This is a genomic window from Rhodococcus sp. GXMU-t2271 (assembly GCF_041414735.1).
GTDB lineage: Bacteria > Actinomycetota > Actinomycetes > Mycobacteriales > Mycobacteriaceae > Rhodococcus > Rhodococcus indonesiensis.
This window is the reverse complement of the sequence record NZ_JAUIZP010000002.1, coordinates 113,626-171,296: the sequence shown is the minus strand read 5'-3', so window position 1 is coordinate 171,296 and position 57,671 is coordinate 113,626. Positions and strand designations below refer to the sequence as shown.

The window sequence follows — 57,671 nt, the reverse complement described above, 5'->3', positions numbered from 1 at the left end:
CTGGCCAACATGCGCAAGCGGCTGATGACCCCGGACAGCTCGCTCGGCGTCGGCGAGCGCTACCTCGCGCCCGGACCGATCACCCACGCCTCGGGTATGGGTCTGCTCGCCTCCCTCTCCCGGGGATCGGCCGTCGTGATCCTCCCGCACTGGGACACCGCATTGTTCCTGCGCACCCTCGAGTCCGAGCGCATCACCTCGACATTCATGGTGCCCACCATGCTCAATCTGGTGCTCGACCACCCGGAGGCCGCCACCACCGACTACTCGAGCCTCCGATGTGTGCGTATTGGTGGGGCGCCCGTCTCCCCGCAGCGCCTGCGGGACGCCGTCGACCTGTTCGGACCGGTCGTCGCCCAGGGGTACGGTCAGGCTGAAACAACGAGTGGGATAACGGTACTCACGCCGGACGATGTACAGCGAGGAATCGGTTCCGACCCCGAGCTCCTGCTGTCGTGCGGACGCGCGGTGTTCGACACCGAAGTCCGGGTGGTCGACGACGAAGGCCGGCCCGTGCCGGCAGGCGAACTCGGTGAGATCGTCGTGCGCGGCCCGGACTGCGTGCACGAATACTGGCACGAACCGGAACTGTCGGCGGAGACCTTCCGCGACGGATGGGTCCACACGGGCGACATCGGGCGCCTGAGGGACGACGGCTACCTGTTCATCGTCGACCGCAAGAAGGACATGATCATCTCCGGCGGGTTCAACATCTACTGCAGCGAGGTCGAGGCCGCCCTGTACGAGCACCCCGACGTGTCCGAGGTCTGCGTCGTCGGCGTCCCCGACGAGCGGTGGGGCGAGGCCGTGAAGGCCGTCGTCGTGCCGCGCCCCGGCATCGAGCCGACGGAAGCCGCACTGATCGACCACTGCGCCCAGCGGCTCGCCGGGATGAAGAAACCACGCTCGGTGGACTTCGTCGAGTCCCTTCCGATCAACCGCAACGGCAAGGTCGACCGCCGCGCCGTGCGCGACGCCTACTGGTCCGGCGCCGAGCGCCACGTTCACTGACCGCGTTCACTGACAAGGACACTTCATGTCGTTCACCCTCACCCCGTCCTACGACGACCATCCGCGGCTCGCGACGCTGGTTCCGCGCCTGCGGGACTACCTCGACGGCGAACTCGCCGAGTACGAACACCGACTCGGCCTGGGACCGGAAACTCGGTACACCCGTGAGCAACTCGAACCGGTGTGGCGGCGCAGCCGCGAACTCGGGTTCTACGGGATCCATCTGCCCCCGGCCCTGGGCGGTCAGGCCCTGTCCTACACCGAACTCGCCGTCCTCAAGGAGGAGGTGGGGGCCAGCGGCCGGATTCTCGCCCACTCGGTCCTCGGTGACATGGGCGGGCCGCTCCGCGTCGGGTCGATCTTCGGCGTGGCCACGGACCACCAGCTCGAGAAGTACCTGATGCCGGTGCTGCGCGGCGAGCGGGCGTGCTGCTTCTCGCTGACCGAGGAGGACGCGGGATCCGACGTCCGACGGATGCGCACCGTCGCCACCCCCGACGGGGACGGCTGGCGTTTGACCGGCCGCAAGGTGTTCTCCTCGGCCGGTCCGTTCGCCGACTTCTCCGTGCTCGTCGCGCGAATGGCGCCCACCGGTGACAGCGAGGTCTATTCGGCCTTCCTCGTCGACCTCGACTCCCCCGGCTGCACCGTCGTCGACGGCGACCTGCCGATGTCCGGCCAGCACGTGGAGAGCGACATCGTCCTCGACGACTGCTACGTCGGGCCCGAGCAGCTGCTCGGCTCCGTCGGTGACGGTCTGCGAATCGGGTTGGGACGCGTGACCGTCAACCGGCTGCTGCACTGCCCGACGGTGCTGGGCAGCGCGCGGCGCGCGCTGGAACTCACCGTCGACTTCGCGAAGACGCGGCACGTGCAGGGCGCGCCCCTGGCGGCACTGCAGTCGATCCAGCACAAGATCGCCGACATGGCCACCGACTACTACGCGGCCCGGAGCATGACCTACGACGCCCTCGCCGCGCTCGACGCCGGTACACCGCCGCGCGTCGAGGCGTTCATGTGCAAGCTGTTCGTTGCCGAGCACGCCTTCCGCATCGCCGACGAGGCCGTGCAGATCCACGGCAAGGCGGGCATGGTCCGCGGCGCCGAGGTCGAATGGCTGTTCCGGCGGCTGCGCATGTTCCGCATCCTGACCGGGTCGTCCGAGATCCAGAAGAACGGGATCGCCAAGCAGTTGCTCGCACAGCCGGCCGGCGGGAAGGGAACGGCATGACCAGCCCACTGTCGAGTCCGAAGGCGGCCACCCCCGCGACCGCGGCGGCCAATCGGGCCGTGCTGAGCACACTGGATTTCGCCGACCGGCGTTCCTTCGACGACGCTCGCCGCGGATTCGTCGCCACGATCGACCCGCCGGTGATCCGCGCCGAGAACGGCCGGGTGGTATGGGATCTGACCCGGTACGACTTCCTCGACGGCGACTGCCCCGAGACCGTCAACCCCAGTCTGTGGCGGCAGGCGCAACTCACCGTGCAGCACGGCCTGTTCCGGGTCACCGATCGCATCCATCAGATCCGTGGCTTCGACATCGCGAACATGACGATCGTCGAGGGAGACACCGGATACGTGGTGATCGATCCGCTGCTCATCCCGGAGACCGCCGCAGCCGGCATGCGACTCGCCCGAGAACACCTCGGGGACAAGCCGATCCGTGCGATCGTCTACACCCACAGCCACACCGATCATTTCGGTGGGGTCAAGGGTGTGGTGTCGGCCGAGGAGGTGGCCCGTGGCGACGTGCGGATCGTCGCGCCGTCGGGCTTCATGGAACACACCGTCAGCGAGAACGTCCACGCCGGCAACGCGATGAAGCGGCGCGCGCAGTACATGTACGGCTCGCTCCTCCCGGCGGACGACCGGGGTGTCGTCTCGGTCGGCCTCGGAGCCGCACTCGCCGACGGTGCACCGACGCTGCTCGCTCCCACCGACCTCGTCGCCGAGACGGGTACCGAGATGGTGCTCGACGGGGTGCGGATCGTCTTCCAGTACACCCCGGACAGCGAGGCTCCGGCGGAGATGAACTTCTTCCTTCCGGACCTGCGGGCGTTGTGCATGGCAGAGAACGTCTCCCACAACATGCACAACCTCTACACCCTGCGCGGCGCTCAGGTACGCGATGCCGCAGCGTGGAGCGACTACATCCGCGACGCCCTCGATCTCTTCGGCGACCGGACCGATGTGCTGTTCATCAGCCATCACTGGCCGGCATGGGGACGCGCGACGATCCGCGAATTCATGGAGAAGCAGCGCGATCTGTACCGCTTCATCCACGACGAGACGTTGCGGTGGGCGGCGCGGGGACTGAACGCGGCCGAGATCGCGGAGAGACTCGAACTTCCGCCCGCCCTGGCGAACTACTGGTCCAACCGCGGCTACTACGGAACCCTCGAACACAACGTCAAGGCGGTCTACCAGAAGTACCTGGGCTGGTTCGACGCCAACCCGGCGAACCTGCACCCCCATCCACCCACCGCGGCGGCGGAGCGGTACGTGGAGTTCATGGGTGGTGCGGACGAGGTGCTCCGCAAGGCATGGGCGTCGTTCGAGGCCGGCGACTACCGGTGGGTCGCCGAAGTGGTCGGCCGGGTCGTCTTCGCCGACCCGGAGAACGAGGATGCGCGCGCCCTGCAGGCCGACGCGTTCGAGCAGCTCGGGTACCAGGCGGAGGCGGCCTCGTGGCGAAACTTCTACCTGACAGGTGCGCAGGAACTACGCTCGGGCGTCGCCTACGGCGGGGGCGGTGGGGCGCGTGGCGACATGCTCACGGCGATGACCACCGAGATGCTGCTCGACCACCTGGCGGTCCGGCTCGACGGCGCAGCAGCCGCCGCATGTGACGCCCATGTGGCACTCGATGTGGACGGCGAGGAGCGGATCTTCGTTCTGGTGCGCCACGGCGTGCTGGTCCACAGCCGCCGTCCGCAGCGCGCCGACGTGGACGCGACCGTCGTGCTGTCGCGACCGGTGCTGGCGCGGCTGGTGCTCGGGGCACTCACCACAGCCGACGCCGAGGCCGCAGACCACGTCCACGTATCCGGTGACGTTGCGGCGTGGCGGGTGCCGTTCGACCTGCGCGACAGATTCGATCCGGCCTTCCCGATCGTCACCCCCAGGATACTCGGTCGAATGAAAGCTGTTGTTCCATAACCATTTTCATTGACAGCTTCCTTGCGATGCGACGCTCGTCACAGTAAGCTGAGTGCAACACGGGACGGTGTACGACTTCGACACCTCGTGACGATCGGCCGGAATGCGCCGCCCTTCCGTCGGGCCACCGACGACGAACGCGAGCCCGATGCCGATCGGATTACCAGACGACCGGGCCACCGATCGAGGATCGGGACGAGCCGAGGAGGATGCATGGCGACCATTCGAACCCCCAGTCCGACTGCCACGACATCGGACGTGAACCCGCCCGGGTACACCCGTCGACGCGCCCTCGCCGTCCTCGTGATGATCGTCTTCTTCATGATCATCAACTTCGGCGACAAGGCCGTCCTCGGTCTCGCGGCGGTGCCGATCATGAGCGAGTTCCGAATCGACCGCAGCATGTTCGGACTGATCGCCAGCTCGTTCTACCTGCTCTACAGCATCGCCGGCATCGTCGTCGGTTTCGTCTCCGCCCGCGTCTCGAGCCGGCTCCTGCTGTTCTCGATGGCCATGATGTGGACCGTCGCCCAGATTCCGGTGCTGCTCGTCGCCACCGTCCCGGCGCTGGTGGCGGGCCGGGTCCTCCTCGGCGCTGCGGAGGGCCCGGCCACGCCCATGTCCATGCACGCCCTGTACAAGTGGTTCCCGCCGCACAAGCGCGGGTTGCCGTCGGCCCTGCAGATCAGTGGTGCAGCCCTGGGAGTCCTCATCGCCGCCCCCCTCCTGACATGGCTCATCAGTGATCACGGTTGGCGGGCCGCGTTCATCGCACTGGCCGTCGTGAGCGGGTTGTGGGGCATCGCCTGGCTCGCGATCGGCAAGGACGGACCGTTCGACCGGGACACTCGGCACGGGCACGGCGCTGCGACCGGGAAGTCGGGTGCGGCGGGCAATCCGAAGATCTGGAAGATCCTGGTGAGCGGCACGTTCCTCGGCAGCGCGGCGAGCGCATTCGGCGGACACTGGGCCATGGCGGTCAACTCCGCATGGCTCCCCGAATACCTGCACACCACAATGCAATTCGGGCCCGGAGATGTCGCCGGTGTGATCAGCGCGATCTCCGGCACGAGCCTGTTGCTGCTGCTCACCATCTCCCCGCTGTCCGACCTGCTCCTACGTAAAGGGCTGTCGGTGCGCTGGGCGCACGGGGCATTGCAGGGCATCGCCGTGACGATCGCCGGGATCGCGATGGTGCTCGTCCCGTTCGCGGACGGGTCCGCGATCCGGCTCGTACTCATCGTAATCGCGTTCAGCGGCTCGGCCGTCGCATTCCCGCTCCACTACATGACGGCGGCTGCGGTCGTGCCGTCGGCCAAGCGCGGCGCCGTCTTCGGCATCCTCGCCGCCACCGGCACCCTCCCCGGCCTCGTCGCCCCGTACGTGACCGGCCGGATCGTCGACGGCGGAGCGACGGTCGTGGCGGGATACGGCACCGCGTTCACCCTCGCCGCCGTCGTCATGATTGCGTGCGGCGTGTATGCCGTCGCAGCCATTCGTCCCGCCCACGATGCGCATCGGCTGTCCCGAGTCGGGACGACCGGCACCGCGGACGACACCACGGCCGGCCCGGCGTGACCGCACACCGCGGCAGCTAAGCGGCCCGCGCCTGCGCACGCCTCCGCTCTCGGAACTCCCCTGGACTCGCAGCCTGACCGATCCCACCGACGTGCGCCGGTACCTGAGCGCGTTCTCGACCCCGCTCGCGGCGTGCTTCGATCTCCAACCTCGTCGCTCATTCCTTCGGATCCTCCGGATACTTCCTCGGCGCTCCCATGAATCTCGCCCTTCCGTGTGATGAGACCCGCCACCAGAAGCGAGGCACATCACTGGTATCCGGTGCTCGGCTACGCCGTGACGGTGGAACCGCCGCTACGAAGGCTCGCGTCCACCCTCACCGGCCGGCGTTCCCACCACGCCGAGCCGAAACAGCTCGTGCTCGCCCGCGAAGCCCTTCAACGGGTACCTGCCGGCTCCGCGGCCACCGCCGCACTGTCCAGGCGGCGCATCCCCGCACCGTCGACGAGCACCTCGTCCGGTCCGGCGACCGAGGCGATACGGCTGGACCGGCTGAGCGGTCGCCCGATCCAGTCGCCGGCACTGCGCACCGCCGTGCCCCACGCGATCCCGGCGTGCAACGGCGGCAGACCCTGCCCGTTGCGCGGCCGCAAGGAGCTCTATCGCTACCGTGGCCAGAGCCGTCGGGTCGGCCGACAGCAGCATCACCGCATCCCCGACCGTCTTGACGAACCGCACCGGCGGGGCCACCACATCCGTGGTCAGCACATCGAGCCGATCGGCCAACGCCCCCGGCTCGCTGGGGGACAGCTGCTCCCCCAGCGTCGTGAACCCGACCGGATCGGCGAAACACGCCGCGACCTGCCGGGCCTCGGGATCAGGGTGGTTCATCGCCTGCGCGTGGATCTGCTGCCGCAGATACTGCCGCAGCCGGGTGATGACGGCGCGAGCGAGCAACCGGGACTGAAACTCGGCGAACCGGCGTATCTCATGGGCCTGGCGCAGCGCCCGCTCGGGATGCTCGGGGTCGGCGGCGCGCTGCGACGCCGCACTCGGTAGCGGGAATCGAACTCGACGGCAGACCCGATTCGTACAGAGGTCGGCACGGTCGGGACGCCGACCTCTTGCCGACCGGAACCGGTGGGCCGGGTCCGGACATTGCGCGCGCACAGCGGTGAGACGTTGCCTGCGTTCCCGGGCAGGCCGGGCACCGGGTCAGCCTCGAACGCACGGTCGTCACGCGCCCACCTGAGGATCGTCGAACGGCACACTGGCGCGACACCGCGCGAGCACCAAGGGGCCGGTCCCCGTGCCGGCGCCACCCAAGGTCTTCACTTTCACGCCGACGACTGGCCGTCGCCGTCACCCCGACGACCCGATCCATCCAGAACAACAGCCCACACTGACTACTGTGAACCCGAGCACCTCGTCAGCCGACAGAGGAGAACACTCATGCGCACCTTCGTCCATCTGGTCCTATTCGCGTGTGCCATCGCGGTAGCGGTCGGGGCCTTCCTTCCCCTCGTCGGCGGAATACAGCCGAGCGATGTCGCGCTGGTGGATCTGCGCGACGGCTTCCCCGCCGAGTTCACCTTCGAGCAAGTCGAGACTCAGGCCGTGCGGTTCTACCAGTCGATGACGGCCTTGCTGTTGCTGGCCGCGATCCTGCTGCTGATCGCTGCGCTGGTGGGGTCACGCGCGGTCGGGTGGCTCGGCGTGATCGTCGGGACCGGCACCACCGCCGTGTTGCTGTGGCGACTCGACGACAGTTTCGGGGACTTCGTCCGCGACAACTACGCCGAATTACTCACCGATCGCTGGGGGCTGTATCTCGTCGGCGGCGGTCTCCTGCTCGCTCTGCTGGCCCTGCTGGTGCCGAAGGAACGGTCGACGGTGTGAAGCCGACGGTGCGAAGTTCGGGGCCTTCGACGGTAGAAGTCAGCTCCTCGGCCCGTAGCCACTTCCGAGCTCCCGGCAGTCGACAGGGTTCCCTGACACATCTTCCTGTCAGGCCGGCCCGACAGCTTCCGGAACAGGCCTGACACCTCTCCGAGGGGTCACCCCCGGCGGCGCCGACGTGCCGCGGAGGAGTCCGCCCAATGCTCCCACGCGGCCTGCCGCGTCATTCCCACCAACTCCGCCACCTGCGCCCAGGACGCCCCCTCGGCGCGCAGACGCCGCACCCCGTCGTCCAGCACCTCGGTCACCCCCTGCTGCCGGGCCGCCAACCGGTCGAGCTGTTCGAGCGAATCGAGCACCGCCGCCGTCGCCGACACCTCGTAGATGTGCCGTACCCATTGCTCCTCGAGCCTGTCCACCGTCCGGGAGCTCGGACGCGGTGCCGATCCCGCACCGATCCGCACCACCGTCTCACCCAGCCAGGGACAGTGCAGGCACTTCGCCCGCCACGCGTGCGCCCCGCCTCCGATACCGTCGGCACTCGGCACCTCCCGCCCGGCCGCGTCCTCGCACCGGATCGTGCCGATATACGGCCCCTCCCCGGGGATCAGCAGCTCCCACTCCGGCAACGGTCTCGCCATCCCGTCAGGCTCCGCTCACCCGGTCGCGCCGTCAACCACCCGGCCATCGAAAGTCGAGTCGATCGGTGAGAGGAAGGCGCGGTCGACGCCCTCGCCTGCTCTCGGATCGGAGCGCATCTCGAGGCGATGGAGCCGTCAGCTGCTCGGTGACCCTCGGCCCGGCGATCGCTGCACTCGTCCCCGCTCCGGTCCCAGCAGGTTCACAGCTCGAGCCCACCATTTCCCCAGCATCGCTTCGTAGCGTGAACTCGACCGAATGAACGGAGAGGACACCGGTATGAGTTCACGGCACACCCCCGACGGCGCCGAGCCGCACGAGCACGACCTCGGGCTGGGGCACGACCTGAAGACGATGCTGTCGCGCCGCCGGATGCTCGCGGTCTTCGGCGCGGCCAGCACCGCCGCCCTCGCCGCATGCTCGACGGGTGGGTCCACGTCCACCTCGGCGTCCGCGTCGGCCACCACCCCGGTGAGCACGACCACCGCTGCGAGCGAGTGCGTGGCCGCCGCCCCGCAGGAGACCGCCGGCCCGTACCCCGGCGACGGATCCAACGGACCCAACGTCCTGATCGAATCGGGAATCGTGCGGCGCGACATCACCACCAGCTTCGGCAGCTACACCGGCACCGCCGCGGGCGTGCCGACGACCGTCACGCTGCACCTGCAGGATCTGACCGCCGACTGCGCCGCCGGTGCGGGCATGGCGGTCTACCTGTGGCACTGCGACCGCGACGGCAACTACTCGCTCTACAGCGAGGGTGTCACCGATCAGAACTACCTGCGCGGCGTGCAGGTGGCTGGGGCCGACGGCACCGTCTCGTTCACGTCGATCTTCCCGGCCTGCTACTCGGGCCGCTGGCCACACATCCACTTCGAGGTCTACGACTCCCTCGAGGTCGCCGTCGCCGGTGACAACGCCCGGCTCACTTCGCAGATCGCGTTGCCGCAGGACGTGTGCGAGACGGTGTACGCGCAGGCCGAAGGCTATTCGCAGAGCACCCGCAACCTCGCACAGATCAGTCTCGACTCCGACAACGTCTTCGGAGACGGCTGGGACGCCGAACTCGCCGCCGTGACGGGCAGCGTCGACGCCGGCTATGCCGTCGACATCACGATCGGTGTCGCCGAGAAGTCGGCGAACGTCCAGTCCGACGTACCCCCGCAGGGCGGGATGGGGGCAAGCCCGGGAGGCGGCCGTCCGGCAGGTCCGCCGCCCGGGCAGTGACGGGCGCGCCCGGCTACTTCTTCCCCCCGGGGTTTCTCACGAGCTTCTTGTTCGCGAACTCGTCGAAGCCGAATCGGGCCAGCTCGCGTCCGACACCGGAGCGCTTGACGCCGCCGAACGGCAGGTCCGGCGAACTCTTGCTGGTGCTGTTGATCCACACCATGCCGGTCTCGAGCTCCTCGGCCACGCGGTCGGCCTTCTGCGGGTCCGACGTGAACACGCTGGACGAGAGACCGAAGGGTGAATCGTTGGCCGCCTCGATCGCCTCGTCGAGAGAACCGACGCGGTGCACGACCGCCACCGGGCCGAACAGCTCCTCGTAGTAGGCGCGCATGTCGGGAGTGACACCGACCAGGACCGTGGGCGGATAGTAGGCACCCTTCTCGTCCCGCGGGTCGCCACCGGTCAGAACCTCGGCGCCGCGCGAGACGGCATCCTGCACCAGCTCGTCCAGTTCGTCGACCGCCGAGCGCGACGACAACGGTCCGAGCTTCGTCTCGGGGCTGGCCGGGTCGCTGGGCTGCCACGCGTTCATCCCGTCGAGGAACTTGCGTACGAACTCGTCGTACACCGGTTCCTCCACGAGGAAGCGCTTGGACGCCGTGCAGGCCTGTCCACCGTTACCGAGCCGGCCGACGACCGCGGCGGCGGCCGCCGCGTCGACATCGGCGTCGCCGAGCACGATGAACGGGTCCGAACCTCCGAGTTCCAGCACACACTTCTTCATGTGCCGTCCGGCGACCTCACCGACGGCGGACCCGGCCTTCTCGGATCCGGTGAGCGACACACCCTGGACGCGCGGATCCGCAACGGCCGCAGCTACCTGGGCGGAGGAGATGAACGCGTTGAGGTACACCCCGTCGGGCAACCCGGCCTCGGTCAGGACCCGCTCGATCGCGAGCGCGGACTGCGGGCAGTTCCGCGCGTGCTTGAGGATGATCGTGTTTCCCAGGGCGATGTTCGGAGCGGCGAAGCGGGCCACCTGGTAGTAGGGGTAGTTCCAGGGCATGACCCCGACGAGCGGTCCGATCGCCTCGGTGCGCACGACCGCGGTACCCGATCCGGCGATCTCGAGGGGCTCATCCGCCATGAACTCCTCCGCGTGGTCCGCGTAGTACTGATAGATCGAAGCCACGAGCGCCACTTCGCCCTTGGCCTGGGTGATGGGCTTGCCCATTTCCAGGGTGAGCAGCTCGGCCAGCTCGTCGGCCCGCTCGCGGTGGATCTCAGCGGCCCGGGCGAGAACCGCCCGTCGCTGTTCCAACGGCGTCGTGCGCCAGGAGCGGTACGCCGCGGCGCTGCGCCCGATGAGCTCGTCCAACTCGGCATCCGAGATCTCCGGGTACTGTGCGACCTCTTCCCCGGTGGCCGGATCGGTGGTGGTGTACACACCCATGGGGTTCTCCTGTCAGATAGTGGAGGACGGCCGGCGTCAACGGTCTCGATGACGCCCGGCCGTCCTGGGCTGAGGGACGTGGCGTCAGACCGTGACCATCTCGGCGGACTTCACGTCGAAGCCCCGGTATCCGTCGGCCGCGACCTCGGCGAGGACAGCACGGTAGTTGCGCAGACCGCCCAGGTAGAACAGTACGCTCGGCTTCTTGCCCGGGATGTTCGCGCCGAAGATCCACGAATCGCCCTTGGTGAACAGCGTGGCGTTCGCGATCGCGGTGCAGGTCTCGGTCCATTCGGCCTCGGCCTCCGGCGTGGGCTCGATGGCCCGCACACCGTTGCGCTCGGCGTACCCGATCGTGTCGCTGATCCACTCGACCTGGGTCTCGATGCTCGGGGGCAGGTTCGTGAACGGGCCGTTGGGGCCCAGCACCATGAACCAGTTGGGGAAGTTCGCCGTGGAGACGCCCAGGTAGCTGGTCGGCTGGCCGTCCCAGTGGTCGTTGATGTGCAGGCCGTCCCGGCCGCGGATCTCGATGCGCCGGTAGTTGCCGTCCACCGCGTCGAAGCCGGTGGCGAAGACGAGCACGTCCAGCTCGTGCAGGACGCCGTCCTCGGTCACCACGCCCTTCGCGGTGACCTCGCGGATGGGGTTCTCCTTGATGGCGACGGCTTCCACGTTCGGCCGGTTGTACACCTCGTAGTAGCCGCTGTCGCACAGCGGACGCTTGGCGAACAGACCCGTCGGCATCAGCTTGCGAGCGGTCTCCGGGTCCTCGATGATCTCGGCGACCTTGGCGCGGATGAACGACGCGGCAGCTTCGTTGGCGGCCTCGTCGGTGGCGATGTCACCGAAGGTGCCGAACATGAAACGGAATCCGCCGCCGTGGTCCCAGGCCTCCTGGAAGATCCGGTTGCGCTCCTCCTCCGAGACGGACATGGCCGGCAGGGTGGACTCCTCGAAGCCGAAGGCCACCGCGGAGTTCTTGGCCTGCTCCCAGATTCGGTCGTAGTCGGCCTTGATCGCGTCGATCTGCTCCGGGGTCACGGGACGGTTGCCGACCGGTACGGAGTACTGCGGGGTCCGGACGAAGACGGTGAGGTGCTCGACCTCCGGGGCCAGCGCCGTGATGACCTGCTGGCCGGTGGAACCGGTACCGATGACGCCGACGCGGCGCCCGGCGAGGCTCTTGCCCTCGGGCCAGGCTGCGGTGTGGATGGTCTCACCTTCGAACGTGTCCAGGCCGGGCAGGTTCGGGAAGTTGATGGCGGAGAGCAGCCCGACGGCGTTGACGACGTAGGTCGCCCGGTAGACGTCGCCGCCGTCGGTGGTGACCTCCCAGAGGTTCTCGTCGTCGAGATAGATCGCCGAGGTGACCTCGGTGCCGAACCGGAAGTGGCGGCGCAGGTCGAAGCGGTCGACGACGTCCTCGAGATACTCCAGGATCTCGGGCTGGGTGACGTACGTGTTCTTCCAGGTGCCGTCCTGCAGCAGGTCGCGGTCGAAGGAGAAGCGGTAGAGGTGGCTTTCCGTGTCGGAGAGGGCGCCCGGGTAGCGGTTCCAGTACCAGGTGCCGCCGGGGCCGTCTGCCTTGTCGAATCCGACGGTGGTCAGGCCGAGTTCGTGGTGCAGCTTGTGGACGGCGTAGATGCCGCCGAATCCGGCGCCGATGACGACGGCGTCGACGGTGGGGATGGTCTGTGCGGTCATGGTGAATCCTTCAGGCGTTCAGGTGGGAGAGAAGAGTCGGGGTTACTTCTGGTACCAGGCGGCAAGCTTCGCGAACTCGTCGTCGACGAGGGCGGAGCGCCCGGCCAGGAACGGGTACACGTGCTGCTGGCCCTCACCGAGGGACAAGGTGACGTCGACACCGGCCGCCGCGGCGAGCTTCTCCAAGCGGGTGGCGTTGTCGAGGAGCGACTCGACGCTGCCGGCCGTGATGTACAGCCGGGGGAACCCGGTGAAGTCGGCGTGCAGTGGGTTCGCCAGCGGGGTCTTCGGATCGATCGTGTCCCCGAGGACGCCGGCGATCATGCCTTCGAGCAGTTCCGGGGTGATGAGGGCATCGGTGTCGTTGTTGGTGGCGAGGGTCTCGCCCTTGTTCTCCATGTCGAGCCACGGGGAGAAGGCGATGACACTGCCCGGGCCCTGCTTGCCCTGCCCCCGGAGCGCCAGCGCGATGGCGACGGCGAGGTTTCCGCCGGCGGAATCACCGATCGTGGTGATGTCCTGCGGGGCGATGCCGTTCGCGACGAGCGCGTCGAACGCGGCCACACCGTCCTCGATCTGGGCAGGGTGCTGGAACTCGGGGGCGCGGCGGTAGTCCAGCACGAAACTGACGGCGCCGAGGGCCTTGGCGACGTGGCCGGCGAGCTTGCGATGGCTGGCGGCCGAGCCGACGGCGAATCCGCCGCCGTGCGTGTACAGAAGCACCTTGGACTCGTCCGCACCCTGGGGCAGGCACCAGATGCCCGGGACTCCACCGACGGTGTCCTCGCGGTAGGTCACGTCCTCCGGCTCGACGGTCGGCTGGTGCCACTCGTCGAAGAGAGCGCGCAGCAGGCGGATGGTCAGCTCCGGCGTCGTGGCCATGATCTCGGACCAGTCGGCGTAGAGGTCGCGCAGCACATCCTGGCCCGCGGCGCCGGCGGGAGCGGTGCTGGACTTTTCGGAGATGTCGGTGGTCATGGGTCGTCCTTCGGTGATGTCGAACCGGCTCGGGGATGATCGGTGCCGCGTCCGGGCTGTGTCTCCTTCGGGTGCGACCACCTTGGTGTGATGGTCGCCACGGCTTCTGCATTTACGGTAGGAGGGTGTTCCAGCCCACAGCTGTTCCAATGTGAAACAGTCGGCGCCGTCGCGGATTGATACCTTCGAGCCACCCAATCGGTGTCGGATTCGGTATTGGATGCTTCTCACCGAGTTGGTCATGATGAAGGGATCCCTGATCGCCACACACTCGAACGGAGCGCTGTCCCGATGCGTGTATTCGCCGTCCAGCCCGAGGACACCACCATCCACGACCTGCAGGTTCCGACCCCGAGCCCCGAAGGCCGCGAGGTGCTACTGCGGGTCGTGCGGGCCGGTGTCTGCCATACCGACACCCATCTGCGTGCCGGCGGGTACGACCTGGGCAGCCGTGGAATGATGAGCATGAAAGAGCGCGGCATCGAATATCCGATGGTGCTCGGCCACGAGGTGGTCGGGGTCGTCGAGAAGGTGGGCGACGGCGTCGAATCGGTCCAGGTGGGCGACATCCGGCTGATCTACCCGTGGATCGGGTGCGGCGAATGTCGGCAGTGCCGTGCAGGCCACGACAACCGTTGTGCCGCAGGAAAAAACCTGGGTGTAGCCCGCCACGGCGGCTACGCCGAGAACATCCTCGTGCCCGACGAGAAGTACCTCGTGGACATCGACGGCCTCGACCCGAGCTGGGCCGCCACCCTGGCCTGCTCCGGCCTCACCGCATACAGCGCCGTGGACAAGGTGCTCCCGCTCGAGCCGGACGAGCCCGTCGTCGTGTTCGGCGCAGGGGGACTCGGCCTCACCGCCATCGCGATCCTTCGTTCGCGGGGCCATCGCAACATCTGTGCCGTCGATGTCGCCGAACGGAACCTCGCCCTGGCCAGGGACATGGGTGCGTCGAGTACGGTCCTCTCCGGGACCGGCAGCGGGGCCGACGACATCCGCGGTGCGGCCGGTGGGCCGGCCGGCGCGGTGATCGACTTCGTCAACAACGGCGCGACAGCCACGACGGCGTTCGAGGTGCTGGCCAAGGCAGGAATCATGATCCAGGTCGGTCTCTTCGGCGGCGAGGTCACCCTCCCGACCGCACTGCTGGCCCTGCGCATGATCCGCATCGAGGGCAGCTTCGTAGGAACCCTTGTCCAGATGCAGGACCTGGTGCGGTTGGCGCAACGCGGGGAACTCCCCCACATCCCTGTCGTCGAACGGTCGCTGTCGGCTGCCGCGGTGTCGCAGGCCCTGGACGACCTGACCGCCGGCGGCGTTGCTGGACGTATCGTCCTGACGGCTTGACAATGGAGTGATGCCGGTGGATGGACCACGTCGCGAGGACGAGGTGCGGATCGCTCGCGAACGGCTGCTCGAACAGGGCCTGGTTCGGGCGTCCGTGCCCGCCTCCCTCGTCGCGAAGGAGATCGAGCAGAGCTGGAGACGCTCGGTCTCCCACCGCGTCGATCCCGGGGCCGAGCCCCATGTCCTCGGGGAGTTCGACCCGGACAGCGCCATCCTGCGCGCCGCGGGGCGGGTCCTCGACCAGTGGCAGACCAACCTCACGGACTCGCGGATGACTCTGTTCCTGGCCGACGAAGAGGGGCGGATCGTGTCCCGCCGCATCGTCGACGCCCAGGACGGGCGGCTGCTGGACCGAGCCAATGCCGCGGAAGGGTTCAACTTCTCCGAACGCACTCTGGGCACGAACGGGCTCGGCACCCCTATCGAGGCGCGCGGCGTCGTATTCGTCCGCGGCAACGAGCATTTCAACGACGCCCTCGCCCAGCTGGCATGCGCGGGCGCACCGATCAAGCACCCCATCACCGGCCGGATCGTCGGTTCGCTCTCCCTCGCCTCCCATGTCGACGTCGCCAGCCCGCTGATGGTCGCCATGGTCCGCCAGGCCGGGCACGAGATCGCCGAGGCGCTCGAGCACATGGCCGATTCCCGGGACCTCGAACTGGCGCGCGCCTACCGTCTTTTCCGCTCGTCCCGCCGCCCGGTCCTGGTCATGAACTCGGAAACCGTCATGACGGATCTGCCCTCCCTCGCCCACCTCGACGCAGAGTCCCATGCCGTCCTGTGGGAGAAGCTACGCCTCCACCGCTGGGACGGAGATTCACTGAAACTCGAGCTGCCCATGCTCGGCACCGAGGCCATGGTGCGCCGCCTCGGCCGCGGCGGTCAGGACGCCATCTTCGCGCTGGAGTTCCTGACGCCGGCCGGTGCCGCGCCGTCCGAACTGGACGCCGTGGTCTCCGAAACGGGCAGTGGGACCGTGCCTCTCCTCCGGGCCGGCGCGGCCTCTCCTCGGCCTCAGCAATCCCCGTACGAGGTTGTCCAACGGCAGCTGACCACTGCCGCCGCCGCCAACGGACTCGTGCGCGTGGTCGGAGCCCCCGGCGTGGGCAAGCGCCACCAGGCCTCGAAGTGGCTGCGACAACGCACCGGACAGGAGCCCGAGCTCTTCACCGTCCGCGACCTTGCCTCGGACGGCACGTTCTGGGCCGACGGTGACACCGCGTTGCGCGAGGGGCGCGGGATCGTCATCGCCGGAGATGGAAGCCTCTCCGACGAACTGCGCAGGCGCCTCGAGGACTTCGCGCGGCTTCCGCGCCCCGGTGTCGATCGGGGTGCCCGGGTCGTTCTCACCGAACGCACCGACGACACGGGCAGCCCCCCAGACGGTGCCGACGCCGCCTCCGCAGCGGTACGCGTTCCCTCCCTCGCGGAGCTTCGGGGCGAGCTGCCGGCTGTCGTGCGTGAGGTCGCTGCCGAGCGCTACCCGGGCGCGCCGGCACCGCGGTTCTCCCCCGCCGCGCTCCAATGCCTGTTGGCCTGGCCTTGGCCGGGCAACGTAGCCGAGCTGACCCGGCTCCTCACCGACCTGCCACAGGTGGCCCGCGGCGGCCTGATCCAGACCCAGGACCTGCCGGCCACGATGCGCCAGACGCGCAGGCCCTCCCTGAGCCGCTACGAGCAGGCCGAGCGCGAGGCGATCGAAGGCGCGCTGCGGGAAGCCGGGGGGAACAGGTCCCGCGCGGCGGAGATCCTGGGAATCGGCCGCACGACGCTCTACCGCAAGATGCGGTCCCTGAAGATCGATACCGACGAACGAATGATCGCTCCCGGTCCATGACCTCTTCCCCGGCCGCCACGGCCGGGGAAGCACCCCCTACGCGTCCGAGACCGACGGCGGGCAGCCCGGGGCGCCGTCAACCTTGCCGGAATCGGTCGAGCCGTTCCGTGATCGGCGGTTGTCGTCAATCCGAATGAATCTGCAGCGCAACGACTCCCCGTCACTCTCACTCGTGTTCGGAATCGGAGCCCAACAGCGTACGCGCCTGCAAGATTGCCTGCTCGACGTCGTCGTCGAGATCTGCGGCGGGTAGTGAACCGAGTTCGCCGCGGAGCAGACCCACGTCCTTCAGCAGCAGGTCGTACTGAACGTCGATGAGGTTGTCACCCATCCAGCTCTGTCCGGTCGACACGCCGATCACTTCGAAGAGGTCCTTGGCCGGCACGCCGTGTTCGGCTGCGAGATTCAGCATCCGTGCGGTGGCCGCCAGGTTGTAGGTGGCCAGGGCGTTGTTGAGGAGTTTCACCAGAGCGGGCTGGCCGTAGGACTCCATCCGGAAGGCACGGCCCGAGATGTCGGCCAGCAGCGCGTTCTCGGCGTCGGTGGGGGCGGGTCCGGCAAGGAAGACGGTCATCGAGCCGTGGCGTGCGCCCTGGGGGCCACCGGACACGGGGGCCTCGAACACGCGCCAGTTGTCCGGAGCCGAGGACAGGATCTTGCGTGCGTCCGCAGGTGCGAGCGTGGTGTGGACGAAGACGGTCAGCGGCTGCGTTGTGTGGGCCTGCAGGGCCTCGAACACGGACAAGACCTGGTCGGCCAGCCGCACCGCAACGTGGACACTGTCGATGGACGGCCAATCGACAGCCGCCAGGTCGCTGCCGGCTGGCGACGCGGTTTCCTCCGACCACTCGCGGAGGCGATCCTGGTTGAAGTCGTAGCCGTACACCTTCCGGCCCAGCTCGGCGAGATGTGCGCCGATGTTTCCCCCGATGGGTCCGAGTCCGATTACGAGATGCATTCTTGCGTTCCTTGAAGTGTGGTGGCGAGAGAGAGAATGCCGCGCCGCATGGCGAGTCATCGAGATGCCGGCGAGGCAACGAACATCACGAGGATGCCGGGGCGGGCTGATCGTCCGCTTCCGCGTGGGCCTCCGGAGCGATACCCCGTTCCGTCATGACCTCCTTGAGGAGGGTCAGACCGTTGAGTACGCGCGGGAACCCGATGTAGGGGATGCATTGAATCAGGGCGCCGACGATCTTCTCCTTGGTCAGGCCCACGTTGAAGCCGACATTGATGTGCAGCTTCAACTGCGGGTCGATGCCCAGGGCGACCAGCGTGGAGATGGTCACGAGCGTCTGTTCCTGCTGGGTCAGGCTGGTGCGGGAGTAGATGTCCCCGAAGGCGAAGGAGACGATGTAGTCGGACAGGTCCGGGTCCAGAGTCTTGTAGGACTCCACGAGTTTGACGTGGTCGAAGGTGCCGGAGTGCTCGGTGGAGACGAGTTCCATCATGCGGTCGAGGCCGCGCTGGTAACGATCTGTGGCCATGGGGGTTTCCTCTCGAGAGGGTCGAAGGTGGTGATTGCTCGGCAGAGCGTGGAACATCCCTTCCTGGATGCCGAGCGTGCCGAATTCGCGGGGGTCGCTCCCGCTCGGAACGACATGTGCGGGCAACCGTGCTTACGCAGGTTGTGGTGGTCTGGCCAGCAGGACCGAGCATTCCGGATGCCGCCGTATCACTTGTTCGGCGACCGTGGACCCACGGTGATACTGATAGCCGAGGACGATGATGTCCGCCGGTAGTTCGTGTGCTCGCTGCAGAATGATGTCCGGGATGTCGTGTTCCGTGGCGTTGACGAGTTCTCCGTGGACTGCGACTCCCGCTGCGGCGAGCAGGTCGACAGCGTCCTGCACTACTCTCTGTTCGTCAGTGGGAACGTCGTCCTCGCCCTCGAGTACACCGAGCCCAGCACCGGCGTTGATGTCGTAGGCGACCACGTGACCGCGCGCGAAGTGCAACAGGTGGACGGTCCCACCGGTCATCTTCGCGAACTGGATCGTTCGTTGCAGAGAATCATCGGGCGAGTCCGGCGCTGCATCGATGGCTACCAGGATTCGTTCGTACATCGCCGTCTCCACGCCTTCCGAGGTTGCCGACTCGAACCAGTGCATCACGTTTCCGGGGCCGGTACTACGTAGTCGGGGAAGCCGTCGTCGCCCCGGCCCCGACCGGCACTGCCGGTTCGACGGGCGTCGAGTGAACCTCTGTCGCGCGATGAACTCTCGGGACCGCCAACGTCAGAACGACACCCAGAAGGGCGAAGCCGGCCAGGACATAGAAGACTGCGTTCACCCCGAGTCCGGCCGCCAGGAACAGGCCGCCCAGCAGCGGGCCGCTGACACCGCCCAGCCGGCCAAAGCCCGCGGCCCACGCGACCGCCGCACCCCGCATCTTGGTGGGGAAGTAGTTCGCCACCAATCCGTAGATCAGGATCGAGGTTCCCGTGGTGCCGAAGCCGACGATGGCAACGAAGAGCAGGCGCACCGGCAACGGCACGTCCAATGTCAGCAATGCAATGAACGACGAACCAATCAGGAAGCCCATGGCCACAACAGGTTTGGGTCCGAACCGGTCGGCGAACCGGGATCCGCCGAGCGCACCCAGGATTGCGCCCCCGCTCAGCACGAGAAGGAAGGCGAGCGAGCCTTTGGTATTGAACCCCACCTGTTCCATCAATACCGGCAACCAGGTGTTGAGGTAGTAGTTGAGGAACTGGGCGAGGGCGCTCATCAAACCCACCAGCACCGTCGAGAGCAGGAAACCGCGGCTGATCAGGCCGGCGAATCCCACCCGTTCGGCCTTCTCCGATTCCGGGACGCTGTCGGGCATCGGCACACCGGTGCGCTCGGAGATCGACCGAGCCTCCTCGATCCGGCCCCGCGCAACCAACCACGGCACCGACTCGGGCATCTTCAGAATCGCCAACGGCAGCAGCGTCAGGATGGGCAGTGCCCCGATCATGAACAGTCCGCGCCAGCCGATGGCATCCAGCAGCAGGATGGCGAGCAGAGCGCCCAGCAGGCTCCCCAGCGGCACGCCGGAGTAGCTGATGGCACTGCAGAGGTTCTTCTTTCCCGGCGGGGCGTATTCGGTGACCAGGGTACCGGTGGTGGCGATCAGGGCGCCGATACCGAGGCCGGTGAGGAACCGCATGATTCCGAAGGTCGTGGTACTGCTCATCAGCGCGGTGACGAACATACCGATGGAGAACCACGCGTAGGAAAGAAGCATGACCTTGCGGCGGCCGAGGATGTCACCGAAGGCTCCGGCGAGCAGGGCACCGAACATCATTCCCAGTAGGGCGTAGCTGCCCAGGGTCCCCGCGACCGCGGGCGTGACTTCCCCGAGATGGCTCGGGTCGTTCAGGAAGGTCGACAGCACCGCGCCGTATACGACGAGGTCGTAACCGTCGAAGATCATGCCGACGGTGGCGAGGGATACGACCCACATCACCGTTCGTCTGCGTCGTGCGTCCTGGTCGGGCGTTATGGTCGAATTCATCTCAGATCTCTCCTTCGAACTGCGTGCCGGAGGCACGAGGCAAAAGCTCAGCTTCGTGGCGGGACCGGTACGCGGCGAGCGTCTGCTTCACCTCGGCCGGCACCGTGGCGAACTCGCGCACCATCCTCGGCCGCCGATCGACGATGGCGACGACGTCCAGTTCCTCCCCGTTGCGCAGCTTGGGCAGCGCGTAGATTCCGCCGAATCCGGCTCCGACGACGAGGGCGTCGAGGTCGCGGATCTGGTCGTGGATGAGTCCATCCATGGCCTGTTCCCCTTCGATGACGCGAACCCGCATGTGGCGTGGTTCATGTTCTGTCCACAATGGTGAGATGCGCGACTGCCGTCCGAGCGTTCCAATATGGAACACTCCGGCGAACTGGAGTTCGACAAACGCCCGAAACGGGCGAATCGACGGCATGGGAGCGGCAGGGAACCGGGGACGGGACCGCGATTCCGGACGGCCCGTCGGCGTCGACGGGGAAGGCGCGGTTGCCGGGGACAGCCTGTGAGCGCCCCGCCTCGATCGGCATGAGTCGGCCCGGCGCAGTTCTCTGCTGCCGGGCCGGCCACTACCCGTCACGGACGGGCCTGTCGATCGAGAAATGTTATTCTAGAAGATTTTTCGTGCCCACCGATTCGATCCCGAGCGCCTCGGGGGCTCACAATTGGTAATCGTGCGGTTCCGCCCGCGGGCCGTCAGGCGCGAGTCGCGCGGCCGGCCTCGGCGGCTCGGGCGTGAGCGACGATCTCCTCGATCAGCTGGGGCCACAGGGGCTGGGGCAGGTTGTGGCCCATTCCCGGAACCACGACCAGACGGGCGCCCGGGACCGCGTCGGCCGTCGCCAGACCACCTTCCACCTGTACCAGCGGATCGTCCTCGCCGTGGATCACCAGCGTCGGGACCGTCAACTCGCGTAGTCCCGGTGTGCGGTCCGGGGAGACCACAATCGCCGCGTACTGCCGCGCCACGCCGGCTGGATTGTTGCCTCGCGCGAAGGCGCGTTGCGCGACGTCGGCGACGCGAGGCTCGTCGAGCGGGTACCCGGGTGAGCCGATCACCCGATACACCGTCAGGGAGCGTTCCGCGGCGGTGTCCGGGTCGGTCGGCGGCGGCAGGAACAACACCGCCTGCGCCTCGGGCCGCGCCTGTCCCACCTGACGCGAGGGGGTGGACATGACGGAGGTCAGGCTCCGGACCCGGTGTCCGTAGTGGATCGCGAGCTGCTGCGCGATCATGCCGCCCATCGAAGCGCCGACGATGTGCGCGGACTCGAGGCTCAGCGCGTCGAGCAGCCCAGCGGTGTCCTCGGCCATGTCCGCCAGCGTGTACGGCGGCGCCGCCGCGGCCTCCCCGCGAAGCAGGGCCCCCAGGTTCGGAATCCCGCCCTCGTGGAGGTGGGAGGACAGCCCGATGTCGCGGTTGTCGAACCGGATCACATGGAAGCCGTGGTCGGCGAGTCGGTCGCAGAACCGTTCGTCCCAGCCGAGCATTTGGGTGGCGAGCCCCGCGATGAGCAGCAGAGGTGGGTTTCCGGGGTCTCCGAAGGCCTCGTACGCCAGTTCCAGTTCGCCGACGGCCACCCGCTGGGTTCGATCAGCCACGGGTGTTCCTCACGAGGTCGGTACGACGGCCAGGCCGGTCACGCCGATGGCTGTTCGAGAAGGTGGGCGGGGATGCCGATTTCGCGTTTGAGGATCTTCCCGGTGGCGCCCTTGGGCAGCTTGTCGGCAAGCCAGACGTGGCGCGGGTACTTGTACGCGGCGACCCGGCTCTTGACGTATTGGCGAAGCTCTTCGGGAGTTGCCTCCGCACCGGGTCGCAAGGTGATCGCGGCGGCAACCTCCTCGCCGTAGGTGGAATGAGGCACTCCGATGACGGCGACTTCGCGCACTGCGGGATGTTCGTAGAGCACTTCTTCGATTTCGCGGGGGTAGACGTTGTAGCCGCCCCGGATGATGATGTCCTTCTTGCGGTCGACGATGAAGTAGAAGCCGTCCTTGTCGCGACTGCCCATGTCTCCCGTATGGAACCAGCCGTCGACTATCGCGGCGGCTGTTGCTTCGGGCTGTTTCCAGTAGCCCTTCATGACGTTGTGTCCGCGGATCACGATTTCACCCACCTCGCCGGGCGGGGTTTCGGTGCCGTCCCGAGCGACCAGCTTCAGTTCGACACCGTCGATCGGCACTCCGATCGACCCGGGCTTGGTATGCCCGATCCGGTTGAACGTGGCAGTCGGCGATGTCTCGGACAGGCCGTAGCCCTCGAGAATCGGTGCGCCGAAGGCTCCCTGGAATCCGTTCAGGACTTCGATCGGCAACGCCGCGCCACCCGAGATGCAGATCCGCAGACTGGAGGTGTCCGCCTCCGACAAGTCGGTGTGCAGCAGGGAAACGTACATCGTGGGGACGCCCTCGAAGACGGTCACCCGGTGACGCTCGATGAGCCGCACGACCGCTGCGGCTTCGAATCGCGGCACCAGCGACACGCACGCGCCGGCCGCAAGGGAGGCGTTCAGCGCGTTGCTCTGCCCGAACGCGTGGAAGAACGGGAGGCAGCCCAGCACCACGTCCTCCTTACGGATGTCGAGCATGTCGACGAAGGTGGTGGCGTTGCGGTACATGTTCGAGTGGGTGAGCTGTGCGCCCTTCGGCGCGCCGGTCGTGCCCGAGGTGTAGAGGAGGACCGCCGTGTCGTCGTCGGCCCGGGCGGTCACCTCCGGCAGGCGCGGCCAGTGGGCAGCGCCGGCGAGGGTGTCGTCGTCGATGACCACGACGTCGGTGCCGGTCTCTGCGGCCGCGGCCTGCGCCTCGGCTGCGATAGTGGTCCCGACCAGAGCCAGAGCGGCACCGGAATCGCGAAGGGCGTGCTCGATCTCGCGGGCCTTGAGGAGCGGATTCATCGGCACGACCGTCGCGCCGGCGCGCAACACACCGTAGTAGAGAACGGGGAACGCCACGACGTTCGGCAGGGCGATCCCGACCCGGTCGCCCGGTCGGATTCCGCGGGCCTGCAACCACCCTGCCGCGCGTGCGGTCAGTTCGTCGACTTCTGCGTAGGTGACGACGAGGTCGTCGAGACGGATTGCCGGCCGGTCGGGATGGCGGCACGCGGACTCGGTCAGGAGGTGGGCGAGGTTGGTCATGATCGGCTTTCGGATGCTGGGTAGGCCATTCGGAGGAGAGCGGGCGGTTGGAACGGGGTCCATCGATCCGGAGGCTGGGCGAGCCGGTCCGCGACCGCCCAGAGTGTCGCCGGGTTGCCGGTGATGCCGAAGTGACTGGCAAGCACGGCGATGTTCTCGGCGCGGGGCGAGGGCTCGTCCAGGCAAGCTCGCCAGGCAAGGATCCCGTCGAGCTTGGAGTAGATCGACGTCGCGGGCACCGGAAGTGGCCCTGCACCGCGTTCGAGCGGCAGGTCCAACGGCTCGATGTGCTCGTGGGAGTTGCGATGGAACAGGCGGTTGGCGCGGCTCTGTTCGTGCCGGGCGAGCCGGATCGGGCTGCCCAAGGTGATGACCTGCCGAACCGCTTGCGGAGTGCGGCGGGCGAGTTTGCGCGCAAAGATGCCGCCGAGACTCCACCCGATGAGCGTGACCGGCTGCTGATAGCGGTTGGTCAAGTAGTCGAGCCGCGCCTGCATGCCGTGCACCGCCTTGCTCGTGGGGCCGATGTTGCGGCCGAGCTGCCACCCGTACGTCTTGTATCCGAGCACCTTGAGCACAGTCCGCAGTGTGTAGGTCGAGGCATCGCTGGTGTTCAGTCCGGGGAGCACGAGAACGGGGTGTTCGTCGCCGCGAGGAAGGGTGGCCAGCAGCGGTGCAGAGTAGGCCAGGAGCGCATAGTCGACGGCCCCGCGCGCGGGGTCGGTGAAATAGAGCAGGCGGCCCGGCGCCGTGTGGCCTCGTTGCGTCGTTCCGGTCATAGGGTGTTGTCCTCGAGGCCGAGTTCGGCACTGACTCCGATGGTGTCGATGGACGACCAGGTGGCGTCGACGAAGTGGGCGAGCATGACCAGGTCGCGCAGGTTGCCCTCGCGGTCGCGGATGTGGTCGCGCAGCAGCGCCTCGCCCGTGAAGCCGAGCGAACCGAACATCGCCACCGAGTGCTCCTGGTCTGCGGCGAGCTCGACGACGACTTTGCGGCGGCCCGCGCGGATCGCGTCGGTGAGTGCGTGGCGGGCCAGCGCGCGGCCGATGCCGAGGCGTCGATGAGCCGAGTCGACGACGAGTCGCAATTCGCCGACGTGGTCGGACCAGCTGGGCAGCGGGCGCACCGCGGCGAATCCCACGACGGCGCCGTCGTCGAGCGCGACCCAGTGTGCCGGGCGGTCCGCCCAGCCGCGGACGGTGTCCGGCTCGGTGACATCCTCCCTCATCAGGGTCAGGTCCTCGGCGGGCAACCGGGCGAAGAACTCGATCAGGGCGTCGGTGTGGTCCCGGCCCAATGCGGCGATGTTCATTCCTGTATCTCACTTCGCTGGATGAGGAACTCGATGATCGTGGGGATGGTGGTCTTGGCGGCGGTTCGGCCGACGAGCAGCCCGACGTGCCCACCCTCGAGGCGCAACTCGTGTTTGTCAGGCGAGCCGATCATGTCGAGCAGCGGTCCTGCGGACGCTTCCGGCACGATGTGGTCACGGGTGCCCAGCACGGTCAGGAACGGCACTGTGATGTCGGCGAGGTGAACGCGGTCGCCACCGACCACCAGGGTGTCGTTGACGATGGCGTTGTCGCGGGTCATCTCCGCGAGCTGCCGGGCGACACCGCCGGGCAGCGGAATGTGGTCGGTGGCCCATCCGATCATCGCCTGGTGCGCCGCGACATAGTCGTCGCTCCACATTCGTTCCCACAGGTCGACGTACTGGGTGATCTGCGCGGTGGGTTTCAGGACTTGGAAGCCCTGGTAGACGACCTGCGGCGGGACATTACCGTTCTCGTCGAGCACCTTGTCGATATCCAGTCCGCCGCCACCGATCACGCTGGTCAGCGGTCCCAGTTGCTGCAGGTCGACCGGGGTCGTCATGACGGTCAGGCTGCGCAACGGCGCGTCGAGATGGTGGGCCGCATACAGCAGGGACAGGACGCTGCCGAAACAGTAGCCGAGCATATTGATCTGTTCGGTGCCGGCGATCTGCCGCACGCGGTCGACCGCGGCGGGTAGATAGTCGTCGACATAGTCGTCCAACCGGTTGGCTGCGTCGCGTTCGTCGGGAACTCCCCAATCCAGCAGGTAGACATCGAATCCCGCTGCAAGGAGCCGTTCCACGAAGCTGTTGCCCGGTTGCAGATCCAGAATGTAGCTGCGGGAGAACAGGCTGAACACGATCAACAGTGGCGGCGACACTCGCACATCGTCGTTGCGGTAGTGCCACAACTCGCACCGGCCGTGGCGCCACACCACGTCCTTCGGGGTCTTACCGACCTCAGGCCGTGCGACGCCCGCTGCCATCCGAATTCCGTTGCGCGCCCTGAGCGCAGTGCGTTCCACTTCTCGGCGCACCCGGTCGACGATATTCTCCGAGGCTGGTGTGGTCGTCACCGTCGATCACTCTCCGAGGGGTTGTCTCTGCGCTGTTCGAGTTGCAGCGACAGTCGCCGCACATCCCGGTCCAGCGCCCCGATCTGTTGGCGAAGCCGCTGCAGATCCGTTCCTGCCGGCAGATTCACCAGGTGCCACACTCGTGCCGCGACGCCGTTCATACCGTTGCCCACGGCGCGACGGACACCGAAGATCGTGGCGGATACCGTCGCGAACACACCGCTGTGCACCAGAGCCTCGGCCCGGGGCGCCACCACACGGTCTGCGGCGTCGATGGGCTTTCGCCATATCGGCTTTCCTGTCATCGGTCCAGCCTGCTGCGCATGAGAGTTCCTCTTTCCGGCCGCCTCGCAGCACCGATCGACGTGACGAGGATCCAGCTTGTTCGAGTGGGAGAATTCCGCGTTCCATTATTGTGTGCGTCACACCGCACGGGGTGTTCCGATTCGGCACACGGCTGAATACCGGCATCCCGGCCGTCGAACGCTGCTGCAAGGGCTCGACCGAAGCTGTGACGCCGGCCGGAACCCTCACTCCGTCGCTGCCTGGGCGCAGACGGCACCCGTCTACATGTAGCGCCCGCCGGTCACCTCGGCGACGGTGCCGGTCATGTACGACGACAGGTCCGAGGCGTAGAAGAGTGCGACGGAAGCGATCTCCTCCGGCTCGCCGGCTCGCTGCATGGGGATCTCGGACATCTTCTGATCCCATGCCTTCTGCGGCATCGCTTCGGTCATGGCCGTGCGGATGAGCCCGGGCTGGATGACGTTGATCCGCACGCCCAGGTGGGCTACTTCCTTGGCGGCCGCCTTGGACAGGCCCACGATGCCGGCCTTGGCCGCGGAATAGTTCGTCTGGCCGACGAACCCGACCTTGCCGGAGATCGAGGACAGGTTGACGATCGATCCGCCGCCCGACTCCCGCATAATGCCGGCGGCCTGACGAGTACCGTTCCAGCACCCGCGCAGGTGAACCTGGATGACGTCGTCGAACTGCTGCTCGGTCATCTTCCGCATGGTCGCGTCCCGGGTGATGCCGGCGTTGTTGACCATGACGTCGAGGGAGCCGAACGAGTCCACGGCGGCGTCGAGGAGGCGCGCCACGTCCTCGGACGAGGTGACGTTGCACCGGACACCGAGTGCGTCTGCGCTCAGTGAGGCCGCGGCGTCCTTCGCCTTCGCCTCGTCGAGATCGCCGAGGACGACTCGGGCGCCGTGGTCGGCGAAGGTGCGGGCGATCGCGAGCCCGATGCCCTGGGCGCCTCCCGTGATCACGGCGGTGCGGCCTGTCAGCATGATGGTCCTTTCCTGGTGGCCCGAGGTGGTCGAGCCGTACGTGCTATCGGGTGGGGGCGGGGTGGAAACGGTCGGCCTGCAGGGCGATACCCCCGGCGATGGTGGCGTCAGCGGTCTCGGCGTCCATTCCGGATTCCACGAGCAGCGCGTGGGTGTGCTGACCGAGCGCCGGAACGTCACCCATGCGTGCTTCGACGTCCGCGAACGTCACCGGGGGCAGCAGGGCCTCGACCGGCGCGTGTTCGGTGCCGACGGTGCGCCAGCGGTTGCGGGCCCGCAGCTGCGGATGCGCGACGACCTGATCGAGTTGCTTGACCTGCGCCGCGGGGATGCCGGCGGCGGCGAGCCTCGCGTCCAGGTCCGCGGTCGACCAGCGGACGGTGCGCGCCGCGACGAGCGCGTCGCATTCGGATCTGTTCCGCACGCGCTGGACGTTGGTGACGAAGCGTGGGTCGTCGGCCAGCTCGGGGACCTCGAGGACATCGGTGACCAGGGCGCGCCACCCGCCGTCGCTCTGCACGCCGATCAGCACCTCGCCGTCGCGGGTGGGGAACGCGTCATAGGGGGCGATGGAGGTGTGGCTCAGCCCCATCCGCGGGGGCTGGCTGCCGGTGTGCATCTGCGTGTACATCGCATGGCCCATCCACTCGACGGTGGATTCGAGCATGGACACGTCGATCACGGCGCCCTCCCCGGTGCGTCCCCGGCGCAGCAGGGCCGCCAGGACCGCCTGGGCGCAGTACATGCCCGAGGCGATGTCCGCGGTCGGGATGCCGGTCTTCACAGCCGTCTCGGGGGTTCCCGTGATCGAGATCAGTCCCGCCTCGGCCTGGATGAGCATGTCGTACGCCTTGCGCTGCTCCATCGGACCGCCGGTGCCGAAACCGGAGAGGTTCACCACGATCAGCTCGGGATGGTTCGCCCGCAACTGCCGGGCACCGAGTCCGAGCCGCTCTGTGGCCCCGGGTGCGAGGTTCTGGACGAACACGTCGGCGCGATCGACGAGGCGGCGGACCGCTGCGCACCCCTCGGCGCTCTTGAGGTCGACCGCGATCGACTCCTTGCCCCGGTTGAGCCACACGAAATGTGCACCGGTGCCGTGCACGACGTGGTCGTACCCGCGGGCGAGGTCGCCGCCGTCCGTGCGCTCGACCTTGATCACCCGGGCGCCCAGATCGGCGAGGTTCCGGGTGGACAGGGGCGCGGCCACGGCCTGTTCGAGAGCGACGACGGTGACGCCGTCGAGGGGAAGAGTCATCACGCCTGCCTCTGGGCCTGCTTGACGAGTCCGCCGCCGATGATCAGGCGCTGGATCTCGCTGGTGCCCTCGTACAGGCGAAGCAGCCGCACGTCGCGGTAGATCCGCTCGACCGGCACCTCCCGCATGTAGCCGCTGCCACCGTGGATCTGCACCGCCAGGTCGGCGACCTTGCCGACCATCTCGGTGCAGTACAGCTTGGCCACCGACGGCGCGATCCGCCGGTCGGTGTTCTCCACCCACGCGCGCGCCGCGTCGCGCACCAGCGCCCGCCCGGCCATCACGCCGGTCTGCTGATCGGCGAGCATCGCCTGCACCAGCTGGAAGTTCCCGATCGGGGTGCCACCCTGAGTCACAGCAGCCGCATAGGCCACCGATTCGTCGAGAGCGCGCTGGGCCTGACCGACCGACAGTGCGGCGATGTGCACCCGGCCCCTGGCGAGCGAGATCATCGCGGCCTTGTACCCGACGTCCTCGCTGCCGCCGACCAGCGCCGAGGCCGGAACCCGCACCTGGTCGAAGTGCACGTCCGCGGTCCAGGCCCCCTCCTGGCCCATCTTGGCGTCCTTGTTGCCCACCGTCACGCCCTCGGCGTCGGCCGGGACGAGGAACACCGCGATGCCGGTGCCGTTCTCGTCGGCCGGGCGGGTGCGGGCGAACACGACGAACAGGTCCGCGATGGGGGCGTTGGTGATGAACCGCTTCTCCCCGGTGAGCACCCAGTCGTCGCCGTCGCGCACGGCCTTGGTGCGCAGCCCGGCCGGGTTCGAGCCGGCGCCGGGCTCGGTGAGGGCGAAGGACGCCACGACGTCACCCGAGGCGATACCCACGAGCCACTGCTTCTTCTGCTCGTCGGTCCCGAAGATGACCAGCACCTGACCCGCGATGCATTTGTTTGTGCCGAACATCTAACGCAGCGACAGTGTGGAGTAGCCCAGTTCCATCGCCAGTTCGGCGTCCTGCATCAGGTTCAGGCCCAGACCGCCCCATTCTTGCGGGATGGCGTAGCCGAACAGGCCCATCTCCTTCACTGCGGCGCGGATGTCGTCGGGGATCGCGTTGGTCTCGGCGATCTCCTGTTCCCGCGGGACCACGCGAGTGCGGACGAACTCTCTGACGTGCCCGAGGATGTCGCCGAAGACGTCGTCGGGAACTTCCTGATCGGTGATGTGCATGTACTCACTATGGCGCCGCGATTATGATCGGTCCAATACTTAATTGGTCGTTCTGATATATCGGAATCGCAATGATTCGAGAGGTGGGCGTCGTGGACATCGCACAGCTTCGGGCCTTCCTGGCCGTCGCCGAGGAGCTCCACTTCGGCCGGGCCGCCGAGAGACTCCATGTCGCCCAGCCCCCGCTGAGCCGCACGATCAAACAACTCGAACGCGAACTCGGCACCGTGCTGTTCGATCGCAACACCCGATCGGTGAAGCTCACCGCGAGCGGAGAGGCCCTCGTCGACCCTGCGCGGGAAGTGCTCGACGCCCTGCGCCGTGCCGAGGCGTCGGTCCGCTCGGCCGACGACGGCGAGGTCGGCCTCGTCCGCATCGCCTTCGCCGGCGTGTCGACCCATCAACTCGTCGCCCGGCTCGCCCGGGTGGTGCGGTCCCAGCGGCCCGGCATCCGACTCGAGCTCTCCAGCCAGAACTTCGCCCAACCGGCAATGAAGAAGCTCGTGGACGGCGACACCGACCTCGCCCTGGGACGCTGGGACATCATCCCCGCCGAGATCTCCGCGCGCGTCGTGATGCCGGACTCGCTCGTCGTCGCACTGCCCGGTACCCACCCGCTGGCCGGCGCACGTCGCTTGTCGATCACCCAGCTTGCCGCGGAGAGCTTCGTCTCGCTTCCGCCCCACGAGGGCGCGGTCCTGCCGGACCGACTGCGGCAGCTCTCCCATGCCGGCGGTTTCGTCGCCGACGTCGTCCAGGTCGCCCCCGATACGCAGACGGCTCTGGCGCTGGTCAGTGCCGAGGTCGGGTGCCACCTGACGCTCGCGTCCGTGGCGCACAACGTCACCGATCCCCATGTCGTGTTCGTTCCGATCGACGAGTCGACGCCCGACGTCGACCTGCGCGTGGCGTGGCGACGTGACGACAGCAATCCCGCGCTGCACGTGGTGCTGAAGGTGGTGCTCGGGTTCACCGAGACCGCGATCGAATGACGGTCCTGCCGGACGAGAGCAGTCGCCGCGGCTGGACGCTGCCCGGACAGTGGCGGTCGCCGCCCACTCCGAATCGGCGGTTCGCGATACCCCGCCCGCTCCATTTCGGCCCTGCCCTGCCGGGGTGCGCCGGCGGCAGACTCGCCTCATCGCCGCCGCCCCGGAAAGGACCCCCGTGAGCGCCCCCTCCCTGTCCCAGCACACGACGACCCTGCGTTTCCTCGATCCTGCCGACGGCACTCCGCTCGGCTGTGTCGCGACCTGGCCGGACCACCGGTTCACCCTCACCGACGTCGTCGACGTCCTGCGGCGCTTCGGCCTCCACGTGAGCGATCACCGGCCGCTGGGTGAGCCGGGGACGCACCACTTCACGATCGCGCCGTCCGCGACCGCCGCTCCGGATCCCGAGGTACTCGAGCTGATCGCGGACGCGTTCGTCGCGGCCACCGAGGGCCGCACCGAGATCGACGACTTCTCGATGCTCGTTCTGCAGGAAGGCATCTCGTGGCGGTGGGTCGACTTCGTCCGGGCGGCCGTCCGGTTCCTGGCCCAGGCGGGGATCGGCCTGTCCCCGGCGTACATGCTCGGTTGCCTGACGGCCACTCCCGGCTTCGCGGCGGACCTCGCCGCGCTGTTCGACGCCCGGTTCCGGCCCGGACTGCCCGACCGGGACCGCGCCGCCGCCGCCACGGCCGCGGCGGTGGCCGGCCACATCGATCGCGCCGCGACATTCGACCTCGACCGGACCCTGCGAGGGCTGCGCTCGTTCGTGGACGCGACCCTGCGTACCAACTGGTTCCAGAGCGGGGGCGCCAAACCGTACGCGTCGTTCAAGCTCGATCCGTCCGCGCTGAGCGTCGGCGGTGCGGTCGTGCCGATGCGGGAGATCTACGTCCACTCCCCCGACGTCGAGGGTGTGCACGTGCGGGCCGAGCTCGTCGCGCGGGGCGGGCTCCGCTTCTCGGAGCGTCCGGAGGACTACCGCACCGAGGTCCTCGGGTTGATGGCGACCCAGGCCGTCAAGAACGCGCCCATCGTCCCCGGCGGCGCGAAGGGCGCGTTCGTGATCCGGCCCGGCTCCGGCGCGGACCTCACCACCGCCTACACCACGTTCGTGCGCGGCCTGCTCGACGTCGTCGACAACATCGTCGACGGATTACCCGTCACCCCGCCCGACACCGTCGCCTACGACGGTGTCGACGCCTACCTGGTGGTCGCCGCCGACAAAGGCACCGCCCGCATGTCCGACACCGCCAATGCCGTTGCCGCCGAATACGGTTACTGGCTCGGCGACGCCTTCGCCTCGGGCGGCTCGGCCGGCTACGACCACAAGGCCATGGGCATCACCGCCCGCGGCGCGTGGGTGGCCGTGCGGCACCGCTTCGCCGAACTCGGCCACGACGTCGACACGCAGACCTTCACCGTCGCGGGCATCGGCGACATGTCGGGTGACGTCTTCGGCAACGGCATGCTGCTCAGCGACCGCATCCGCCTCGTCGCCGCGTTCGACCACCGGCACATCTTCCTCGACCCCGACCCGGACCCGGCCGCTTCCCACCGCGAGCGCGCCCGGCTGTTCGGGCTGCCGCGATCGTCCTGGGCCGACTACGACCCCGCGGTGATCTCGGCGGGCGGCGGCGTGTGGCCGCGCACCGCCAAGTCCGTGCCGCTGTCCGCGCCCGCCCGCGCCGCCCTCGGGACCGACGCCGAGACGCTGACCCCCGACGAGCTGATCGCGACCGTCCTTCGCGCGCCCGTGGACCTGCTGTGGAACGGCGGTGTCGGCACGTACGTGAAGGCCTCCGGCGAAACGCACGGCGACGCCGCCGATCCCGCCAACGACCGCGTCCGGGTCGACGCCCGCGACGTGCGGGCCCGCATCGTCGGGGAGGGCGGCAACCTCGGCTTCACCCGCGCCGCCCGCATCGAGTACGCGCGCTGCGGCGGCCGCTGCGACGGCGACTTCATCGACAACGCCGCCGGCGTCGCCACCTCCGACCGGGAGGTCAACATCAAGATCGCGGTCGACCGTGCGGTGGCGGCCGGAACACTGGCGCCCGGGAACCGGGAGAAGCTGCTCGCCGCGGTGACCGACGACGTGGCCGCGGCGGTGCTCACGGCCTCCCGTGATCAGGTGCTCGCCCTGGGATGCAGCGAGCACGACGCCCCGGCGCTGCTCACCCAGCACGAACGCCTGATCGACGACCTGGCGCGGGCCGGCCGGATCCCCCGGAGCGACGACAGTCTGCCCACCGCGGACGAGATCCGGAAGCGGCGGCGAGCGGGCACCGGCCTGCTGCGACCGGAGCTGGCGGTGCTGCTGGCGCAGTCGAAGAACGTCGTCGCGAGCGAGCTGGCCGCGTCGTCGCTGCCGGACTCCCCCGCCTGCGCCCCGTGGGCCGAGGCCTACTTCCCCGCCGAGATCGCCGCCCGCGCCGGAAGCGGCGTGGCCGAGCACCCCCTGCGCCGGGAGATCGTCGTCGCGTCACTCGCGGACGAGCTCGTCAACCGGCTCGGCCCCGGCGCCCTGTACCGGTTCGAGGAACGGTTCGGCGCCGCCACCGAGGACTCGGCGCGCGCCTACGTGGTGGTCAGCCGGGTGCTGCACACCGAGGACATCCGGGCCCGGATCCTCGCGGACGGGTCCGACGCACGCAGTACGGTGGCGGAGCTGAGCGCGCTCGCGCGCGTCGTCGAGGCCGAGATGACCTGGTTGCTGCGCCACACCGCGCGCCGAACGCTCCGCGATGTGCTCGCAGGGACGGGCGACGAGACGGACACGCCGGAGGCTCTCGTCGCGCTCTTCGCCGCACCCGTCGCCGAGGCACTGGGCGAGCGACCCTCCGCCGAGGACTGCCGCGGCGCGTTCGCGAACGCCGCGGTGGCGCTGCGCCTGGGCATCGATCCCACCCGCGTCGCCGTAGCCCGCGACGAAGTGGTCGAAATCCTCCACATTCGTTGGCTCCTCGACGGTTTCGTGACCCGGGTGCGCGGGCCGTACTGGGAGGCCATGGGTGCGGCGGCCCTGCGCGACGAGATCGCCGACCGCCTCGACGCGCTCGTCGTCACCACGCTCGACGGCAGTGCCGCGGATCTGCCCGATCGAGCGCACCGGCTCGTGCGGCTCCTCGACCGGCTCCGCGGCGAGGACGCGGTGGACACCGCCCGGCTCGCCGTGATCGCCGGGGAGCTGCGCCTGCTCGACCGTTGACATGCGGGTATGTACGGTGCGGCGCGATGCCGATGTACCTCTCGGGTCGACGATCCCGAAGTGTACACATGCATCGGCCGCGCGTACGCCGGCATCGATCCGAACCGATCGAGCCGTCGTCCAGCGTCACCGTCTCTCTACGGGCGCGGGCGGACACCGGCGATTCTCCGTGCGCCAGCGTCTGTCCGCGCGGGCCCGCACGATTCGCTGGATCTGCGCGTCGATCCGAGTTCCAAATGCAGGGTTTCGGCGATCGCACGTGCGGCGTCGAGGACCAACGGTGCGACATGTTCGAGGGGTGCAGATCGGGCATCGCCGCACAGGGAGAGTGCGGCGACCGGACCTTCACTACCGTGAACTGCGGTGCCGACACAGCCGATTCCGGGAAATACCTCTTCTCTTTCGATTGCGATACCGCGACGCTGTCGAATCCGATGCAGTTCCTGATGCAGGACAGAGACGGAGTTGATGGTGTTTGCAGTGGATCTCACCATTCGGCCCGCGCACTCGGCATGTACCTGTTCAGGGTCGATGCACGCGAGGAGAGCCTTGCCTGCCGCAGTGGCGTGTGCCGGTAATCGCCCTCCGACGCGTGACGGAACCGCGTTGGCTGCCCGGCCACCGATCTTATCGAGATACAGGACATGGCGACCGTCGAGGACGGACAAGTGTACGACCATCTTCGTTTGAATGTGCAGTTCGTGCAGCACGGGCGCTGCGACCTTCCGAATCTCGGTGTGGACCGCGTTCCCTGAAATGGCCAGCGCCCTGCGTCCCAGTCGGTAGCCGCAGGAAGTGTGCTCGACCCAGTGGAGTTCGGCAAGAGAGTTCAGGATCCGGTGCGTCGTCGATCGCGGAATCCCGGTCCGGTGTACGACATCCTCCAATGGGAGCCGGGCCGAAGGGCTGCCGAACGCATCGAGGATCGATGTCACTCGCTCGATCATCGAGGACGGGGGATTGCGTCCGGCACTGCGGGTGTGTCCGTCTACCGTAGTCATGACAATGACAACTCCTGAACATGGCAGAATCGCGCACGGTCCATTTCGATCGATGTCGACTATTTTCCGATGTCGAATACGTGCAGTGCAGTGGGGCGTCCCGCGGTGGCGATGTTCCGGTCCGCACTGACCGGGACGACGCGCGGCCGGTCGAGGTGCCTACGGCCCGTTCCCGGGTCGGACCGCACGCCGCTGTAATCGTCTCCCGAAACTGTTTCCGCCGCTGTCGCTCTCGCGGCAGAGTCGCCTGGCGCGAGAGCGCGCGCCGGTCGGGCTGCTGCACGGGCTTTTCGGGAGAAGATTCGCATTAACGACGCCGTCCGATGTCGAGCCCCCGAGCGTGTCGAGAAGCCATGCGAGACGTGCCGCACCCGGGCAGCCATCTCTGCGCGTAGCTGCTACGCCCGGTCCGGGGTCTCAGCACTGGGGGTCAGCTCGAACCCCTTGTAGCCTGCTGCGGCCGCCTCCGCAATCTTCCGACCGTAGTTGCCGAACCCTCCGGCATACAGCATGAACACACGCGGTTTACCCTCGATGTTGGCCCCCATATACCACGAGTTTCCCTGCGGAAACAGAGTCTTTGCGGCGACGGCGGCGCACTCCGCCATCCAGTCCGATACGGCCCGTTCGTCGGGTTCCATGCTCGCGTAGCCGTTGGCGTCCAGGTACGCGATGGCGTCTGAGATCCAGTTGATGTGCTGCTCGGAGCCCAGCACCATGTTCGCCAGTACGCCTGGACTGCCGGGACCGGTGACCAGGAACAGATTGGGAAAGCCGGCCGCGGCGATGCCGTAGAGCGTTTGCGGTCCGGCCTTCCATTCCTCGCGGAGTAACGCCTCGCGGCGGCCGCGGATGTCGATGCGGTCTAGCGAACCGGTGATCGCGTCGAAGCCCGTGGCGAACACGATCGCATCGAGGTCGTAGTGCGCGCCGGTCGTCGCGATGCCGGTTTCGTCGATTGCGACGATGGGTGTTTCGCGCAGGTCGACCAGCGTGACGTTGTCCCGGTTGTAGGTCTCGAAGTAGCCGGAGTCGGTGACGATCCGCTTGGTTCCGATGGGATGGTCCGTCGGGATCAGTGCGTCGGCCACCGCCGGATCCTTGACGACCGCGCGGATCTTTCGTTCCGCGAACTCGCGGGCGAGGCGGTTGGCTTCGATGTCGGTCATCTGGTCGGAGAACGTCTTTCCGAACAAGACACCACCTTTCTGCCAGTACTGCTCGAATTCCGCCTCACGCTCGGCCGCCGGCACCTCGAGTGCGCTCTTGGGGTTCGGCTCGAAGGGCGAGCCACCGCCGCTGAGCCACGATTTGCGTCGTCGCTCGGCGTAACTCGACTTCAGCTCGCGGCGCGTGGCCTCGTCCAGTGGGCGATTGCTCGCGGGGACCGAAAAGTTCGGAGTGCGCTGGAACACGTGCAAGCTCGCCGCTTGCTCGGCGATGATCGGGATGGACTGGATGCCCGAAGACCCGGTGCCGATCACTCCGACCCGTTTGCCGGTGAAGTCCACCCCGCTGTGCGGCCAGGCGCCTGTGTGCAGGAGCTCACCACCGAAACTGTCGCGGCCCGGGATGTTCGGCATGTTGGTCGTGGACAGGGCACCGGTGGCCAATACGCAGAATCGCGCGGTCACCTCGTCCCCCTGGTCGGTGACGACGAGCCAGGTGCTTGCGTCCTCGTCGAATGTTGCGGACACCACGCGGGTGTCGAAGGTGAAATCCCGGCGCAGGTCGAATCGGTCCGCCACGTGCTCGAGATAGGCCAGTATCTCCCCCTGGGTGGCGTAGCGTTCGGACCAGTCCCACTCCTGCTGCAAGCTCTCGTCGAAGGAATAGGAGTAGTCCACGCTTTCCACATCGCAGCGCGCGCCCGGATACCGGTTGAAGTACCAGGTTCCGCCGACCCCGGAGGCCGCCTCGAAACCCTGCACACTCAGGCCCTGGCCACGCAACTTGTGCATTGCGTAGAGCCCAGCGAGGCCTGCGCCGACTACTACCACGTCCACATCCGATTTCGTCATCCTGATCCGTCCTTGTGAAGTTGCCTGGTCGAAAGCTGAAGTTGCCGCCGTATTCCGATCGATTCGTCAGCGGGTAGCGCATTGTTCCGGCAGTGGCCGACGTCGACGGGCAACACGACTCCGGTGATGCCGCGAGCCTCGTCGGAGGCGAGGAAGAGACTGGCGTTTGCGATCTCACGCCGACCCGGTATTGCGTCCGGATCGTGCGTGAGGTCGTGGCTCGCGTTCGAACGATGCACCGTGTTGACCCGGATATCCTTCGGTGCAAGCTCTTTCGCCAGCGTGCGCATCAGACCGACCACACCGTGCTCGGCGGCCGCGCGATGTCCTCCGCCGGCCGTCCCACGCAGGCCCGCGTCCGAGCCGGTCAGCACGATGGAGCCGCCTACGCCATCGGACGCCAGCATATGTGGGATCGCCGCCTTGCAGGTCTTCCACACGCCGGTGAGATGGACGTCGAGCATCGTCTGCCAGACCACTGACGGCAGCTCGACGATGTTTCCGGCCGAGCCGATTTCGGTCGTGGTGCAGACGATGTCGAGTCGACCCAGCGATGCCACGCCCTGCGCGAGTGCCGCGTCGAGCGCCTTCTGGTCGCGCACATCGACATCGACGGCGAAGGCACGGCGTCCCAGCGCCTCGATCTGCCGGACGGTCTCCGCCAGGTCCGCACGCGAGACCTCCGGTGTGGTCGAGCCCCCGGCGCAACAGTCCAGCACGATCAGGTCCGCGCCTTCCTCCGCGAACCGCACCGCCTGGGTGCGTCCGATTCCTCGTGCTCCGCCGGCGATCAGTGCCGACCGACCTGACAATCGTCCGCTCACGAGGCCCTCTTCTCCGTCGACCCGGCGTCGACGACCAGCTGCGTGCCGGTGATGTATCGGGCCTCGTCCGAGGCCAGGAACAGCACCGCGTTGCTCACATCCACCGATTCGACCCAGGGCACCGGCAGTAGATGCCGGGCTGCGAGCACGTCGACGATGTCCTCGGCTCTCGGGTCCGACAGGTCCGGCCGCAGTCGCGCGAACGTGGTCGGGTTGAGTGTCATCGCTGTGTCGACCGCGCCGGGGTGCACGGTGTTGACCCGAATGGACCGCTCGCCCAGCTCCCGCGCCAGCGTGCGGGCCAGCCCGACTACTGCGTGCTTGGCGGCGCTGTAGTGCGCCGCTCCGGGTGCCGCACCGAGGCCGGCGGTGGAGCTGATGATGATGACGGAACCGCCTGCGACACTCAACGCCGCGACACCCGCGCGCACAGTGTGCCAGACACCGGTCAGGTTGACGGCTATCGACCGCTCCCACAGGTCCTCGTCGATCGTCCACGACGACCCGACGTTCTCGGTCACGCCCGCGTTCGCGACAACAGTGTCCAGTCGCCCCAGCTCGGCCACGCCCGCATCGGCCGCGGCCGTCGTCGCCACCAGGTCCCGCACGTCCGCAATCGCGGTGAAGATGTGCCGTCCCTGGGCGCGGACCCGCGCGGCCGTCTCGGCCAGGGCGTCCTCGGCGAGGTCGAGCGCTATGATGTCCGCGCCTTCCTGCGCCAGCCGCACCGCGTGCACACGGCCCATTCCCGAGCCGGCACCGGTGATCAGCGCGACCTTGCCCGACATTCGAGACATCTGTGGTCCTTTCGTCAATGCTGCTGGTCAGCCGGGCGGTAGCGCAGGAGGGTGACGCCGCGCTCGGGGTAGTCGCAGAACACCGGCTCGACGCGCATGCCGATACGCAGGTCCTCGGGCGCGACGTCGACGAGCTCCGTGCTCAACCGAGGCCCCACGTCCCACTGGACGACGGCGAGCAGCTGCGGAACGGAATCCGCCCACGGCGGCGCCGTCGGTCGGTCGGCAACCGTGTAGGTGTAGAGGGTGCCGAGACCGTCGATTTCGCGCCACTCCAGGTCGTCGGCCAGGGTTCTCGGTGCCAGCACCCGCGGGTAGAACACGTACTCCTGCGAGGTCGGCGAGTATTGGATCCGAATCCGGTGCTCGCGCAGGCTGTCCCAGAACGGTGCGGTGACCGGGGTCGGCTCGGGGAACGGCTTGTCCGCGTTGCTCATGCTCACGCTCCTTGCAGGATCAACGCGACCTGCTCGCTCATGATCCCGCCGTTGCCGGTGACGAAGGCGGTGTTGCAGTTCTCGACCTGGGCGTCGCCCGCTCGTCCCATCAGTTGCCGTACGCCGTCGCACACATGGTGCATGCCGCCCGCCATGCCGGCTTGCCCGAACGAAAGTTGACCGCCCGCAGTGTTCAGCGGAAAGTTGCCCCGGAAGGTGAGGTCGTGTTGCTTGACCCACTCCATGCCGGTGCCTTTCTCACAGAACCCCGCGTCCTCGAGGCTCATCAGCACGGTGATCGTGTAGCAGTCGTAGATCGACGCCATGTCGATGTCGGAGCGCTGCAGGCCCGCCATCGAGAACGCCATGTCCGCCGCCTGCTCGATCGGCGTGCGCACCATGTCTTCGGCGTAGGTGGGGGTCTTGAACGAGATGCGCTCGCCGAAACCCGTGACCCACACGGGGCGGTTTCTCGACTTGCGCGCCAAGTCGGCGGCGGCGACGACCACGCCGGCCCCGCCCTGCACCCGCATGACGACCTCGAGCATCCGGAGGGGATCCGCGACCATCGGGCTGGCGAGCACGTCGTCGAGGGTGATCGGCTTCCCGTGGAACACCGCGCCGGGAGTAGCGCACGCGTTGGCCCGCTGGTCGACGGCGATCTTCGCGGTCGCCGCCGGGTCGTAGCCGAACTCGGCGGCGTAGCGCCGGGCGATCTGCGCGTACGGCGCGTTCTGCCCGAGGTTACCGTAGGGAATCTCGAACTCGGCCTGCGGCGACCCGAAGTTGTTACTCGACGCACCGAAGTAGCCCGGATCCTCGGCCGGCCGTTGCTGCGAGCGCGGCAACATGTAGGAGCCGGGGACGATCACCAGCACGGCCTCGCACAGACCCAGCTCCACCGCGGCCGCCGCGCGCCAGACCATGCCGGCTGCGGTCGCGCCGCCGAGGTCCACTCGCTCGCCGAAATTCAGCGGCAGGCCGAGATACTCCGAGAGCGTGGCCGGGACGAACATGTCCGACTCGGCCAAGCCGTGCGCGACGATCCCGTCGATCCGCGACGCGTCGATGCCAGCGTCGACGATCGCCATCTTCGACAGCGTCGCCCACTGCTCGATCGTGAACTGCTCGGGCCGGGTCTGCTTGCGCTGCGCGGGCAGCTCACAGAAGCCGATGATCGCGGCACCGCCGCGCAGGCCGCTCACCGCTGCCCCGCACTGCGACGCGGCAGAGCGACGGTGGCGGTACCCGGCATCAGTAGCTCGCCGCCGCGCTCCCCACGGATCTCGAGCTCCACCAGTGCCCGGCCGTCCTCCACCCGCTTACCGGTGACGGTGCCCACGAAGTCGAGTTGTTCGCCGGCGAAGGCCACCGCCCGGTTCTGCGCGGAGTAGGTCACCAGGGTCCCGGCGCCGCCGATCCAGTCGGTCACCGCCCGCGCCAGCAGTGCGGCCTGCAACGGACCCTGGACCAACGGCGCCGGGTAGCCCTCGACGTCGACCGCCCAGGATCTGTCGTAGTGGATCCGGTGCGCGTTGTAGGTCGCGGCGCTGAACAGGAACATCTGGGTCTGATCCACGGTTGTGCGCAGCGTGGTGATCCGGTCACCGACCGCCACATCTTCGAAGTGCACCTGGCCCGCCATCGCGTTCTTCTTCAACTCGATTCCCTCCGTCACGGCCGTGCGATCATCGACGTGGTTGCTGCGGCCACCAGTTCGCGACGCTGGTTGGTGTACTCGGTCTTCCAGGTCACCAGGACGAATCGACCCGAGCGGCCGTGCTTCTCCACGATCGACTCGACCGTACGCACCGAAGTGATCACGTCACCGTCGTAACAGGGGCGCAGGAACGTGGTGCTCTCGCCGCCCGCCATCCGCTTGGGGCACTCGGGGAACACCAGGTTCCCGGATGCGGCTCCCGAGGAACCGTCCGTGCGCAAGGTGTCGAGCGGGGTGACTCCCAAGATGGCGTACTGGACGTAGAGCGGAGGACAGATCATGTCGGCGTAGCCGTGTTCGCGGGCGTAGTCCCCGTCGAAGTACAGCGGGTTGTCCTCGCGAACGGACACGGCCCAGCGCTGCCAGTCCCGCTGGACCACGGCGCCCGTCGCGGTGGCCACCACCGTCCCGACCCGGGCCGCGACGTCCTCCGGGATGAGCGACTCTTCTACTTCCGGCATGGGTTGCCGCCTAACTGTGTTGTGAGCGAGTGCATCGGAATATCGAATCAATCTGATTATCAAGCGATCTGATGGTCGGTGACCAGACCGCGCGCCACCAGATCCGCGTACTTTTCCGCGGAGTAGCCGAGCAGCTTCCGGTAGACGTACTCGTTGTCCTCACCGAAGCCCGGCACTACCCGGCCGAACGCGAGGTCGAAGCCCTCGGCGCGCCACGGCTGGCCGGGGTAGCGGTGGGTGCCAACCGAAGGATGGTTGCGTTCTTGGAACCAGCCGCGCGCAGCCAGGTGCGGGTCCGCCAGCAGCCGGTCCTCGCTCATCACCTCGCCCGCCGGCACGCCGACGTCCTGCAGCTCCTGCACGGCCTGCTCGGCCGGACGCTGCCGGCACCAGCCCGCCAGCACCGCCCGGATCACGGCGGAGTTCTCCGCACGCAGCGCGGCGGTCTCCCCCGTCCCCGCCAGGCCCTCCGGATCGACCAGCGCCGCCAGCACGGCCCAATCGCGATCATCGCGCACCGAGACAGCCAGCCAGCGGTCCTCGTCGGCGGACAGGAACACGTCCTGAAGCATGTGCGAGTCGGTGTTGCCGAGCACCTTCGGGTTCCGGTTGTTCATCTGGTAGTCCAGGATGAACTCGCCGATCTCCGCCATCACCGCCTCCGCCTGCGGGAACTCGACCAGCCCGCCGAGCCCGGTGCGTTCGCGGTCCCACAGTGCAGCCATCACAGCGAATGCGACACCGGCGGGAGCCGCCTCGTCCATGTGGTAGTTCTCCCCGGCCGAATCGGGATCTTCGCCTTCGTACCCGTCCATCGCAGCGATGCCGACGAGCGAGTTGAAGTTCGGCCCGTAGCCCAGGTAGTTGCTCATCGGCCCGCTCATACCCATCGGCGGCATCCGCACGACCACCAGCCGCGGGTTGAGGGCGAGCAGCGTCTCGTGGCCCAGGCCGAGCTTCTCCAGTGTGCCGTTGGAGTTGTTCTCCACCACAACATCGCTGACCTCGAGTAGCGCGATCGCGGCGGCATGCCCCTCGGGGGTCTCGAGGTTCGCGCACGCGGCCAGCTTGTTTCGCGAGTGCCAGTTGAACAGCGCGGTGCGTTCGTACGGGCGCGCGCCCGGGTCCTTGTCCGGGTAGGTGCCGCCGTGATAGCCGGTGGAGGTGATGAGCTCCTTGGTCGTTGTGGCGGAAACCTGCCGACTGGTGCGGTTGTTGCCCTCGAGTCGGATCACTTCGGCGCCCAGGTCGCCCAGCAGCGCCGTGGCGCCGGGCCCGGACCACACGACGGTCAGATCAACGACGCGGATGCCCTCGAGTGGATAGCTCACGTCTTCCTCGTCTTCTTCTTGTTCTGCTCTCGGATCTGGGCACCGTGCTGGTCGAGCAACGGCGCGGCAGTGCGCATCGCGTGGCCGTGGCGCATGCGCCACGGGGCGCCCGTGTAGGTCAGGGTCCCCACGACCGGGTGATCGACCTCGACGAAGGCTCCGCGACCACGGAAGTGGTCGTGGGCCAACAGCTCCGGAATCTCCATGAATGCCGTGACCGGGATCCGCGCCGCCTCACAACGCTCCATCAGGTCCATCTTCGAGTTCGCGAGGCACCAGTCGGTTATGTAGGTCATGAAGTCGTCGCGGTCCTGACCGGCCACGGTCTGCCGGCCGTGGAAGCGCTCACGGAACTGCGGGTCGTCCTCCCCGGCAAGATCGACCAGCCGGTTCCAGAACACCTGATTCGTCACATAGATCATCACGAAGCCGTCGTTGGTGCGGAACGGCCCCGTGAACGTCGCGCCGTGCCGGTGCGGACTGCGCACCCCGCGGGGTGCCACCATCCCCGAGTACGCCGCCGAGAGCAGGTACGATGCACGCCGGTCCGCGCCCGAGAGCAGCACTTCCTGTCCCGACACGTCGATGACGGAACCGACTCCGTTGCGACGGACGCCGAAGAGTCCGGCCATGGTGGCCTCGCCGGCGGTCCTGCCGATCGTGTAGTGCTCGAGCAGACCGGGCTTGCGCAGCGGGGCACGGTCGGCTGCACCGGTGGCGTTCATCGGGCCGCCCGCCGCTTGCAGCACGATGCCGGTGGCTTCGCGGTCCCGGTAAGGACCGTCCTGACCGAAGGCACTGATCCGCGTCACCACGAGACGCGGGTTGCGCGCATGAAGCACATCCGGACCCAGTCCCAGCGACTCCAGGTGCCCGGGCCGGAAGGACTCGACCAGCGCATCGGCGGTCTCGACGAGACCGAGAAGCACTTCTCTGTCGACGGCATCGCGCAGGTCCAGCGCGAGGGATCGCTTGTTGGTGTTCAGGTGCAGGAACAGCGCGCTCGCCTCGGGGTCCGGCACGTCGCTCGGAAACGGACCCCACCGCCGGGTCAGGCTGCCCTCGCCCGGTTTCTCGACCTTCACGACATCCGCGCCGAAGTCGGCGAACAGCTTCGTGGCGTATTCGCCGGCTACCCAGCGGGAGAGGTCGAGCACCCGTAGCCCGGCCAGGGCCTGCGGGCCGGCCGTCGCCGATGTGTCAGCCGACAAGACCGATCTCCTCCTCCAGCCAGCGCGCAGCCACGTCCGCCGTACCGCCGCGGATCTCGGCGACCTTGGCTCGTTCGGACCAGAGGTGCAGGTCGGTCTCGCGGACGTAACCCATGCCGCCGTGCACCTGGTGGGCGTTGAGTGTGGCCCACTTGTAGGCCTCGCTGGCGTGCATCTTCGCGATCGCCACGTTGCGCCCGGCCCGCTCCCCACGCGCGAGCCACCACACCGCCGAGGCGGCGGTCAGTCGTGCGCCCTCGAGCGCGATGTGGATGTCCGCCACGATGTGCTGCACTGCCTGGAAGGAGCCGATCGGCCGCCCGAACTGCTCGCGGGTGCTCACGTACTCGACGGTCCGCTCCAGTACCGCAGCGCCACCGCCGGCCATCTCCACGCATGCCAGCGCGGTAACGACGTCGGCCACCCACTGCAGGTCGCCGAGAGCAAGACCGGTGCCCTCGGTCCCGGCCAGGACACGCTCGTCGGGGACGAAGCAGCCGTCGAGCTCCACCCGGCACTGATGCTCGCCCGCGATCGTGGGCTGACGGGTACTGGACCAACCCGGTCCGCCCGGCTCGACGAGGAAACCGAACATGCGGTCCGGTTCCGCGTCCACGGAGGTGAAGGCGGTCGTGAGCAGAGCCTCGACCAGGTCTGCGTTCTCCACGAACGGCAGCACGCCGTGCAATGTCCACCCCCCATCCGCGCGTGCCGCCCTCAACGTGGGCCGCAACGAGCGGGCGTCGGCCGCGTCCCAGGCACTCACGCCGGCACGCAAGGCACCGCCCGCAAGCATGGGGAGATACCGATCGCACACCTGCGGGGTGCCCAGCCGCTTCAGCGCGATCCCGAAGGCGATGGTGCTGTAGACGACGGATGGACACAGGGCACGCCCCGCCTCCGAATAGAAGATCGCAAGCTCGTTCAGACTCGCGCCGGCGCCGCCGTGCTCCTCGGGTACCGCCAGACCGAAGACGCCGACATCCGCCAGCGCTTTCCACAGCGACTCCGGGAACGACTCGGCGTCGGCGTCCTTCCATTGTCGAATCACCCCGGGTGGGCACTCCTTGGCGAACACCGACCGGAGCATCGACCGCAGTTCCGCCTGCTCTTCCGTAGGGACGAGCCTCATGACTTCCTCCTCGTAACCTTTTCTGCGCAGCCCACGGTCAACGCCCGCCGCGCGGCAAGCCGTGCCCCCGCTGGGCGATCACGTCTCTGAGGACCTCGTTGGTGCCGGCGCCGAACCGCAGGAGCGGCGCGGCCCGATACAGCCGTTCGAACTTTCCGTCCAGCGGCGCGCCCTCGGTGCCTACGGCCAGCACCCCGGCCATGCCGAGCATCTGGGTGCCGATGTCGGAAATCCGCTGGCGCAGCTCGCTGGAGTAGATCTTCTCCACGCTGACCAGGACCGATGGGATAGTGCCGTCCTCCAAGAGGGACGAGGCCTCGAAGCCCATGAGCCGCGCTGCCTCCACCTCCGCGTCGAGTTGCGCGATCCGGCGACGCAGCACCGGGTCGTCGATGGGCCGGCGGCCGTCCGCACGTTCCTGCTCGGCCAGTTCGATCAAATCGTCCACGGAACGCCGTAGGTCTCCGACGTTGGTCAGCGCGCCGCGCTCGAGGTCCAGCGCACCGGTGATGTAGCGCCAGCCCTGGTTCACCTCACCGATCAGATTGGTCGCGGGCACGCGGACGTTGTCGAAGAACGTCTCGTTGGTGCGGTAGTCCGACCAGGCCATGATCGGGCGGACCACCACGCCGGGCGCATCGATCGGCACGATGATCACGGAGATGCCCTTGTGCTTGGGGGCGTCCCGGTCGGTGCGCACACATAACCACTCGTGGGTGACACGCTGGGCCATACTGTTCCAGATCTTGGAACCGTTGATCACCCACTCGTCGCCGTCGAGCACTGCGGTGGCTCGCAAGGCCGCGAGGTCCGTTCCGGCATCAGGCTCGGAATACCCCACTGCACAGGTCATTTCGCCGCGCGCGATGGGAGGAAGAAACTCCTCCTTGTTGCGCCGGGTGCCGTGCCGCATGATCATCGGCGCCACCGATGTCACAGTGAGGTCCGGCCCCGGCACGCCCCAGTACTCGAATTCGCTGACCAGCAGGTGCTGATATACCGCACCCAGTCCTAGACCACCGAATTCCTCGGGCCAGTTGAGCCCGAACCAGCCCCTGTCGCCGATCTTCCTGCGAAATGCTGCGACCTCGCCGCCGAGGAGTTCGATGTCGTGCTCCGCCATCTCGGCTCGCAGCTCTGGGGTGACATTCTCGCGGAGAAACGCGCGTACCTCCTCGAGCCAGAGCTTCTGGTCGGTGTCCAATTGGAAATCCATGCCTCACAGCTTTCGATCGGGGTGAAACTTCAAGTGGAGGATCCGTCGTGCGCGCCGACCCTGGCCGAGCGGGGCACCGGGACCGGGATCGCGTCGAGCAACATGCGGGTGTACTGCTCCCGCGGATTCGTGAACACTTCCGCGACGACGCCCGACTCCACGACGCGACCGCCTGCCATCACCAGCACTCGGTCCGCGATCACCTCGATCAGCGCCAGGTCGTGGCCGATGAACAGGTAGGCAAGGCCCAGCTCGTCCTGCAGGTCGCGAAGCAGATTCAGTACCTGTGCGCGCACTGACACGTCCAGCGCAGCCACCGGCTCGTCGCAGACGATCATCTTCGGGTTCAGTGTCAGTGCCCTGGCGATGGCGACGCGCTGCAGCTGCCCGCCGGAGAGCTCGGCCGGGTAGCGGACCAGGTAGCGGGAGCCGATCCCGACCTTGTCCAACAGCTCGCGGACTGCCTTCTCACGCGCGTTCCGGGCAAGGTGCGTGTGGACCAGCAGCGGCTCGGCCACCGCCTCCGCGATGGTCATCCGCGGGTTCAAGCAGCTGTGCGGGTCCTGGAAGATCATCTGCATCCCACGGCGCATCCGACGTAACGCGGCCGGCCCTGCCGCGCGTACATCCACACCGTCGAACGTGATGGACCCGGTGTCCGGCTCGATCAACCGCAGCACGATGCGACCGACCGTCGACTTGCCCGCGCCGGACTCGCCAACCACGGCCAGGCATTCGCCCGCCGCCAATGTGAAGCTGACATCGCTGACGGCCGCGGGGCCTTTCTGCGGGCGGCCCCACCAGTTGCGCCCGGAGCCGAAGGACTTCGACAGATTCGACACTTCGAGCAGGCTCATCGGATCGTCACCCCGTCCAGAGTCAGGTCGGCGGCGCGCACGCAGCGCGCCTGGCCGGTTTCGGTTACCCGGATCATCGGAGGATGGACCGAGTCGCACAGACCTCGCTTCGCGTGCTCGCAGCGGTCGAAGAAGCGGCAGCCGTCCGGCCAGTCCCCAGCCGCCGGGATACCGCCGGGGATCGCCGCAAGCCGGCGACCTGCGTCGGAGCCGGGCCGAGGAATCGACGCGAGCAGACCCGAGCTGTACGGATGGGCCGGGCGGAAGAATACGTCGTCGATCGTGCCCTCTTCGGCTGTCTCGCCGGCATACATCACCACCACCTTCTGGCAGACCTCGGCGACGACGGCGAGGTCGTGGCTGACGAACAGCAGTGCGACACCCGTCTGCTCCTGTAGGTCTCGGAGCAACGCCAGGATGGTCGCCTGCACAGTCACATCCAGTGCGGTCGTCGGCTCGTCGGCGATGAGGAGCCGCGGGCTGCACGCCATCACCATCGCGATCATGACCCGTTGGCACATGCCGCCGCTGAACGCATGCGGATAGTCGTCGACCCGGTCGGCCGCGCGAGGGATCTGCACCAGCTCCAACATCTCGACGGCCTTCGCCATCGCCGCCTTGCGTCCCAGTCCCAAGTGTCGGCGCGCGGACTCCGCGATCTGATCGCCCACCGTGAACGCCGGGTTCAAGCTGCGGATGGGCTGCTGGAAGATCATCCCCATCCCGCCACCGCGCAGTTCTCTCCAGACGCGCGCCGGCGCCGCGGTCAGGTCCTGGCCGTCGAACTCCACTCGGGAGCCCGGCGCGAGCCGACCGCCGGTCTTCTCGGTCAACCCCATGACGGCCAGGGAGGTCACGGTCTTACCCGAACCGGACTCGCCGACCAGCGCGACCGACTCGCCGGCCGCCACATCGAACGAGACCCGGTCCACTGCGGTCATCCACGTGCCACGGCCGGCCGGGAACTGCACCGACAGGTCTCGAACCCGCAGAAGGGGCGAGGCGGTCCGCGCTGGAGTTGTAACGGTCGTCGTATCAGCCATCTTCACTGCCACTTCGGCTCCTCACCATTGCCCGTCGCACGCCGTCACCGAGATAGGTGAAGGCCAGCACGGTAAGAAAGATCATCATTCCGGGCGGCCACACCAGGTAGGACGCGAGTTGCATGTTCGACGCGGCAGTGCTGAGCATGGCGCCCCAACTCGCCGCCGGCGCCTTGGCGCCCAGGCCCAGAAAGCTCAGTGAGGCCTCGGCGGCCACGGCCGCACCCAGGGACACCGACATCACCAGTACCACTGGCGGCAGCACATTAGGCAGGACATGCCGGACGACCACGCGGCTCGGTCGGCAGCCGAGCGCCACCGCCGACTCGATATATGTCTCGTGGCGCACGTCCATCGTAGAGGCGCGTGCCACGCGGAAGAATCGCGGGGTCATGACCAGACCCACGGCCAGCATCGCATTCGTGATGCCCGAGCCGAGTACCGCCACAATGGTTATGGCCAGCACCAGGGAGGGAGCGCTCATCAACGCGTCCATGATTCGGGTCGACACGGTGTCGACCCCACCGCCGACGTAGCCGGCGATCACGCCCAGCGGCAGACCGAGCACCAGCGCGAGCCCCACGGCCTGTACTGCGGCGGTCAGAGAAATCTGCACACCGAAGATCAACCGGCTCAGTGCATCCCGCCCGTAGTCGTCGGTTCCCAGCCAATGCTCGGCACTCGGTGGTTGGAGTCGGGCGAGCAGCTCCTGCTCATATGGATCATAGGGCGCGACCCATGGTGCGAAGACGGCCAGAAGAACCAACGTGAGCACGAATGCCAGTGCCATCAGCGAAGCCGGCCGGTGCCGCAGTCCGCGGAGCATGCCACCGGTGTCGGTCTTCGCGGGTTCGATATCCGATTGTGTTTTCATGAGCGGACTTTCGGGTTGAAATAGCCGTACGAGACGTCCACCAGGAGGTTCACGAACACCACCACCAGCGTGGTGAACAGCACGAACCCCAGAAGCACTGGGATGTCGTGGTTCTGCACACTGTCGACCGCCAGGCTGCCCAAGCCGGGCATGCCGTAGATGATCTCGATGGTGACCGCGCCGCCGAGCACCTCGGAGACTCGGAATCCGAGAACCGTGACGACGGGGATGCACGCGTTCTTGAGCCCATGCTTGAGCAGTACACTGCCCCTGCTCAACCCGCGGGCCTCGGCGTTGAGGATGTAGTCGCTCCTGATCACCTCACCGAGCGCGGACCGCAGCTGCAATGCCACTTCGGCGGCGGGCAGCAGTGCCAGCGCCGTCCCCGGCAACACCAAGTGTCGGAACCACGGGACGAAGCCGTCGGACAGCGGGACATAGCCGAACGCGGGGAGGATCTGGTGGCTCACCGCGAAGAGCGAGACCAGCACCAGGCCGAACCAGAACGCCGGGATCGCGATGGCGACCGACGCCACCACGTTGACCGCACGGTCGACGACGCCGCCCGGACGGATGGCCGCCACCACCCCGAGCAGCATGCCGACTGACACCGCAACGACCATCGCGAACAGCACCAGCGACATCGTCGTGGCCATGCGTCTGGTGATCAGCTCTGTGACGGACTGATTCGACAGGAAGGACTGGCCCAGGTCGCCCTGGAGGACCCCCCCGAGCCAGTCCACATAGCGGGCGAACACGCTGTCGTCGAGTCGTAGGTTCTCCCGAATGGCGGCCAGCCGTTCCGGGGTGGGATCCTCGCCTGCAAGCACAACGGCGGGATCCCCCGGAGAGAGGTCGATCAACAGGAAGATCAGAAACGGCACTGTCAGCAGTAGCGGCACTGCAGCCAGCAATCGCCGGCCCGCGTAACGCAACATGGCGGCCTTTCAGGTTGGAACAGTCAGTTTTCGATGGCCCGACAAGTACCCGGATGCGGCGACGATGCCGCCCCTGGGACGCGGCCGCTGTGGTGCGGATCCACGTTGTGTCCGCGGTGCTACTCGAGCATCGCCACCGTGCGGATGTCGAAGATGCCGGTATTCACCCATGGCAGGTTGTCCGCACCGACGACCTTGCCGGAGTGCACGGTCACGTTGGTCTGGTGGCAGATCGGGACGAACAAAGCCTCCTCGAGTGTCAGCGCCCAGATCTGCTTGTAGAACTCCGCGCGATCGTCCTGAGACAGGGTGGGGTCCGCGGCCTGCTCCGCCAACGCGGCGATCTCGGGGTTGTTGTTGCCGAATCCGTACTCGCCCGTGACGAAGGTGTCCACCGTCTCGTCCGGGTCGATCTTCGGGCTGAAGCTGTTGGTAACGATCGCCTGGAAATCACCGGCGATGTAGCGCGGCTCGGCCTGCGTGATGGGGACGGGGTTCAGCTCCGCAGTGAATCCGGCCTTCGTCAAGTCAGCCTGGATGACATTGGCCGGCTTCTCGGTGTTCGTACCGGCCCCGAACGTAAGGGCGATAGCCGGCGAGTTCGCGCCGCCGACCAGGCTCTTCGCCGCGACCTCGTCGAATGTGTAGGGGTACTCGTAGGAGCCGTCCGCTGACCAGCTGCTCGCGGGATACATCTGCTGGTAGGGGGTGCAGGTGTTCGAGAACAGTGCGCTGATCGCGACCGGATCGATCGCCCGGGCCACGGCCTGCCGGACTGCGGGGTTCACGAGGTCGCCCTGCGCGCGCATCATCACGCCGAGCACATTGCGGAACTCGACCTCGTAGATCTGCACGGCGCCCTGTCGGGCGAGTCCCTGGGCCTCCACGATCTCGTTCGCCGAGCTGACCCATGTCAGATCGGAGGCCCCTGTGCGTACCCCGTTGAGTCGGGTCGACGCATCGGGTATGCCGGTGATCTCGATGCCGGCGAGGCGACCCGCCGTATCATCCCAGTAGTCGTCGTCGGCGCGGGCCAGGGTCATGGACTCCTGCGGCACGTAGGCGGTGACGACGTACGGTCCTGAGCCGGCCTCACCGGGGTCGTTCCGGATATCGGCACCAGCTGCAATTGCTCTGGGGCTGATCATCATTCCCACATTGGTGCTGAACGCACCGGGCAGTCCGACGCCTGCGCCCGGCACGAGGTTCAGCCGTACCGTGCGCGCGTCCACCACGTCCACCGTCGTGATGTCCTCGAGCGATTCCACCACGGTGCTGCCGGGCAGAGTCTTGCCGCGCTCGATGTTCGCCGCCACCGCCGACGCATCGAACGGCGTGCCGTCGTTGAACGTGACATCGTCGCGCAGCCGGAGTTCCAGGTAGCTCCCGTCCGGTGCGAATTCCCACTCCGTCGCGAGTCCGGGTACCAGGTTGTCGTCACTGTCGACCATGGTCAGCCGGTCGAAGATCGGCGTGATGTAGCTGACTCCGCTATAGCTGGCCTGCTGATGTGGATCCAGGTTTCGCGATGGGGCAGCCGTGGTCACTCGCAGAATCGCATCCCGGTCGATCTCCCCGGTACCGGTGCCTGCAGCGCTGCCCGAGCCTCCCCCTCCGCAGGCCGAGAGAATCAGGGCGGCGACGGCGGATGTCCCCAGAACCTTTGCTGCACGCTGGGTTCGCACACTCATGGTGTTCCTCTCCTCGGAGCCTGGACGAACTCCGTAACGTTTCGAACGATGGCCTCCCAGCAGCGGTCGCCGGTGTCGTCGGTGATGGCTGCGCTGTGTGGGGTGACGAGGGCGCCCGGCACAGTCCACAACGGATGCCCGCGGGGCAGGGGCTCGGGGTCGGTGACGTCGAGGATGGCGTACAGCCGCCCCCTCATGAGTTCGACGACGAGGGCGTCGGTGTCGACAAGGGGTCCGCGCCCGACATTGACGAGTACGCTTCCTGGCCGCATCGCAGCCAGGAACACGGTGTCGACCAGTCCTCGGGTGTCCCCCGTGAGCGGGAGGGCCAGGACCACAGCATCCTGCTCGGGCAGCACCGCTCGTGCAGCAGCCAGGTCGACGACGCCGTCCCGGGCGGTGCGGGCCGCGAGCGTCAGCTCGACACCGAACGGTACGGCCCGCCGCTGGATGTTCTCGCCGATGTCTCCGGCGCCGAGCACCAGCACGCGTTTACCTGTCAAGGTGCCGGTCGCATGCCGTTCCCAGGACTGAGCGCACTGCTTGGCGCGGTAGCCCGCCAGGTCCCGGTAGTGGGCCAGCAGTTGTGCCATCACCCACTCCGCGACCGGACCGCCGTGGATTCGGTCAGCGCCGGAGACCACGACACCGTCGGGGATCAGCCCCGCCCAGGCATCGCGGCCGGCGCTGAAGAGCTGGATCATCCGCAATCGCGGTAGGTGTGCTGACAACTGTGCCACGGACCCGGGGTCGACTCCACGGGTCACCAGGACCTCTGCCCGGACCGCTTCGACCGGGGGCGGGCCCGACAGATCCCAGACGACAGTCTCGACCTGTGTCGAATCCCTGAAAGCCTCGGCACCTCGCTGGTCCGGCACCAGCACGACCACTCGCTGCGCGCCCGTCGCGGTGCCCGGACCTGCCGTGCCGACTGTTCCGATCAGTCCTGTGCTCGGGAACCGGGTTGTCACGTCGACACCGAGGCGATCTTGTCCAGCAACTCCGGCTCGGACCGCAACGCCTTGCGGACCGCGGCCTCCCAGAACCCGTGGTATCCGTTCCCGTCGCTGCGGCTCTGCCTGTCCAACCACCAGTCGGGCAACGAGGTCTTCTCCGGCCCACCGGCCACGCGTGTCATCCACGCGTTCTTGCTGCGGATCTCGAGCGAGACTGCGCGCAGGTAGGTCGCACGCGCAGTACTGCCGAGCACGAACACCCCGTGCCCGCCGAGGAGGGCGATGTCCGCAGTACCGACGCCACGGATCGCTGCCTCGGCGGCGGCCACGCTGTCCACTCCTCCCTCGTATTCGTCGACGAGGACGAGCTCACCACCGCCCAGGCTGGAACTCTGGTCGTACATGGGCGGGATCTCTTTGAGGTCCGCCCATACAGTTCCGAATTCGGAGTGGTTGTGTACTGCAAATTTCACATCCGGCCGAACCTTGTGCAATGCCAGGTGTAGCGGGATTCCGAGAGGAACAGGCCAGTTGCCTTCGATCGGATTCCCCTCCAGGTCGATCCGGAGGACATCGTCGGGCCCGAACTCCTCCCAGGTCAGCAACCACGGGTTGCACAACAACGTGCCGTCACCGACTGCGTACGTGATGTGCCCGGCCAGATGGTCACGGTAGCCCTCGGCCCACAGGGTCCGAGCCAGCAGAACGATCTCCTCCGCTGGGGTCAGGTCCGGCATGAGCCGGTCCGCTGTCGGGGTGAATCCCATGGGGATCTCCTATCGATTCGTTTCGCACTGCCGTCGGGCCGATGAGGGGCGCCACGAGATCCGTTCTGGATCCTGCGATCTTCGGGAGTTGACATCTCGATATCTCTCAGTGATACTTGGTATCACTTTCGATTGAAGGATAGGAGGGATCCAGATCACAGTCAAGACGATCCGTAGCCTCGCGCGCGGCCTTCACATCCTCGAGGCGATCGCTGCACACCAGCCGATCGGCCTCACCGCCTTGTCCGCGACCACGGGCGAGGACAAGAGCGCACTTCAACGGATACTTGCGACACTGCACGAGGCGGGGTGGATTCAGCCGGCCCCCACATCGTCCCCTCAGTGGGAACTCGCCGCCAAACCGATTGTCGTCGCGGGCCGGGCCCGCCAATCGTCGTCCCTGCAGGGTCGGGCACGCCAGTTGCTCGGCCCGCTGCGAGACACGACCGGCGAGACAGTCCACCTCGCACTACTCGACAACACCGCCATCGTCGTCGCAGACGTCGCCGAGAGCACGCAGCTGGTTCGGACTGCCCTGCCGATCGGACAGATTCATCCACCCGAGACAAGCTCAGCCGGCAGAGCCATCTTCGCCCACCTGACTCCGACACAGCGAACAGCGCAAGCGGCGGCACCGGAGAAACTCCTGACATCGGCAGAGTACAACGAGATTCGGGAGCGCGGCTGGGCATCGAGCGCAGGCGCGGTGCTCGAAGGCTCCAACAGCGTCGGCGCTGCCATCCTCGACTCGACCGGAACACCAGTGGGCGCATTGGTGATCAGCGCACCGGCGACCCGCCTCACACCGGACAAGTGCGCAGCCTTCGGCGAGATGCTCGTCGCGGCGGTATCCGAACTCTCCCAACACCAATGAGCCGTTGCGGCCATGCGGGTAATCGTCTTCGCACGACCGCGGTAGCCGTACTGCCCCACGAACAGACGAAGGACGATGCTTCTACGTTCCGGATCCGGTTCCCGTCGTACGATCAGACCCTCCGTGCCGACAACTTCCACGATCGTCCGGTTCGTGCCGCTGCCGTTGCGCCGCTCGTGCAGCGTCGAAGCCCATTGATGCATTCCTGCCACCCGCTCGAGAACGGAGCGCCATGCCCCTTGCCGATGACGTCCAGACCATGCTCGACGCACTCAACGCCGGGTTTCCTCGCGTAGAAGACATGTCGGCCGCCGACGCCCGAGCCGCCGTACTTGCCCGGAAGCAGGTGGTGACGGACCCCGAGGCGGTCGGCTCCGTGACCGACACCGCCATCGACGGTCCCGGCGGCCGCCTTCCGCTACGCATCTATCGTCCTCCCGTCCACGACGCCACGGCCCCTCTGGTTGCGAGCCCCGCCATCGTCTTCGCACACGGCGGCGGCTTCGTCTTCTGCGACCTCGACACCCATGACGAATTGTGCCGTTCTATGGCAAATGCCGTTTCTGCAGTGGTTATTTCGGTGGACTATCGATTGGCCCCCGAGCATCCCGCGCCCGCTGCGGCCGAAGACGTGCACACGGCCCTCGAGTGGGCTCGCGCACGCTCGGGCGAGCTGGGCATAGACCCGGATCGTGTCGTCGTGGCCGGCGACAGCGCCGGCGGCAATCTGGCTGCGGTCACCGCGCTGATGGACCGGGACCGAACCGGCCCGGCAATCGCGGGACAAGTACTCATCTACCCGGTGATCGACAACGACTTCGACACGCCGTCGTATCGGAAGTTCGGTGAGGGCTACTTCAATACACGCGCCGCCATGCAGTGGTACTGGCAGCAGTACGCTCCCGACGGAGCCCGCAACGCTGCCCGCTCGCACCAAATCTTCCCTGCAAGGGCCGACACGCTGGAGGGTCTGCCGCCGGCGATCGTCGTCACCGCCGCGTGTGACCCGCTCGCCGACGAGGGTCGCGCCTACGCGGAACGGCTGCGCGCGGCCGGCGTGCGTACCATCCATCGCCGATACGAGGACGTCTTCCACGGCTTCCTGACGATCCCTACGCTCGCGATCACGGCTCAGGCCCGCACCCGCCTGTGGGCCGATATCGCGGAGTTGCTCGGATGAGCCGGGCCGTGCATCGTATCGCGCGATGCCGCACCTCGCGATGTCCACTGCAGCGGCACAGACCAGGTCGACATCGGACTGTGCGAAATCGCAGAACGTCCCTGTACACCTACCCATCAGGAGATGACGGATGATCCACTCCCGGCACAGGACCGGGTTGTCGACGCCGCAGACATGCTGCGGCGCCGACAACAGGGAGCGCCTGGGATGCCATCTGTAGAAGACCGCACGCACCCGGTCTGATCGACCGAATACCGCTTCCTGACGATCCTTTCCGGACTCGAACTACCCTCACGCGCCGGTGTAAGCGCTGCCCCGAGGAATCAGCAACGTCATTCCGAGCGTCAGCAGTCCTCCCACAATCATCAGCGCGGCGACCGAGTTGAGCCCGCCGGTGCCGGCCCCCGCGGACGACACCAGCAGCATCGTTGCAACCGAGGTGCCGATTCCCTGACCAGCAGTACGCAACACCGCGTTGGTACCCGCCGCTTCACTAGTATTCCCCTCCGGGACCGCCTCGACGACGAGATTCGGCAGTGCAGTGAAAGCAAAAGCGGTCGCAATCGAAACAGTGATGATCATCGCAGCCATACCGACGACCGAGTCGTGGAAGACGATGATCATCCCGCTGCCGATCGTGAAAAGAACCGTTCCGAGCAGCATCGATACCCGCGAGCCGACCGCACGCGTGATGCGACCACTGAGCGGAGTGCACACGAAGCCGAAGATCGAGCCGACGAAGGACAGCCAACCAGCGTTGGTCGGCGAGATGCCCAGCCCGAACGGTGCGGTGGTCGGAGATTGCAGAACCAGCGGAATGATCATCGTGCTGACACCCATGGGACCGATCATGATCGCGACCGTCGCACACATCGTGAGCGCGAACTTTCGGTCGGCGAACATCCGCACGTTCACGATAGGGTCTGTCACCCGAAGTTCCCACAGCACCCACAACGCGAGAACCGTCGAGCCACCGATGACGAGGCCGAGGGTTCGCGTGTCGTCCCAGCCCCACGCGCCCGACTTGCTGATGCCGAGCAGCAATGCCGCGATCGCGGGTGCGAATGCGATCGCACCGACGTAGTCGACCCGTTGCTTCGTCCCACCGGCCACGCGCCACGGCAGGACGAACAGCACCAGAAGAAGAGCAACCACAGCGTAGGCGGCCGCGACGAAGAAGATCATGTGCCAGCTCGCATAGTCGATCATCACGCCGGCGACCAACAACGACGCTGAACCTGCAGCAATGGCTGAACCCGAAATGAGAGCAACGGCGACAGGAACTTTCGCGGCCGGAAGGTGCGCACGGGCCACGCCGATGCACAACGGCAGGATCGCACCCGCGACTCCCTGGATCGCCCGGCCGGCAATGATACTGCCGATGCTGTCACCGATGGCGCTGACGAGCGATCCGACCGCGGCAACGGCGAGCAGAACGACCAGGACACGTTCGCGCCCGTATATGTCGCCGAGGCGCCCGCACACCGCGGCAGATGCAGCGGCCACCAGAAGGAATGCCGTCACCGCCCATCCGACTGTTGCGGCATCACTGTCGAACTCGCGGATGAACGTCGGTAGTGCCGCGAATACCATCGACGTCTCGAACGCGCTGATGATCTCCACTGCAACCAGAACCGCGATGATCACCCACGCGGGACGCTGTCGATCGAAGCGTCCACGCGAATCGGACCGAGGCCCCCGATGGGGGTCGCGGCTGTCTGTGGTAGTTGTCACGAGCAGATCTCCATACTCTTGCCAGGCCCAGTTATTTTCTGGGATGCGGGATTTGAGTGAACACGCGGGAAGTCCGGTTCGCGGGGCGTGGCATTGACGTCACACTCGCGTATGTACCGGCGACGCTGCAAGTGTGGCGGATCACTCTCCGTCGACGACCGGGTTGACCACTCAGTGAGACTGGGCGGTGAGGCAGATGGGGCTGCTGTACCATCTGCTGCAGCAGTGTGCTACACCGCAGTGCGGGCGCGAGTGTGGCAGCATCTGCCACGGGCGTACCGCGCGCCCTCGGAGTACGCTCGGTTGGTGCCGGATGCGTTGTGGGACCGATCAGCTGAGCAGGGCTCACAGCCCGAATGCAGGGGCTGCCCGAGTCTGCCCGTGTCACACCTGGTGGGCCCTCCACCTCTTCCTTGCTGCCCGCACACCGTTGTCCTGAGATGTTGCCTGTGGTGAATGGGCGTGGGACAACACCTCGGTAGGTACGGCCGTCCTCCCGAACCGCCGCATACACTGTCGACACACTGATCGTTGAGACAGGCTCTAGGGCGCCGGTTCTCCGATCAGCAGGGCGAGCAGCAGCTCGGCACGAACCCGGGCGTCACCGAGGTCCACGCCGAGCACCTGCTCCGCCTTGGCGATCCGGCTGCGCAGGGTGTGCCGGTGTATCTCCAGGGCGGTGGCCGCCGCCTCCCATTGCCCGTTCGCCTCGAGGAAGGCCCGCAGCGACGCGACGAGCCTGGTCCCGCGGCCGCGGTCGTAGTCGGCGAGGGCGGAAACCGTGGAGGCTGCGACGGATTCGAGGACGGCCCGCACCGCCGGGGACGCGAGCAGGGCGGTTCCGTGCGTGGCGTCGAACTCGACGATGCGGCGCGTCGCGTCCGCCGCGGCCACGGCGTGCTCGGCCTGT

At 67.5% G+C, this 57,671-nt stretch carries 50 protein-coding genes and 2 pseudogenes (2 of these 52 only partly in view); 13 read left to right on the top strand and 39 right to left on the bottom strand.

From position 1 onward, the window contains the following. The 6 genes from QYS60_RS02015 to QYS60_RS01990 form a co-directional block, all read left to right on the top strand. A protein-coding gene (locus QYS60_RS02015; protein WP_371382285.1) for a long-chain fatty acid--CoA ligase crosses the window boundary here: on the top strand, window positions 1–1,011 show its 3' portion. The gene continues 546 nt to the left of window position 1, outside the view; the window shows 1,011 of its 1,557 coding nt (coding positions 547–1,557); its start codon lies off the left edge, out of view; it ends in the stop codon at window positions 1,009–1,011. 25 nt (window positions 1,012–1,036) lie between these two features. Then, the gene (locus QYS60_RS02010) at window positions 1,037–2,242 is read left to right on the top strand and encodes an acyl-CoA dehydrogenase family protein (protein ID WP_003934656.1); all 1,206 of its coding nucleotides are present in this window, start codon (window positions 1,037–1,039) and stop codon (window positions 2,240–2,242) included. Continuing rightward, complete coding sequence (locus QYS60_RS02005; protein ID WP_371382284.1) at window positions 2,239–4,173, top strand: alkyl/aryl-sulfatase; 1,935 nt, start codon at window positions 2,239–2,241, stop codon at window positions 4,171–4,173. The genes QYS60_RS02010 and QYS60_RS02005 overlap by 4 nt, the downstream gene beginning before the upstream one ends. A gap of 213 nt (window positions 4,174–4,386) precedes the next feature. Then, window positions 4,387–5,751: an MFS transporter gene (locus QYS60_RS02000; RefSeq protein WP_371382283.1), complete on the top strand. Its 1,365-nt coding sequence runs from the start codon at window positions 4,387–4,389 to the stop codon at window positions 5,749–5,751. A gap of 219 nt (window positions 5,752–5,970) precedes the next feature. Then, on the top strand, window positions 5,971–6,750 hold the full coding sequence (locus tag QYS60_RS01995; protein ID WP_371382282.1) for a hypothetical protein: 780 nt from the start codon (window positions 5,971–5,973) through the stop codon (window positions 6,748–6,750). Between the two features lie 393 nt (window positions 6,751–7,143). Then, the gene (locus QYS60_RS01990; protein ID WP_371382281.1) at window positions 7,144–7,590 is read left to right on the top strand and encodes a hypothetical protein; all 447 of its coding nucleotides are present in this window, start codon (window positions 7,144–7,146) and stop codon (window positions 7,588–7,590) included. Between the two features lie 158 nt (window positions 7,591–7,748). Here QYS60_RS01990 and QYS60_RS01985 read toward each other — a convergent pair whose 3' ends face one another. Then, window positions 7,749–8,231 (bottom strand): hypothetical protein, encoded by a 483-nt coding sequence (locus tag QYS60_RS01985; RefSeq protein WP_371382279.1) that lies wholly within the window; start codon window positions 8,229–8,231, stop codon window positions 7,749–7,751. A gap of 277 nt (window positions 8,232–8,508) precedes the next feature. Between QYS60_RS01985 and QYS60_RS01980 the strand changes: the two genes are divergently transcribed. Then, window positions 8,509–9,456 (top strand): intradiol ring-cleavage dioxygenase, encoded by a 948-nt coding sequence (locus QYS60_RS01980; protein WP_371382278.1) that lies wholly within the window; start codon window positions 8,509–8,511, stop codon window positions 9,454–9,456. Window positions 9,457–9,469: 13 nt separating this feature from the next. Here QYS60_RS01980 and QYS60_RS01975 read toward each other — a convergent pair whose 3' ends face one another. From QYS60_RS01975 to QYS60_RS01965, 3 genes are all read right to left on the bottom strand, one after another. Further along, window positions 9,470–10,852 (bottom strand): NAD-dependent succinate-semialdehyde dehydrogenase, encoded by a 1,383-nt coding sequence (locus QYS60_RS01975; protein WP_371382277.1) that lies wholly within the window; start codon window positions 10,850–10,852, stop codon window positions 9,470–9,472. 84 nt (window positions 10,853–10,936) lie between these two features. After that, window positions 10,937–12,559, bottom strand: a complete 1,623-nt coding sequence (locus tag QYS60_RS01970) for a flavin-containing monooxygenase (protein ID WP_371382275.1) — start codon at window positions 12,557–12,559, stop codon at window positions 10,937–10,939. 42 nt (window positions 12,560–12,601) lie between these two features. Further along, window positions 12,602–13,537 carry an alpha/beta hydrolase gene (locus QYS60_RS01965; RefSeq protein WP_371382274.1) on the bottom strand — a complete coding sequence of 312 codons (936 nt, stop codon included), beginning with the start codon at window positions 13,535–13,537 and terminating at the stop codon, window positions 12,602–12,604. Between the two features lie 291 nt (window positions 13,538–13,828). Here QYS60_RS01965 and QYS60_RS01960 point away from each other — a divergent pair, with 291 nt between their 5' ends. Both QYS60_RS01960 and QYS60_RS01955 read left to right on the top strand, forming a co-directional pair. Then, the gene (locus tag QYS60_RS01960; RefSeq protein ID WP_371382273.1) at window positions 13,829–14,887 is read left to right on the top strand and encodes an alcohol dehydrogenase; all 1,059 of its coding nucleotides are present in this window, start codon (window positions 13,829–13,831) and stop codon (window positions 14,885–14,887) included. Between the two features lie 16 nt (window positions 14,888–14,903). After that, window positions 14,904–16,724 carry a sigma-54-dependent Fis family transcriptional regulator gene (locus QYS60_RS01955; RefSeq protein ID WP_371382272.1) on the top strand — a complete coding sequence of 607 codons (1,821 nt, stop codon included), beginning with the start codon at window positions 14,904–14,906 and terminating at the stop codon, window positions 16,722–16,724. 166 nt (window positions 16,725–16,890) lie between these two features. Here QYS60_RS01955 and QYS60_RS01950 read toward each other — a convergent pair whose 3' ends face one another. The 14 genes and pseudogenes from QYS60_RS01950 to QYS60_RS01885 form a co-directional block, all read right to left on the bottom strand. Next, window positions 16,891–17,682 carry an NAD(P)-binding domain-containing protein gene (locus QYS60_RS01950; RefSeq protein WP_371382271.1) on the bottom strand — a complete coding sequence of 264 codons (792 nt, stop codon included), beginning with the start codon at window positions 17,680–17,682 and terminating at the stop codon, window positions 16,891–16,893. Window positions 17,683–17,767: 85 nt separating this feature from the next. Next, complete coding sequence (locus QYS60_RS01945; RefSeq protein ID WP_371382270.1) at window positions 17,768–18,211, bottom strand: carboxymuconolactone decarboxylase family protein; 444 nt, start codon at window positions 18,209–18,211, stop codon at window positions 17,768–17,770. 132 nt (window positions 18,212–18,343) lie between these two features. Then, window positions 18,344–18,790: a universal stress protein gene (locus QYS60_RS01940; RefSeq protein WP_371382269.1), complete on the bottom strand. Its 447-nt coding sequence runs from the start codon at window positions 18,788–18,790 to the stop codon at window positions 18,344–18,346. A gap of 64 nt (window positions 18,791–18,854) precedes the next feature. Next, a complete protein-coding gene (locus QYS60_RS01935; protein WP_371382304.1) occupies window positions 18,855–20,225 on the bottom strand; it encodes an MFS transporter in 1,371 nt (456 codons plus the stop codon). 1 nt (window position 20,226) lies between these two features. After that, window positions 20,227–20,490, bottom strand: coding sequence for a hypothetical protein (locus QYS60_RS01930; RefSeq protein ID WP_371382268.1), 264 nt, complete (start codon window positions 20,488–20,490; stop codon window positions 20,227–20,229). Between the two features lie 434 nt (window positions 20,491–20,924). Next, window positions 20,925–21,830, bottom strand: a complete 906-nt coding sequence (locus QYS60_RS01925) for an alpha/beta fold hydrolase (RefSeq protein WP_371382267.1) — start codon at window positions 21,828–21,830, stop codon at window positions 20,925–20,927. Between the two features lie 38 nt (window positions 21,831–21,868). Continuing rightward, window positions 21,869–23,371 carry a long-chain fatty acid--CoA ligase gene (locus tag QYS60_RS01920; RefSeq protein WP_371382266.1) on the bottom strand — a complete coding sequence of 501 codons (1,503 nt, stop codon included), beginning with the start codon at window positions 23,369–23,371 and terminating at the stop codon, window positions 21,869–21,871. Next, window positions 23,368–24,150 (bottom strand): alpha/beta fold hydrolase, encoded by a 783-nt coding sequence (locus tag QYS60_RS01915; RefSeq protein WP_371382265.1) that lies wholly within the window; start codon window positions 24,148–24,150, stop codon window positions 23,368–23,370. The genes QYS60_RS01920 and QYS60_RS01915 overlap by 4 nt, the downstream gene beginning before the upstream one ends. Then, window positions 24,147–24,686 (bottom strand): N-acetyltransferase family protein, encoded by a 540-nt coding sequence (locus QYS60_RS01910; protein ID WP_371382264.1) that lies wholly within the window; start codon window positions 24,684–24,686, stop codon window positions 24,147–24,149. The genes QYS60_RS01915 and QYS60_RS01910 overlap by 4 nt, the downstream gene beginning before the upstream one ends. 614 nt (window positions 24,687–25,300) lie before the next feature. Next, a pseudogene (locus QYS60_RS01905) lies at window positions 25,301–25,675 on the bottom strand (alpha/beta fold hydrolase); the annotation flags it as partial. Window positions 25,676–25,761: 86 nt separating this feature from the next. After that, window positions 25,762–26,070: a hypothetical protein gene (locus QYS60_RS01900; protein ID WP_371382263.1), complete on the bottom strand. Its 309-nt coding sequence runs from the start codon at window positions 26,068–26,070 to the stop codon at window positions 25,762–25,764. A gap of 261 nt (window positions 26,071–26,331) precedes the next feature. After that, window positions 26,332–27,060, bottom strand: a complete 729-nt coding sequence (fabG, locus tag QYS60_RS01895; RefSeq protein WP_371382262.1) for a 3-oxoacyl-ACP reductase FabG — start codon at window positions 27,058–27,060, stop codon at window positions 26,332–26,334. Window positions 27,061–27,103: 43 nt separating this feature from the next. Beyond that, entirely contained in the window at window positions 27,104–28,318 is a 1,215-nt protein-coding gene (locus QYS60_RS01890) for a CaiB/BaiF CoA transferase family protein (RefSeq protein WP_371382261.1), read from the bottom strand. Further along, window positions 28,318–29,493 (bottom strand): annotated as a pseudogene (locus QYS60_RS01885) (acyl-CoA dehydrogenase family protein). The gene QYS60_RS01890 and the pseudogene QYS60_RS01885 overlap by 1 nt, the downstream one beginning before the upstream one ends. Before the next feature lie 92 nt (window positions 29,494–29,585). On the opposite strand from QYS60_RS01885, the gene QYS60_RS01880 reads away from it, so the two are divergent. Both QYS60_RS01880 and QYS60_RS01875 read left to right on the top strand, forming a co-directional pair. Then, the gene (locus tag QYS60_RS01880; RefSeq protein WP_371382260.1) at window positions 29,586–30,485 is read left to right on the top strand and encodes a LysR substrate-binding domain-containing protein; all 900 of its coding nucleotides are present in this window, start codon (window positions 29,586–29,588) and stop codon (window positions 30,483–30,485) included. A gap of 175 nt (window positions 30,486–30,660) precedes the next feature. After that, window positions 30,661–33,696, top strand: coding sequence for an NAD-glutamate dehydrogenase domain-containing protein (locus QYS60_RS01875; protein WP_371382259.1), 3,036 nt, complete (start codon window positions 30,661–30,663; stop codon window positions 33,694–33,696). A gap of 137 nt (window positions 33,697–33,833) precedes the next feature. Here QYS60_RS01875 and QYS60_RS01870 read toward each other — a convergent pair whose 3' ends face one another. The 19 genes from QYS60_RS01870 to QYS60_RS01780 form a co-directional block, all read right to left on the bottom strand. Further along, complete coding sequence (locus QYS60_RS01870; RefSeq protein ID WP_371382258.1) at window positions 33,834–34,697, bottom strand: IclR family transcriptional regulator; 864 nt, start codon at window positions 34,695–34,697, stop codon at window positions 33,834–33,836. 398 nt (window positions 34,698–35,095) lie between these two features. Beyond that, window positions 35,096–36,718, bottom strand: coding sequence for a flavin-containing monooxygenase (locus QYS60_RS01865; protein ID WP_371382257.1), 1,623 nt, complete (start codon window positions 36,716–36,718; stop codon window positions 35,096–35,098). Further along, window positions 36,715–37,542 (bottom strand): SDR family oxidoreductase, encoded by an 828-nt coding sequence (locus tag QYS60_RS01860; protein WP_371382256.1) that lies wholly within the window; start codon window positions 37,540–37,542, stop codon window positions 36,715–36,717. Before QYS60_RS01860 ends, QYS60_RS01865 begins: the two co-directional genes overlap by 4 nt. Beyond that, a complete protein-coding gene (locus QYS60_RS01855) occupies window positions 37,539–38,339 on the bottom strand; it encodes a mycofactocin-coupled SDR family oxidoreductase (protein ID WP_371382255.1) in 801 nt (266 codons plus the stop codon). The genes QYS60_RS01860 and QYS60_RS01855 overlap by 4 nt, the downstream gene beginning before the upstream one ends. 14 nt (window positions 38,340–38,353) lie before the next feature. Then, window positions 38,354–38,776 (bottom strand): Zn-ribbon domain-containing OB-fold protein, encoded by a 423-nt coding sequence (locus QYS60_RS01850; protein ID WP_371382254.1) that lies wholly within the window; start codon window positions 38,774–38,776, stop codon window positions 38,354–38,356. Window positions 38,777–38,778: 2 nt separating this feature from the next. Next, complete coding sequence (locus QYS60_RS01845; RefSeq protein WP_371382253.1) at window positions 38,779–39,981, bottom strand: thiolase family protein; 1,203 nt, start codon at window positions 39,979–39,981, stop codon at window positions 38,779–38,781. After that, entirely contained in the window at window positions 39,978–40,421 is a 444-nt protein-coding gene (locus QYS60_RS01840) for a MaoC/PaaZ C-terminal domain-containing protein (protein WP_371382303.1), read from the bottom strand. The genes QYS60_RS01845 and QYS60_RS01840 overlap by 4 nt, the downstream gene beginning before the upstream one ends. Window positions 40,422–40,450: 29 nt before the next feature. Then, window positions 40,451–40,957 (bottom strand): MaoC family dehydratase, encoded by a 507-nt coding sequence (locus tag QYS60_RS01835; RefSeq protein ID WP_371382252.1) that lies wholly within the window; start codon window positions 40,955–40,957, stop codon window positions 40,451–40,453. A gap of 59 nt (window positions 40,958–41,016) precedes the next feature. Next, window positions 41,017–42,288, bottom strand: coding sequence for a CaiB/BaiF CoA transferase family protein (locus tag QYS60_RS01830; protein WP_371382251.1), 1,272 nt, complete (start codon window positions 42,286–42,288; stop codon window positions 41,017–41,019). Then, window positions 42,285–43,499: a CaiB/BaiF CoA transferase family protein gene (locus tag QYS60_RS01825; RefSeq protein ID WP_371382250.1), complete on the bottom strand. Its 1,215-nt coding sequence runs from the start codon at window positions 43,497–43,499 to the stop codon at window positions 42,285–42,287. Before QYS60_RS01825 ends, QYS60_RS01830 begins: the two co-directional genes overlap by 4 nt. Beyond that, window positions 43,489–44,631, bottom strand: coding sequence for an acyl-CoA dehydrogenase family protein (locus QYS60_RS01820; protein ID WP_371382249.1), 1,143 nt, complete (start codon window positions 44,629–44,631; stop codon window positions 43,489–43,491). The genes QYS60_RS01825 and QYS60_RS01820 overlap by 11 nt, the downstream gene beginning before the upstream one ends. 37 nt (window positions 44,632–44,668) lie before the next feature. After that, window positions 44,669–45,847: an acyl-CoA dehydrogenase family protein gene (locus QYS60_RS01815; protein ID WP_371382248.1), complete on the bottom strand. Its 1,179-nt coding sequence runs from the start codon at window positions 45,845–45,847 to the stop codon at window positions 44,669–44,671. Between the two features lie 29 nt (window positions 45,848–45,876). Continuing rightward, on the bottom strand, window positions 45,877–46,704 hold the full coding sequence (locus QYS60_RS01810; protein WP_371382247.1) for an ATP-binding cassette domain-containing protein: 828 nt from the start codon (window positions 46,702–46,704) through the stop codon (window positions 45,877–45,879). After that, window positions 46,701–47,747 carry an ABC transporter ATP-binding protein gene (locus QYS60_RS01805; RefSeq protein WP_371382246.1) on the bottom strand — a complete coding sequence of 349 codons (1,047 nt, stop codon included), beginning with the start codon at window positions 47,745–47,747 and terminating at the stop codon, window positions 46,701–46,703. The genes QYS60_RS01810 and QYS60_RS01805 overlap by 4 nt, the downstream gene beginning before the upstream one ends. Beyond that, window positions 47,740–48,621: an ABC transporter permease gene (locus QYS60_RS01800; protein WP_371382245.1), complete on the bottom strand. Its 882-nt coding sequence runs from the start codon at window positions 48,619–48,621 to the stop codon at window positions 47,740–47,742. Before QYS60_RS01800 ends, QYS60_RS01805 begins: the two co-directional genes overlap by 8 nt. Next, window positions 48,618–49,559: an ABC transporter permease gene (locus QYS60_RS01795; protein ID WP_371382244.1), complete on the bottom strand. Its 942-nt coding sequence runs from the start codon at window positions 49,557–49,559 to the stop codon at window positions 48,618–48,620. Before QYS60_RS01795 ends, QYS60_RS01800 begins: the two co-directional genes overlap by 4 nt. Window positions 49,560–49,678: 119 nt before the next feature. Further along, window positions 49,679–51,250, bottom strand: coding sequence for an ABC transporter substrate-binding protein (locus QYS60_RS01790; RefSeq protein ID WP_371382302.1), 1,572 nt, complete (start codon window positions 51,248–51,250; stop codon window positions 49,679–49,681). Next, a complete protein-coding gene (locus tag QYS60_RS01785; protein WP_371382243.1) occupies window positions 51,247–51,954 on the bottom strand; it encodes an NAD(P)-dependent oxidoreductase in 708 nt (235 codons plus the stop codon). Before QYS60_RS01785 ends, QYS60_RS01790 begins: the two co-directional genes overlap by 4 nt. A gap of 263 nt (window positions 51,955–52,217) precedes the next feature. Further along, window positions 52,218–52,973, bottom strand: coding sequence for a class II aldolase/adducin family protein (locus QYS60_RS01780; protein ID WP_371382242.1), 756 nt, complete (start codon window positions 52,971–52,973; stop codon window positions 52,218–52,220). A 139-nt stretch (window positions 52,974–53,112) separates the two neighbouring features. Between QYS60_RS01780 and QYS60_RS01775 the strand changes: the two genes are divergently transcribed. Together QYS60_RS01775 and QYS60_RS01770 are read left to right on the top strand one after the other, a co-directional pair. Then, complete coding sequence (locus QYS60_RS01775; RefSeq protein ID WP_371382301.1) at window positions 53,113–53,847, top strand: IclR family transcriptional regulator; 735 nt, start codon at window positions 53,113–53,115, stop codon at window positions 53,845–53,847. A gap of 232 nt (window positions 53,848–54,079) precedes the next feature. Further along, window positions 54,080–55,027 carry an alpha/beta hydrolase gene (locus QYS60_RS01770; protein WP_371382241.1) on the top strand — a complete coding sequence of 316 codons (948 nt, stop codon included), beginning with the start codon at window positions 54,080–54,082 and terminating at the stop codon, window positions 55,025–55,027. Window positions 55,028–55,318: 291 nt separating this feature from the next. Here QYS60_RS01770 and QYS60_RS01765 read toward each other — a convergent pair whose 3' ends face one another. Beyond that, a complete protein-coding gene (locus tag QYS60_RS01765) occupies window positions 55,319–56,674 on the bottom strand; it encodes an MFS transporter (RefSeq protein ID WP_371382240.1) in 1,356 nt (451 codons plus the stop codon). A 630-nt stretch (window positions 56,675–57,304) separates the two neighbouring features. Continuing rightward, a protein-coding gene (locus QYS60_RS01760) for a PucR family transcriptional regulator (RefSeq protein ID WP_371382239.1) crosses the window boundary here: on the bottom strand, window positions 57,305–57,671 show its final stretch. 1,136 nt of this gene lie beyond the right edge of the window; 367 of the gene's 1,503 nt are visible here — the last part of the coding sequence; its start codon lies off the right edge, out of view — the gene reads right to left on this strand; its stop codon occupies window positions 57,305–57,307.

Bases quoted from the DNA above. Each gene is read 5' to 3' on its own strand.
- QYS60_RS02010 (WP_003934656.1), top strand. From the start codon at position 1,037: ATGTCGTTCACCCTCACCCCGTCCTACGACGACCATCCGCGGCTCGCG.
- QYS60_RS02005 (WP_371382284.1), top strand. From the start codon at position 2,239: ATGACCAGCCCACTGTCGAGTCCGAAGGCGGCCACCCCCGCGACCGCG.
- QYS60_RS02000 (WP_371382283.1), top strand. From the start codon at position 4,387: ATGGCGACCATTCGAACCCCCAGTCCGACTGCCACGACATCGGACGTG.
- QYS60_RS01995 (WP_371382282.1), top strand. From the start codon at position 5,971: ATGAGACCCGCCACCAGAAGCGAGGCACATCACTGGTATCCGGTGCTC.
- QYS60_RS01990 (WP_371382281.1), top strand. From the start codon at position 7,144: ATGCGCACCTTCGTCCATCTGGTCCTATTCGCGTGTGCCATCGCGGTA.
- QYS60_RS01985 (WP_371382279.1), bottom strand. From the start codon at position 8,231: ATGGCGAGACCGTTGCCGGAGTGGGAGCTGCTGATCCCCGGGGAGGGG.
- QYS60_RS01980 (WP_371382278.1), top strand. From the start codon at position 8,509: ATGAGTTCACGGCACACCCCCGACGGCGCCGAGCCGCACGAGCACGAC.
- QYS60_RS01975 (WP_371382277.1), bottom strand. From the start codon at position 10,852: ATGGGTGTGTACACCACCACCGATCCGGCCACCGGGGAAGAGGTCGCA.
- QYS60_RS01970 (WP_371382275.1), bottom strand. From the start codon at position 12,559: ATGACCGCACAGACCATCCCCACCGTCGACGCCGTCGTCATCGGCGCC.
- QYS60_RS01965 (WP_371382274.1), bottom strand. From the start codon at position 13,537: ATGACCACCGACATCTCCGAAAAGTCCAGCACCGCTCCCGCCGGCGCC.
- QYS60_RS01960 (WP_371382273.1), top strand. From the start codon at position 13,829: ATGCGTGTATTCGCCGTCCAGCCCGAGGACACCACCATCCACGACCTG.
- QYS60_RS01950 (WP_371382271.1), bottom strand. From the start codon at position 17,682: ATGCATCTCGTAATCGGACTCGGACCCATCGGGGGAAACATCGGCGCA.
- QYS60_RS01945 (WP_371382270.1), bottom strand. From the start codon at position 18,211: ATGGCCACAGATCGTTACCAGCGCGGCCTCGACCGCATGATGGAACTC.
- QYS60_RS01940 (WP_371382269.1), bottom strand. From the start codon at position 18,790: ATGTACGAACGAATCCTGGTAGCCATCGATGCAGCGCCGGACTCGCCC.
- QYS60_RS01935 (WP_371382304.1), bottom strand. From the start codon at position 20,225: ATGAATTCGACCATAACGCCCGACCAGGACGCACGACGCAGACGAACG.
- QYS60_RS01930 (WP_371382268.1), bottom strand. From the start codon at position 20,490: ATGGATGGACTCATCCACGACCAGATCCGCGACCTCGACGCCCTCGTC.
- QYS60_RS01920 (WP_371382266.1), bottom strand. From the start codon at position 23,371: ATGACCAACCTCGCCCACCTCCTGACCGAGTCCGCGTGCCGCCATCCC.
- QYS60_RS01915 (WP_371382265.1), bottom strand. From the start codon at position 24,150: ATGACCGGAACGACGCAACGAGGCCACACGGCGCCGGGCCGCCTGCTC.
- QYS60_RS01910 (WP_371382264.1), bottom strand. From the start codon at position 24,686: ATGAACATCGCCGCATTGGGCCGGGACCACACCGACGCCCTGATCGAG.
- QYS60_RS01900 (WP_371382263.1), bottom strand. From the start codon at position 26,070: ATGACAGGAAAGCCGATATGGCGAAAGCCCATCGACGCCGCAGACCGT.
- fabG (WP_371382262.1), bottom strand. From the start codon at position 27,060: ATGCTGACAGGCCGCACCGCCGTGATCACGGGAGGCGCCCAGGGCATC.
- QYS60_RS01890 (WP_371382261.1), bottom strand. From the start codon at position 28,318: ATGACTCTTCCCCTCGACGGCGTCACCGTCGTCGCTCTCGAACAGGCC.
- QYS60_RS01870 (WP_371382258.1), bottom strand. From the start codon at position 34,697: ATGACTACGGTAGACGGACACACCCGCAGTGCCGGACGCAATCCCCCG.
- QYS60_RS01865 (WP_371382257.1), bottom strand. From the start codon at position 36,718: ATGACGAAATCGGATGTGGACGTGGTAGTAGTCGGCGCAGGCCTCGCT.
- QYS60_RS01855 (WP_371382255.1), bottom strand. From the start codon at position 38,339: ATGTCTCGAATGTCGGGCAAGGTCGCGCTGATCACCGGTGCCGGCTCG.
- QYS60_RS01850 (WP_371382254.1), bottom strand. From the start codon at position 38,776: ATGAGCAACGCGGACAAGCCGTTCCCCGAGCCGACCCCGGTCACCGCA.
- QYS60_RS01840 (WP_371382303.1), bottom strand. From the start codon at position 40,421: ATGGCGGGCCAGGTGCACTTCGAAGATGTGGCGGTCGGTGACCGGATC.
- QYS60_RS01835 (WP_371382252.1), bottom strand. From the start codon at position 40,957: ATGCCGGAAGTAGAAGAGTCGCTCATCCCGGAGGACGTCGCGGCCCGG.
- QYS60_RS01820 (WP_371382249.1), bottom strand. From the start codon at position 44,631: ATGAGGCTCGTCCCTACGGAAGAGCAGGCGGAACTGCGGTCGATGCTC.
- QYS60_RS01815 (WP_371382248.1), bottom strand. From the start codon at position 45,847: ATGGATTTCCAATTGGACACCGACCAGAAGCTCTGGCTCGAGGAGGTA.
- QYS60_RS01810 (WP_371382247.1), bottom strand. From the start codon at position 46,704: ATGAGCCTGCTCGAAGTGTCGAATCTGTCGAAGTCCTTCGGCTCCGGG.
- QYS60_RS01805 (WP_371382246.1), bottom strand. From the start codon at position 47,747: ATGGCTGATACGACGACCGTTACAACTCCAGCGCGGACCGCCTCGCCC.
- QYS60_RS01800 (WP_371382245.1), bottom strand. From the start codon at position 48,621: ATGAAAACACAATCGGATATCGAACCCGCGAAGACCGACACCGGTGGC.
- QYS60_RS01795 (WP_371382244.1), bottom strand. From the start codon at position 49,559: ATGTTGCGTTACGCGGGCCGGCGATTGCTGGCTGCAGTGCCGCTACTG.
- QYS60_RS01790 (WP_371382302.1), bottom strand. From the start codon at position 51,250: ATGAGTGTGCGAACCCAGCGTGCAGCAAAGGTTCTGGGGACATCCGCC.
- QYS60_RS01785 (WP_371382243.1), bottom strand. From the start codon at position 51,954: ATGATCCAGCTCTTCAGCGCCGGCCGCGATGCCTGGGCGGGGCTGATC.
- QYS60_RS01780 (WP_371382242.1), bottom strand. From the start codon at position 52,973: ATGGGATTCACCCCGACAGCGGACCGGCTCATGCCGGACCTGACCCCA.
- QYS60_RS01770 (WP_371382241.1), top strand. From the start codon at position 54,080: ATGCCCCTTGCCGATGACGTCCAGACCATGCTCGACGCACTCAACGCC.